The following is a 57671-nucleotide window of genomic DNA, read 5'->3' on the forward strand; positions in this document are numbered from 1 at the left end:
AATGAACTAGCCTTTGACCTAAGCGCTCGTTGAGCTCGAGTGCCTCCATCGATCGACCACGTGAGGCCTGCCATGGACGTGCAACAGCCCCCGAATTCACCCTATCGGCCGACCGTGTTGCTAGTAGACGATGAGGAGTCGATCCTTAGCAGTCTGCGTCGGCTGTTGCGTGGCCAACCCTATGACGTGAAGCTGGCGACCAGCGGCGAACAGGCACTGGCGCAAATGGCCGAGGGCCCGGTAGACCTGGTGATGAGCGATGCGCGCATGCCTGGTATGGACGGCGCCACCTTGTTGGCGCAGATCAATCAGCATCACCCATCGACCGTCAGGATCTTGCTGACCGGCTATGCCGACCCGAGCGCAATCATCAAGGCCGTCAATGACGGTCAGATCCACAGTTACATCAGCAAGCCCTGGAACGACGACGAATTGCTAATGACCTTGCGCCAGGCCCTGGAGCACCAGCATTCCGAACGCGAGCGCCAACGCCTGGAGCTGCTGGCACGTCGGCAGAACGCCCAGTTGAGACTGCTCAATAACGACTTGGAGAAACGCGTTGCAGCCCGTACCGCGGAGCTGCAGCAGACCGCTGACATGCTCGATCTGGCCTACGAAGAGCTTAAACACAGCTATGTTACCGGGACTGAGGTGTTCTCGATGTTGGCTAATCTGCGGCTGCCTCCAGCCAAGCAGACCAATCGGCAGATCATCGAACTGGTGCGTTGCTACTGTAGGGCCCACGCCTTGGACGAGGCGATAAGCCGCGATCTGGCCATGGCTGCGGCGCTATACAACATAGGCAAATTGAGTTGGCCGGATAGCATGATCGTTGCCCCTTCGGACCAGCTGATGCACAGCGACCGCGACCGATATCGCGACTATCCACGCCAAAGTGAAGCGCTGCTGATGACCCTTGAGCCCATGAAAGATGCCGCGCGCCTGATCCTGCATCACCAGGAGCACTGGGACGGCAGCGGTTTCCCCGACCGGCTCAAGGGTGAAGCCATCCCGCTCGGCGCCCGCTTGCTCAAGCTGGCTGTAGACTTCGTTGAGCTACAACGGGGTTTGATTCTTGAACGGCAGATGAACAGTGATGAGGCTTTGCTCTACCTGCGCAAGTACGCCGGCCGGTTGTATGACCCGGCGCTACTGGAGGATTTCGTCCAGGTTTGCGCGTCGTTCAACAGCGATCTCACCCTGGTGGATCCTGAAGTCCAGGTGTGTACCACGCGTGACCTGGCGCCGGGAATGGTGCTTGCGCGCAACCTGAACGCCGACAACGGCATGTTGCTGCTTAACGCCGGCAAGGTTTTGAGCGCCGCGCTGGTGGAAAAGCTGGTGGCCTTCGAATCGATGGAGGGTGGCAAGTATTGCATTTTTGTTCGGGTTCCCTCGAACGACCCTATAACGCCTGGAAGATCAGACTTGGCGCCGTGCTGAATGGAGGTGGGGCGATCATTCAGCCCTTCACCACCAAGACTGCGCGTACAGCACGCCGTCGACCTCCTCCCCACCGGCGATACACCCAAGCACTATGCTTGCTCAGGCAGGAGGGCCGCGCATGTGTGGAAGGTTGAGTCAGTACCGAGGCATACACGACTTTGTCGAAACCCTGAGCCTGCCAGAGGCCTGGCGGAACAACGTCGGCGACCAGCCACTTGGCCGGTACAACGTCGCGCCGACCACGCTGGTGGCAGTGCTGCGAATGGATGAAGCAGGCCCGCGGGCGGACCTGGTGAGATGGGGCTGGCGGCCGCATTGGGCGATCGACCGTGCTGCGCCGATTAACGCCAGGGTCGAAAAGGTGGCACACGGCCCCTTCTTCCGGGCGATCTGGCCGCACCGAGGCATAACGCCGATCGACGGCTGGTATGAATGGGTCGATGAAGGCGGACCGAAGAAACAGCCGTACTACATCCGACGCCGGGATGGGCGCCCTTCCCTTTGCGCCAGCATCGGCCAGTTCGCTGGCGGCGAGCATGATGGGTTCGTCATCATTACGGCCGATGCCCAGGGCGGAATGGTAGATGTGCACGACCGCAGGCCAGTGGTTTTGGCCCTAGACCTTGCGCGTGAGTGGATGCAAACCGCGACGCCGGGCGAACAGGCCGAGCAGATGGCGCTCAACCTGGGCGAGCCAGCCGAGGCCTTCGAGTGGTATCGAGTGAGCACAGCCATTGGCAATGTGCGCAACCAAGGCGCCGAGCTGATGCAGCCGCTTCAGTGAAGCGGTAGTAGACCATGCCGGCCCTAGTACCGGCAGCGCAACATCATCGACCACTGATATGCAGGGTTTCGACTCGGGGACCGGGTCGACTTGGAAACCGCGCAGCACGACGATTGGTAACACCACCGTCCACAATGGCACTTGCCCAAGGCGTTACTGTTGAAATGGCACGACTCGACGAACAGGGAATACCGTTATCAACAGCTGCACAGATTCGAAGGCAGTCGACCTGCCCGTGGTTGCGGTGGGTCCGATCGCAGACCTCGGCGAATTCACCTGGCAGGACAAGCTCCGTTTTTCTGACTTTCCACGTACTGTTCAGCCATAACCTTCCCTTCGAGAATGGCTTCTGTCGAAGAGGAGAATGGTCGCCTCACACGCAGGGTTCGCGCCGTTGCGCCCGGCTTCCCTACCGCGACCAACATCCCCGTGGGAAATTCGACGCTCGACTCCCACAGCACGTAAATCGATGCCTGGTAACCAAGGTAGGAATGCACGTAAAGGTCATGACTGGTGGACTGAAGGCTCATCACTTTCTCCAACTGGGCGCCTCAATGCGCTTTTGATGGAGATACGACTCAAGCGATCTGACAAGCGTTCCGTTTTCCCTGCATCGTTATCCGTGAAGACGCGAGCCTCTGCGCGGGAGGGGTTCAGGCCCTGGTGCTTTGGGCGCAGGAAACGCCTTGGCGACCCAGTCGTGAGCACGCTCGAGCGCCCAGGCCATCGCCGCAGACAGTTTCTGTCCACGGCAGTCAGGGTGTAGCTCTTCGAGCAAGAGCACGCCTTTTTTCCCGTAGATACCCAAGAAAAGTTGAGTGGCGTTTTCAAGTGAGAGTCGGGCTTGGATGTTGATTAAAGTGCCGCAGGGAAGGCGCTCATCGTAGTTCCGGGAATGCAACGCAGAATTGGCCCATTCCCAATAGATTTTGCCGCGATTACGCATGGAACGGACCTTGAACTCATATTCTTGACTGGTGAGACAGAATACACAGCTGTTCCAATGAATCCACTGCTGAAGGTGTGTGTTACATTTTTTTACATCTGCTTTTCGTTTAACAGCCGTGATCGCCCCACCAGCCTCCCCTCCAATCGCCGCGCGGTCAACGCACGGTCGCTCAAGGAAAGTGGCTACGGTGTTCCGCCAGGCGAGCGCCATGAATTACCGGCGGATGGACAACCTGGCCTAGCGGGTGGCCACGCTCCGGCGTATGGCGTCCAAAACCGCATACCCACTCGGACCCTTTGTGCTCCAACCGAGCAAAGGTGGGCTGTGGCCCAAAATTGGCCCAAACCTGACGCGCGCACCGTCCTGATGCTTACGCTGAGGGCGATGGAGTCCATCTATTGAGATGCCCTCTCTCGTCGGGCAAACTCTGGTTGTTTCATTGGCCGATAACAGGAGTTTACGGATGCCATTTCCACTGACGGAACATGATGCCTTGTTGGCCCTAAAGGGCGTAGGGCCGGCCGTTATCGCTCGTCTTGAGCAGATGGGCATTGACTCGCTAGCTGTGCTCAGCAAAGCGAATGCTTGTGACATCCTGGCTCAGGCATCGGCAGCAGTGGGATCGAGTTGCTGGAAGAATAGCCCCCAAGCTCGGGCCGCCATTAACGCGGCCATCGAGCTTGCAAAGGACTCTCAGTTGGGCACACCTAGTGCGTAAAGCTGATCGCTTATTTCAATTGGTAAATCTGATTCGTGTCCATCAGCCAATCTCTGCTGAACGACTGGCTAGCCGAATTGGCGTTTCCGTTCGCTCAATCTATCGATACATCGACGATCTTTCCTTCAGTGGAATCCCAATCTATGGTACCGCCGGCGTGGGGTATGCCTTGGATGCCGACTTTGAGATGCCGCCATTAACGTTGAACAGGCTCGAACTGGATGCATTGATGCTCGGGATGGAAATGCTTTCAGCTTCCGCCGATAACGATCTAAGTGCTGCTGCAAGGATGTTGTTGAGCAAAATCTCAGCGTCCATAGCCCATCACCAGATTGACCCCAGCACGGCAAAAATCAGGGCACTTGGAACCACTCCTTCCTCGACGCGTGGCCATCTGGCAACCCTTCGAAATGCCATCGAAAATGCTCAGGCGCTGACGATAACTTATACCAGCTTGGATGGTGCAGTTTCGCAACGCCTCATTTTTCCCCTTGGCCTTTTCTACTGGGGAGGAAAGTGGACGGTTGGAAGCTGGTGTAGCACCAGAGCGGCTTACCGCGATTTTCGGGTCGATCGCATAGCCTCCATCGCTATTGCTCAACAACCATCACCCGACAATCCTGCCCTCGATCTCCAAGCGTATATGAAGCACCAGGCAAGCCAGTGGAAAGCGATCACTGCTACTGACACTACGCTGTCAGTATGAGCTATTGATAATTGGGACTTCCTAACACACAGCAGGTCATCCCTATGCAGCGCTCATCTCATGTACTCGAATTAGCCATTTTCAGGGTCAAACAGGAATGCGTTGCGCAAATGCCTGTGCTCCGCGCAGGGCTTCGTGAAACGTTAAAGACCTTTCCCGGTTTGATTGAGTACCGTGCCTACTGCCCGATGAGCGACGACCGAATCTTCGCGGACTTAGCAATGTGGGACAGTCTTGAGAACGCACAGAAAGTGGCAAAGGCGTTCAACGATGGAGATCCGAGATTCTCTGAGTATATGTACGCTATTGAAAGCCTGACGTTCATGAGTCACCTCGCTCCAGAGATGAGTTGACCCCGACGGCCTGCCAGAGCTGGCAAGAGACACCGATGCCTTTGCTGTCAGGCATCGGTGTCGTCACCTCCAGTGTAAGTGTTCTCAGATCACCTATTGCTAGGTTCCGGGCTGCAAACTGACGTTATCTGGCAAAGCCGTTTCGAAAAAACGTATCGTCCGCCCTCACACCTTGCGTGACTAAACGGGCGCCCAGCAGTAGCGTGAGAATCGAGCATCAGGCCGCACCGTAAGCGGCCTGTGCATCGGCCCTGTTTAATACAGTTGTGGCAGTTTCAGCGTTTTAACCCAGTAACACCCAGAAGACTTCGATCAGCGATAAGGTCTCGTCAGCACACGCTGCCGAATTCGGCCAGGCCATCAAATCGGCAAAAGACAGGTTGCACGTTACAGGATGACCAGGCCATTCGGTGTATTGATATAAGCTTTCAATGCACATCGCTCGCTGCGTAATACACTCACCGGGCCAGTAAAACCGATAGACTCCAGTTGGCGTTCCACCAAACGGGGATTCGGAAAAGCAATTTCCAAGCGTTCCAATTCGCAGCCTTGATCACCGAGTCTCTGAACTGGATGCTCCGATTCGCCCCAATCGATCAAACTAGGGACTGCCCCATTCAGTGGCAGATGCCCATCACGCTGAATGGTGATTTTCCACGAAAGCACTCCCCTGCCCATCGGTTCAATCTCGCCAAAAACATTCCGGAGTTCTTCGTCTGTGGTATCCAAATGCTCTGTACGCGCGACCCAATGGGCTAGATGTGGCGACGCTTGCGCGCTCAGTCTATCCAGACCAAACCACCTGGGCCTGGTGGGCAAGGGCGCCTTACTGTCCGGAGCAATCACTTCAAGATAGAAAGACTCTCCTAACCGCAGCAGCAGGTTGTGAGTGCTCATGCGCGGATGCTCACCACCTGGCTGCAACCGTACTCCAAGCTGACGCTCAACAAATTGCGCCCCCAACGGAAGGGTCGGTGAAACAATGACCAGATGATCCAAGGTTGAACGCCTCATGGTCTTTTATCTCCCTGATCAGAGAACCTCGTTTGTTGCCTGCTCTTCATCCGGCACTCTCGATCTTAGTTCCACTTACCTACGCTTGATCAGTCCACGCGATAACGGCGAATACAGAGGTGCCGCGTATTCAACCAATCTGTGCCAGACACTCCGGATCCAACCAGTACCTCCCAATTTTGCACACCGGGCCCTTCATGAGTACGTGGTTGTCCTCATCAAGTTCGATGGTGATCTGACCGCCAGGCATGTGCACTGTCACAAGATCGTCAACGAACCCAAGTCGTCGTGAGACTGCCGCAGCGGCACAGCTGCTGGTGCCTGAAGATAGGGTGTAGCCCACGCCTCGCTCCCAGATCTGCACCATCAGGTTTCGGCGATCGACAACGTTCACGAATTGCACGTTGGTTCTGTTTGGGAAGAGCGACAATTGCTCAATGGTTGGCCCAAGCTTGCGTGCAAGTGCCTCAGTCGTCTGATCGACAAACACCACGCAATGGGGGTTGCCCATCGACACAAGGTTCAGGTGCAGGCGCATGCCATCAACTTCCATTGAGTGTCGTTCGTTCTCGGGGAATGTCGCCATACCCATGGCAATGGAAATGCGTCGGCCGTCGTCAAGTACCTGGCAACGAACCTTACCGCCTTTGGTTAACAACTCGAATGGTTCGTGCGAAACGATGCCCTGATCCCAAAGGTAGCGACATAGGATTCGCAATCCATTGCCACTCTTTTCCGCCTCGGAGCCATCGGTATTGAAAATCTGCACTGAGAGCATCTTGCCTGGCTCGATGACAGGAACCAGGATGCCGTCACTGCCTAACCCTCTATGCCGGTCGCATATCACCGAGATGGCCAACATAGAGCAATCGAATGGCGTTTTGTCGTGGTAGACGAGATAGTCGTTGCCAGCCGCGTGATATTTTACGAACTGCATGAGTTATGAGACCAAAGCGCTCGGGGCGGGGAATAATGAATGGAGTTAGAAACATAGCACACGGCCGCTGAGGCGCTAGCGGGGCCCGGTTGAGGATTCCACACCAGGTTAGAGCGATGGTGAAATAAGAGATGTCAGCGACTTGCTAGCAATGACCGCAATCGGCCAATAGCGGCCGTTCTGGAATGGCAGGAAACGACCGATAACGGCCTTCGATACGCGACTTTCGCCCGCCAGCGGCTCGATTGTAAGAATATGGCGGAGAGCTGCAAAACCGCCTACGCTTATAGAATGATTCCTCGAACGCCTTGCCCATCTGGTGGTATAGAACCGAGAGATCTGACTTCCTTTGACCGTCCGCTTAACACCCACCCGGACCAACCCGCGCCTATCGCCAGCAACTGCCCCCTGAGTCCGGTCCACACGACCAGCAGTACGGCGCAACGGGTAAAAGCCAGACCCAGTCCCCCCACTGCCGTTCAAAAGCGACCGATGCCGCAGCACCTCTGGAAACGGGGGCGCTGTTCACGTTCTGCCATGAGGTCAATCCGTATGTATCGGCCGAGCACGATTCCTTACCAGAAGCATCGAGGGTTCAGCCGAACCTTCACTCAGGGGCATTTGAGCCTTGGATTATTCTTTCCCATGGAGGCGTTCGACGGGGACACTCCGAGCATGCTCAACCAGGTCACACTGGCTAAACAAGCCGAGGCGCTGGGCTTCTGCGCGCTCTGGTTTCGCGACGTGCCGCTTCGCGACCCTGGCTTCGGCGATGTCGGCCAAGTCTTCGACCCCTGGGTTTACCTGGGTTATATGGCCGCCCATACCTCGGAGATTGCACTTGGCACCGCCTCCATCGCCATCCCGCTGCACCATCCCCTGCACACGGCCAAGGCGTCAGCCAGCGTAGATCAGTTGAGCACTGGTCGCTTGATTCTGGGGGTTGCTTCGGGAGATCGGCCAGTGGAGTTTTCGGCGTTTGGCGTCGATCCAGAAAGGCGTGGAGAGATCTTTCGAGAACACTACGAAGTGATTCGCCGCGCCCACAGCACCAGCTTTGAGCCCATCCACTGGAGCACTGGTGAAATGCAAGGCGCAGACCTGATTCCGAAACCGACCACCCAATTCATTCCAATGCTCGTGACCGGCAACAGTCGCCAGTCACTGGATTGGATCGCGCGTGAGAGCAACGGATGGATCAACTATCCACGCATTCCGAACATGCAGCGGCTGGTCGTGGAAGATTGGCGACTGGAGGTCACGAAACAATGTGGTTCTGTGTATAAGCCCTTTACTCAGTCGCTGTACATCGATCTCGATGAGAATCCGTCAACGCCACCCACACGTATCCATTTGGGGTTCAGACTTGGACGTTACCATCTACGTTTTTTGCTGGAGTCGCTTGAGGAAATCGGCGTGGACCACGTCATTCTCAATCTCAAATACGGCAAGCGCCCTGCGGTGGAAGTTATTGAGGAATTGGGTACGCACATCGTTGCGCAGTTCGGAGTGCAGCCGCGTCAGGCAGCTCATTGAACATCGGTCACTGCTACGCCGACGAATGCTCACTTGACGAAACCATAAGGTGTCACGGCGCGGATGACCTCCGGTTCTATATCAATGATGGAGATCTTCGCGCCATGAGCGACCGGTGCCCGGCAAACAATCTACCCTACCCAGCCTAAACCCGTGATGAGCACGTTGCCTTGCAGATTCTGTGCGGCTTCCACGCCGTCCCTGGACACGATTTGCGCGCGTATCCTTTCACTTATACCGAGCGCGCAAGCATGGCATGAATCCTGGACACGGCACTTTAGCCATGACATTTATCTTCAATACAAGTGTTTTGATTGATCACCGCCCGGAACAGCAGCAGGCCCAAGCTATCCTGATTTTCACAAAATACATCGTGGGCCTCCCAGTACTGACTGGAGCTTCCTACTGGGTTTGCTTAGCCGGGTAGCTTGGCCGCAAGGACGTCAACCTTCTCGATTGATGGCGGTTCGGCAAATAGCTCGGCAGCGTTTGCCATAAGCGCCGCCGCGACCTTGCCCGAAAGATGAGCCTGCCGGCCCGCTTCATCCGGGAATGCGTCAAAGATGCCAAAGGTGGACGGCCCCAAGCGGATTCCAAACCAGGCTGTAGTGGCTGGCTCCTCCTCCACTAACGGAAGGCCACCCAAAAGAAAGCTCTCTACATCCTTTTCTTTCCCGGGTTTTGCTTCTAGGCGAACGAACAACGCTACTTTGACCATGATGTGGCTCCTGTTGTTACGATGCGGCTGGCGCTATCAGATCGCGATAGCTAAGAGGGGCATCCGAGACTCTTAACTATGGTCGACGATACCAGGATTACAAACCCAAATAGACCAAGGGTAGCGGCGAGTAGCGCACGAGCAGTGAGAACGACGTAGTGGGCAGCATGTAACCGCAAGTCAGCCACTTGCTCACTTGGTCCCACCCTCTGGTCTGATAATGATGATTCAACGATATCTGAAATTTAGAAAAACATAAGAGATCATGGTTGCTGTCAGGCCGACCAATATGTACTCGACGCGGGGTAAAAACACGACTAACCCGCCCAAAGAAAACACTATCAACGTGTTTTGTAGGATGTATTTCCTTATTCTACTCACGGCTATGAAATAGCCATATTGCTTACCTAGGAAAAACAAGGCCATGCCGGTGATCGACATAATCTGGAAATCGCGTATCGCAATGTCGTTCAGGATCGCATGCCTAATCAAATTTGCCAGAAGTGCCAGCCCCATAAAAAGAAAAAGGTGCGAGTAGATTAAGGCGTGTCCACTCATACTGCTTTGATGTTTGTTCAGCAAGTAAAAACTATCAAAATAGATCCACCAGATACTGCAAATCATGATAAATCCGGTGATGGCTGCCATCACATTATAATAACCCCATTGAATGTTAGATAAGCCTCCGGAAAGGCTAATAATTGACTCCCCCAATAAGATTAGGGTGAGTAGGCCTATGCGCTCAACCAAGTGCTCTGTGTGTGCTGGCAACGGTTTTAGTTTAGTCCAGAAAAATACAGGAAACAGAATATCAAGAACAATCCCAATATAAGCAACAAGGTAACGCAAGGGCGGGTCAAAAATAACGGATGAAAGGCTAATAACTGCGCTAACTAATAGGGCGAAGCCAAGCCTTGAGGAAAGTTCGCCGCGAGAATCGAGTTTACTAATGGATGAAATATACATAACACTGATGATTGCACGTATACCAAAATAGCAGGCAATAATGAGCGGGTAGTTCACTTCCAAGTCTTCCCCGATCCGTGCCGATAGCACAATGAGCAGGAGCATTATGAATAATGTTGCCAAACGGTGAAGATTGCTGTCTGTATCGAACCTGTTGGAGTAAATCGTGTGACTGGACCAGATCCACCACAACGGCACAAAAAGCAGTAAGAATGTCCATAATTGCTTATGTTCAAAGTGCCCATCATGAACATGTCCGAGAGTGTGCGTAACTTGGCCTATCGTAACAACGAAAGTCAGGTCAAAAAACAACTCCAACCATGTGGCGTGTCGATTTTCTTCATAATACTTCAAAGATTTCATTAGTTGCACGGCTCCGCGCCCACCTCTTTAATGTAAAAGGAAGCTAACGTTGGTTTTTCCTCGGCTCCGATGTTGGTGATGCCAAGCCGATTTGGCTCTCTAGCGATTTCGTCCACGCACTAACAAAAGCTCAATCATCTGACTCATCCCGATGAACTCTGGAACTCCGTCATAGCGAAGCCCGTCAATGTAAAACGCTGGGGTGCCATTCACGCCGCTGCGTACACCGCCATTGAAATCGGCTTGTATTTTGGGAATGTAAGTATCCTCTTGCATTGCAAGATCGAATTCCTCCCTGGAAAGGCCGTGTTTGAGAACGATGGCGCGATACAGCGGCAGGCCCAATCGATCCTGATTTTCGTACAATTCGTCGTGGGCCTCCCAGAATAATCCTCGACTCCCGGCATACTCAGCGGTGACCGCTGCACCCAACGCATGGGGGTGAGCGGTGGTCAGAGGGAAGTTACGGAACACAAACAGCAAGTCATCGCGAAAATGCTGTTGCAGATTCTTGACCATCCAATAAGCTTCACCGCAATAGGGACATTCATAGTCGCCAAATTCGACCAAGGTGACCTTGGCATGCGCACTTCCCTGGCGATGGTCGTTGGCACTTACCGGGACTTTGAGAGTGGCCATCTAATCACCTGTTAATTTTTGGTTGGCGTGCTTTGTGGCGAATTCGCCAAAGCATCCAGCGCATCCAGAATACCGTCCGCACCAGGGTTGATTGCCATCGGGGAGACGTAGCTCCAGGCAACCACCCCGTCCTTGTCAATCACGAACAGCGCACGCTTACAAACCCCGAGCTGGGACTGGTACGCTCCATACTGTCGTGCCACAGCCCCTTTGGGCTCGAAATCGGCCAGCAGGCTGAAGTGAAAATTCCGATCTTTGGCAAAGGCCTGATGACACCAGGCGCTGTCAACCGAGATACCCAGTAGCGCCGCACCGTATTCTCTGAATGTGGGTAGCAACTGGTTGTACAAAGTCAGTTGGTCACCACACACCGAAGTCCAGTCAGCGGGATAAAACGCCAATATCACGGGATTTCCCTTTAGCTCACGCAGCGACAACTGTTGATCAGGGGTTGCGTGAAGAGTGAAGTCGGGCGCGACAGTGCCGGCCGGCAGCGGCCCCCGAACCAGGTCGCCATTGGTTTTTTGTGCATCATCGAACTCTAAAGTATTCATTGCTTGAACCTTGATAGATGGGTGGTTGGGACGTGCTCAGTGGGATGCGACGTGCCCGGTGGGATAACTCCATCCACCATCAAGGGGTTCAAAAAAAGACAACGCTGCCTCGATCTCAGCCTGAGCCTGAGTGATTTCGGCAGCGAAACGTTCACGTTCCGCATCAAGGAACACAAGAAGATCCGCCGTGTAATCGCGGAATTGGATTAGGCCAGGTTGGCAGGGGAATGGTCAGATTCGCTCTGGCTCACCAATGACTATAGTCGTTGATGACGCTTACCGTAGTAGCTGAACGATTTTTCGCTACCCTCCAGTGCCAACAACACTCACGCGCTTATCTTGCTGCCATTTCAGGCGGCGTTTTAACACGATGATTTTGGCAGCTATTTCGCCACTTCAGACAAATTTACATCTGCTTTCTAGACGACAACTGCTGCCCCTTACGACAAGCAGAAATCGACCAGAGGCAGACACTGAAACCGCCTTCAGGTCTACAGAATGAAGGTTGATATGGGAAATGCTCTGGACAAACGAGTCGTTGTCATTAGTGCCGGCATCGTGGGCGCTTCGCTGGCGTAACACCTGGCTGATAAAGGCGCGAATATCACCTTGGTTGAGGCTGAAGGTATCGCGTCGGGAGTGTTTGGAGATTCACTCGCATGGAGCAACATCCTATACGGATAACGTGACCCCATTGCAGCACTGCGCGGAGCAGCAGTCGGATGCGGCTCGCGCAGCGATGGTGCTGTACCTAACGAATAGTCGAGATCGGTCTTCGGGAAGCTGAGCGGTAGACTTTGCGAATATTGTCACTGACCGCTTTTGGCCGTTAGCTGCCCTCCGCCAAGGGCAGCTATGGGTCGAAAGCTGCCGTTCGGGATGACCGCTTTCGACCCATAGCGAACGTTTGAATGCTCGGTGATTGCTTCGGTGCTTTTCAATGAGCATCATCGGGGTTCGACAAGGAGACGTCTCTATGCCCAAACCAGTGCTGCATCTCATCTCAGGAAAAATTGCATCCGGTAAGTCAATGCTAGCCAAAAGCTTGGCAGTTGAAGGATCGACGGTTCTGCTGAGTGAGGATCATTGGCTCTCACGGCTATACCCTGAACAGATCAAGTCAGTAAACGACTATGTGCGTCTTGCGCACCAGATTCGGCAGGTGCTGGGCCCGCTCGTCATCGATATCCTTCGGGCTGGAGTGACTGTCGTTTTGGATTTTCCTGCAAATACTCCTCAAGATCGACTATGGCTGCGCAACCTGGCTGACGCAGCCGAGGTTTCACATTGCGTCCACTACATCGAGGTGGACGATGACACCTGTCGAGACAGGTTGCATCTTCGCAACCACCGTGGTGAGCATGAGTTCGCGGCGACTGACGCGGAATTCGATCTGATCACTAGCTACTTTCGAGCGCCACATAAGGATGAAGGGCTTCAGATTAAAATTCACCGACATTGACGATCTCTAGTGCGGATTTGGGCCGCTACCGACCCAGAGCGCACCATCACCCTCGTCTATTAGCGACCTCAAGCAACGCCGCAACAATGAACGGCCCCTTTTTCTCCAGATACTCAGCCATACCGCCGATATTGGTGGCTTCCAGTTCGATCTTGAGGTCTTGATATCGCTTCCGAAGGGAGGCGTCGTTCCTGAGCAGATCTCTGAACGTCAGCATCTGGATGACTGAGTGGTGACCACGGCTGCAAATGTGAATCTTGTGGGTCCGCAGCCCGCCAACATTGCGGCGGTAAAAGTGGTGCCCTTCCGACAGGTCACTGCCGCGTACATAGCCCAGCGTCAGCAACACCTCGTCTCGCACTGCCTCATTGCGATGCTCTGAAACCTCAACCAGCACATCGATCTCAGGCTTGGCTGCAAGTTGCGGCACAGCCGTGCTGCCTACATGGTGAATGGCGAGAAGCTCATCGCCGAATACCGAGGCCAGCAGCACTTTAACCGCCTCATACCGTTGCGGCCATGCGGAATCGTAAGCCGTGATCTTGCTGGTCAGCGCCATGGGGGCCTCCTTGGGCAAGTGAAAATGTCCTGATGCGCCTACACGGCAGGCGCCTGCCGCCACTCAAGCGCGATCTGGCATCTAATGACCTTGCACAACCTGATCAGGCTGAGTGCCCATACTCGCGAGAAAAACATCGGTTTCCCGATTGGTTCGTAGGCAGACCACGCGACAGCCCGACGGGGCCGTCGCCACGAATCGCTTTATCGCCTCCCGAGACGAGGTTTTCGTCCGCCACATGAACCTGAAAAACTCCGGCAGGTTGGCCAGCAACTCCGGACAGTTGTCCGGCAAGTCAGGCCGGGATCGACCGCGGTTCAACACCGTTCTGAGGAGCACGCGCCAGAATCGAAGCGGAGCCGAGCGATCAATCCATATCAACATGTCAGCGCGGGCCAGCCGGTTGTTCCATGTGGTTGAATGCCCGCCTTCGAAGATCCAGCGCTCACGGGCCTCGACCTCATGACAAAGACGTGTCTTTTCGTCCCGGCTCCGCTCGACCCACCCTGGCTGCCAATGAATCGTGTCGATGTGCACGACCGGCAAGCCAGTGCGCTCGCCAAGCTTGCGCGCCAGGGTACTTTTCCCAGCCCCTGGCTGACCAATGATCATCACCCGCTGCATTCAAGCTCCCTCTCGCCATGCCTGCTGAATTTTGGGCGCGCGATTCTACGGCAATGGGCGACGCGGTCAACTGCAAGCGCGCTCATTGTCTGGGTGCCATTGCCAAAACGCCCCACTCTTCGAAAGCACGTTCATAAGCAGGCGATTCATGGGCCAGGCTGAAGACCACATGCGGCATCCTCAACCACGTGTTTGATGGCCCCTTGAATCCATAACAGGAACCGAGAAGGCACCCGCAATACGAGCGCAAAGTCCTGGCCGATTCCATAAAGTCCCGGAAGTGACGCTGTCCTTCGGTGCGCCTTCGCTGGCCCCTGTGAATATGCGCCCACGTGCTGGTAATCTGGCGCAGTGCTGCTACAGTCACGAACCTCACCTTTCACGACACAGACAGGGAACGTCTGATGATGACTGCTACATGTCCTTGCGCGCCAAATGCTATCGCACAGCATCCAGCTATCCCTCAATTTACGCAGTATGATTTATTAACATTTTTTTCATCTTGGACACAGTAAAAGGGTTGCCATGCGTACCCGTGCGCGGAGGCTAGGCCATGCCTGATTCTATGTTCGCCTATCGATTGCTGTTTCTCATGTTGTTCATGGCCTCAATCGTGACGTGGGTGTTCCTCTGGCTGGTGGGTTACATCAGCCACCATCCGCTGAGTCGCAAGTATCCCGGCAACCCAGGCTCCGTTTCGTTGACGGGAGTGCTGCTGGTGCTGCTGTGTGCGTTATTCGATTTTAATCAGCTGATCGAGCGCAATACATTGCTGCTCGCCTTGTTCATCATCGGCTTGGTGACTCCGTGGGGAGCGGTTCTGTTCATCAAATGCCAAGAACACATACGCCATCGCAAGTTCTCATCACATAACTAGAACGTATTTGCCAACCTGATTGTGGAGCTGTAGGTCAATGAACAAGGAAGCGGTAACTTCCCAGGCAGTTAGCGGGGAGGGAAAAGGCATTAACCCAATTGGGATCATCTTGTTGGTGGCATTGTGGATGACCGTGGGGGTCAACGCGGTTTTCTGGTCGAAGGTCTGGCGGGCCATTGATGGCTTTAACAACGGCAACCCGCTATTTCTGATCAGCTTGCCGCTGTTCGTGTTGGCCTGGCACTTCGTCATCCTCTGGGTGCTTTGCTGGGGCCGTCTGCTACGGCCAGTGCTGGCGCTACTGCTGGTGGTGTCCTCAGCCGCCAGTTACTTCATCTCCCGTTATGGCATTGTCATCGACGCCTCGATGCTGACGAACATGTTCCAAACCGACGTCGCCGAGGCCCGTGATCTGCTCAGTACCGGCATGCTGGTCTGGCTGCTGACAACAGCGGTGCTGCCTATCGTGGTGCTTTATCGCTTGCCGCTGCAGCGCCCGCGCTGGCGGCGTCAGGTCTTATGGCGCATTGGCAGCTTGGCTGCGGTGCTCGCAGTGGTAGGCGTCATCCTGGCAACTCAGTACCAGTCCTACGCTTCGCTGCTGCGTAACAACCGCGAGGTCCGCCTCATCCTTGTGCCGTCAAACGTGCTTGGCGCTGTACACAGCTATGCCAAGCGCAGCCTGGCCAAGCCCAAGGCTTTCATCCAGGTCGGCCTTGATGCCCATCAGCGCGTTGACGCGAGCGCCGATGGACGTCGCAAGCTGCTTGTATTGGTGGTCGGCGAAACAGCCAGGGCAATGAACTTCTCACTCAACGGCTACGACCGGGAGACCAACCCCAAACTTGCAAGCCGCGAGGTGCTGAGCTTCCGTGATGTCAGTTCCTGTGGCACTGCTACGGCCGTGTCGGTGCCCTGCATGTTCCAGGACTTGGGCCGCAGGAACTGGAAGGACCACTACAGCGACAACCGCGAAGGCCTGCTCGATGTGCTGCAACGGGCAGGGGTCCACGTGCTGTGGCGCGACAACAACTCCGGTTGCAAGGGCGCCTGCGACCGGGTTCCTAGCCAGGACATGTCTCATGCCAGTGTCGCTGAGCTGTGCAGCACCGATGAGTGCTTCGACGAAGTGCTGCTTTCCGGCCTGCAAAACTACCTCGACCAGAGCACAGGCAACACCGTGGTTGTACTGCACATGAAAGGTAGCCATGGCCCTTCCTACTACAAGCGATACCCGTCCGCTTTCGAACGCTTCACCCCGGTGTGCCGTGATAACCAACTTGACCAGTGTGAGGACGGGGAGATTCGCAACGCCTACGACAACACCTTGCTATACACCGACCATGTGCTGGGCCTGGTGATCGATATGCTCAAGAGCAACGACAGCCGGTTCGACACTGCGATGCTTTACGTCTCCGACCACGGCGAGTCACTGGGCGAGAAAGGCGTTTACCTGCACGGCTTACCTTATGCAATGGCGCCAGTGGAGCAGACACAGGTACCGATGGTGCTATGGCTGTCCCGACAGCTGGCAGCAAAGCGGGGCATTTCCCAGCCCTGCATGGCGAAGCGTACAGATGTGGCATTATCCCACGACAATCTTTTCCATTCCGTCCTCGGTCTGATGGATGTCCAAACCGCTGCCTACCGTGACAAGATGGATCTTTTCAAGCCTTGCCAGGCGGAACAGTTGGTGAGTAATGGGACAACTGACAACCCGCAGCCAGAGCTGTAAGTAGGGGTCACCTCTGAGCCAGGTATTCGCCCCATACTGTCCACCATAGTAGAGGCTGCGATGCGTGAGGGGATCCTGGCAAAAGAACCAGCCGCCCTGCTTGACCTGGTGAAGCGTTCGCGAGCTGCTGTGCTATCGGGCCTTGCGAACGATCCGGTTTGCCTGGCAGCACGCGAATCGCCGCAGAGAGGGAAAGGGAGCTGTGACCGAAACACCGTTCCCGCCCCCGCCGTCGAGGAATGCGGAATGCGTGAAGCAGATCTCCGAGCCCCACAAACGGTGGGTGCCTGTGCTGATTGAATTGGGGATCAAGCGTCGCCCCCCATACAACTGCCGTCACACCTATGCGACAATACGCTCAATGTCCGGCCTCAACCCCGCATTTATCGCCCAACAGCTGGGTCACAGCATTCAGATGCTGCTGTCGACGTATGCCCGTTGGCTTAATTCAAGCTCCGACTGGAGCGAGCTGGAAAAACTCAAGATTGGTATCAAATCGGTATCAGCTGAAAGCCCAGCGTCGTAAGTTACTGATAGGTAAGCCCTTTGATCTCCACCGCTAACATCACCATGCAGTTCGGCTCCAAGCCGCTGTTCGAAAACGTTTCCGTCAAATTCAACAATGGCAACCGCTACGGCCTGATCGGCGCCAACGGTTGCGGCAAGTCGACCTTCATGAAAATCCTCGGCGGTGACCTGGAGCCGTCCGCAGGCCAGGTCATGCTCGAGCCGAATACCCGCCTGGGCAAGCTGCGCCAGGACCAGTTCGCCTACGAGGAATTCACCGTGATCGACACGGTGATCATGGGCCACGGCCAGCTGTGGAAAGTCAAAGCCGAGCGTGACCGTATCTACTCGCTGCCGGAAATGACCGAAGAAGACGGCATGGCCGTCGCCGAGCTGGAAACCGAATTCGCCGAAATGGACGGCTACACCGCCGAGTCCCGCGCCGGTGAACTGCTGCTGGGCCTGGGTATTCCACTGGACCAGCACTTCGGCCCGATGAGCGAAGTGGCACCGGGCTGGAAGCTGCGTGTACTGCTGGCCCAGGCGCTGTTCTCGGACCCGGACGTGCTGCTGCTCGACGAACCGACCAACCACCTGGACATCAACACCATCCGCTGGCTCGAAACGATCCTCACGGCGCGTAACAGCACCATGATCATCATTTCCCACGACCGGCACTTCCTCAACAGCGTCTGCACCCACATGGCTGACCTGGATTACGGTGAGCTGCGCCTGTTCCCGGGCAACTATGACGAGTACATGACCGCAGCCACCCAGTCGCGTGAGCAGCTGCTGTCGGACAACGCCAAGAAGAAAGCCCAGATCGCCGAGCTGCAAACCTTCGTCAGCCGCTTCTCGGCCAACGCCTCCAAAGCCAAGCAGGCCACTTCACGTGCCAAGCAGATCGACAAGATCCAGCTGGCCGAGGTCAAGCCGTCCAGCCGCGTCAGCCCGTTCATTCGCTTCGAACAGACGAAAAAACTGCACCGCCAGGCCGTAGTCGTCGAGAAAATGGCCAAAGCCTTCGACGACAAGGTGCTGTTCAAGAACTTCGACATCACCGTCGAAGCGGGCGAGCGCGTTGCGATCATCGGCCCCAACGGTATTGGCAAGACCACCCTGCTGCGCACCCTGGTCGGCGAGATGACCCCGGATGCCGGCTCGGTAAAGTGGACCGACAGCGCCGAAGTGGGCTACTACGCCCAGGACCACGCCCACGACTTCGAAGACGACATGAGCCTGTTCGACTGGATGGGCCAGTGGACCTCTGGCGAGCAGGTGATCCGCGGCACCCTGGGGCGCATGCTGTTCTCCAACGACGAGATCCTCAAGTCGGTGAAGGTGATTTCCGGTGGTGAACAAGGTCGCATGCTGTTCGGCAAGCTGATCCTGCAGAAGCCGAACGTGCTGGTGATGGACGAGCCGACCAACCACCTGGACATGGAATCGATCGAAGCGCTGAACCTGGCGCTGGAAAACTACCCGGGTACCCTGTTGTTCGTCAGCCACGACCGCGAGTTCGTGTCGTCGCTGGCCACGCGCATCATCGAGCTGTCGGCCGATGGTGTGGTGGACTTCAGCGGTACTTACGATGACTACCTGCGTAGCCAGGGTGTGCTGGTCTGATTGAAGGCCAAGGCCTGGCCACCTTGTGTGGCTAGGCCTCTTCGCGGGCTTGCCCGCGAAGCCCCCTCCCACCGACTGACACTACCCGACGAATAATTCGTTAGCCTGCTTTCTTTTCCTTCGCGCACCAGCCATGATGGGTCCACGCCCAACCGCCCGCCCGCGAAAGAGCCCATGACCGCGCAACAACCTGCCCCCGCCAGTAACACGCTGCACATCACCCTGCAGATCCTGTCGATCGTTTTCTATACCTTCATTGCCTTCCTCTGCATCGGCCTGCCGATTGCGGTACTACCCGGCTATGTGCACGACCAACTCGGCTTTGGCGCAGTAATCGCCGGTGTAACGATTGGCCTGCAGTATCTGGCCACACTGCTGAGCCGCCCGTTTGCAGGGAGGGTGGCGGACACCTTGGGAGGGAAACAGGCCATCCGCTTTGGCCTGCTGGGGATTGCCGGTTGTGGGGTGTTGACGTTGCTGTCAGCCTGGACCCTCACCTTACCGCTGCTGAGCCTGGCACTGCTGCTCGGTGGACGTTTGCTGCTGGGCATCGCCCAAGGGCTGATCGGCGTGGCCACCTTGAGCTGGGGCATCAGCCAGGTCGGCCCCGAGCACACTGCCAGGGTCATCTCGTGGAACGGTATCGCCTCCTATGGCGCGATCGCCATCGGTGCGCCAATGGGCGTTCTGGCCGTGGACGGGCTGGACTTCAGCGTGCTGGGGCCGGCTTTGCTGGTGCTGGCAACCCTTGCCCTGCTGGTGCTTCGCAAGCGCCCCGACGTGGTCGTGGTACGCGGCGAGCGCCTGCCCTTCTGGTCGGCGTTCGGCCGGGTTGCCCCGTGCGGCCTGGGTCTGACCCTGGCCTCGATCGGCTACGGCACCTTGACCACCTTCGTCACCTTGTATTACCTCGAGCGCGGCTGGGCCGGCGCGGCCTGGTGCCTGAGTGCATTTGGCGTGTGCTTCATCATTTCACGGCTGCTGTTCGTCAACGCGGTCAACCGCTTTGGTGGCTACAACGTGGCGGTCGCCTGCATGGCCACCGAAGTGCTTGGCCTGAGCCTTCTGTGGCTGGCGCCCTCGCCGCCCTGGGCGCTGGTTGGCGCCGGGCTGACCGGTTTCGGACTGTCGCTGGTTTACCCGGCATTGGGCGTGGAGGCGATCAGACAAGTCCCCAGCAGCAGCCGCGGCGCGGGGCTGGGTGCCTATGCAGTGTTCTTCGACATGGCCTTGGCCATTGCCGGCCCAGTGATGGGGGCCGTCGCTGCGCACCTGGGGTATGCCTCAATCTTCTGCGTGGCTGCCCTGCTCGCCTTGGCCGGGGTCGGCCTAACGTTGTTGCTGGCGCGGCGCGCCCGTCGCAGCTGAACGCTCAGCCGGCGCTGGCGCACCCAGCGCCTGGCTGAAGAACGCCGCCGTTTCTCGCTGCAGCGAGCGATGGATATGCCGGCGGTCGACGCCGTCGGCATCCTTGCACAGCGCCGTCATCCGCGCGTACTGCTCGGCATCGCAACGGGCCATGAACACGAAGTGCCCGGCACCGGCCAACAGGCGGTAGTCCGGTGTGACCGGCAGTTTGCGGGCCAGGGCCTCGGCATTACGGTCCACAGCCACAAGCTGATCGCTGTCGCCACTGAAGATCAGCACGGGTACCTGCACCCTGGCCAAGGCATGGCGCCCGAACAACAGGCTCAGCGGCGCCATCAACATGACCGCACCCACCCGCTGGTCGGTCTCAGGCGCCAGTTCGCTGCGGTCGGCAATCAGTATGCCGTGGGTTTTGCAGGCGTCTGCGTCATTCGGACGCTCCAGGCAGTACTGACGCAGACGGTCCAGATCAGGGCGTGCGCCAGACAGGATCAACGCGGTTTCTCCGCCAGCCGAGTAGCCGATCACACCCACCTTGCCTTCGTTCAGATAAGGCCCGACCACGCTATCGTCGCGCGTTGCAGTGATCGCCGCGCTGAGTTGTAGCGGCCGTCCATAAAGGTTGCTCAGGGTGCCAAGGCGACTATGGTCGCGCACGTTGTCCCCCGGGTGAACAACCGCCACCACCACGAACCCTTGGCGCGCCAGCGATGTGGCCAGGTAATGCAAGGCCAATGGGCTGCCCGTATTGCCATGAGACAGCACCAGCAACGGAAATCGCCCCATGGCGACGGGCGCCTCTTCGGCCACGTCGACGGGGTACCCGTCAATACGCCTGCTATGGGTCTTGCCAATGGCCGGGTAGAACGCCAGCGCTTGCATTGGGCGGCTATCGACCGGGTCGGTCAAGGTCATAAGGTGCAGGCCGGCAACCCACGGCGAGGCCTCGGCGCGGGCCAGCAGGCCGCCGAGCAGAGCCAGCGCCAACATGCAGCGTGCAATGGTCATCGGCCAGCGGTTCCTTGCAGGACGAAGGGATAACCCAGCATAAAACCGGCCGGGCTTGTGCCGGATGAAAACTGGATGAAACCGCCATCATGCACGTTGCGCCTGCACCCTGTGCATTTGCGCATTGCATCGAACCCGTGGCATAGATGCAGGTCCACGTGTTTACGTGACCGTTTTCGCGCCATTGAAGGAGATTCATGCATGAGCAAGCCTGCCTACGTGCCACCCAAAGTCTGGCGCAACGACGCAGCCTCCGGCGGCCAGTTCGCCAGCATCAACCGCCCGGTAGCCGGCCCGACTCACGACAAGGACCTGCCGCTGGGCAAGCACCCACTGCAGCTGTATTCCCTGGCCACGCCCAATGGCGTCAAGGTCACCATTGCCCTTGAAGAACTGCTTGCCCTGGGTCACGTCGGTGCCGAATACGATGCCTGGCTGATCCGCATCGGCGAGGGTGATCAGTTTTCCAGTGGTTTCGTCCAGGTCAACCCCAACTCGAAGATTCCTGCCCTGCTCGACCGTAGTGTGGAGCCGCCGGTGCGGGTGTTCGAGTCAGGCTCGATCCTGCTGTACCTGGCAGAGAAGTTCGGTGCTTTGCTGCCAGAATCGCCGGCTGCGCGCACCGAAAGCCTGAACTGGTTGTTCTGGCAGATGGGTGCGGCGCCTTACCTGGGCGGTGGCTTTGGCCACTTCTACGTGTATGCACCGGAAAAGTTCGAGTACGCCATCAACCGCTTCACCATGGAGGCCAAACGTCAGCTGGACGTACTTGATCGTCGCTTGGCCGAAAGCCGTTATCTGGGCGGCGAGGAATACAGTATTGCCGATATCGCCGTGTGGCCTTGGTATGGCCAGCTGGTACGCGGCAACCTGTATGACGCCGCGCAGTTCCTGGCGGTTGACGAGTACCCGAACGTACAGCGCTGGGCCGAGGAAATTGCCCTGCGCCCTGCGGTGCAGCGCGGTACACGGGTGAACCGTACCTGGGGAGATGAAGACAGCCAGGTGCCGGAGCGCCATAGCGCCGCAGACCTGGCAGGTTGACGCAGACCATGTGGGAGCGGCCCTTTGGCAACAAAAGACCGCCCCAACAAAGGGCCGCGTAATGCCTGTGAATGCCCCCGACAATGCTCCCCTGCATCAAACCATTTGCCCCCGCGCAAACCTGCGTCCGCCAAGCCCTTCTTGTACACTCCTCGCATTAGCCCCCACTTGCACATTTTTTGGTGAACGCATGATCGAGGTAACCGAGGTTTCCATTGCCGAGCTGCGCGACGCGCTCGAGTCGGGCCGCACGACGGCGGTCGAGCTGGTCAAGGCCTACCTGGCACGTATCGACGCCTACGATGGCGCCGACACCGCCACTGCCCTTAACGCCGTAGTGGTACGCAACCCGGAGGCGCTGAAAGAAGCCGAGGCCTCCGACGCCCGCCGTGCCAAGGGCCAGGTGCTTAGCCCGCTGGACGGCATCCCCTATACCGCCAAGGACAGCTACCTGGTCAAAGGTTTGACTGCCGCCTCCGGCAGCCCTGCCTTCAAGGACCTGGTCGCCCAGCGCGACGCCTTCACCATCGAGCGCCTGCGCGCCGCCGGTGCCGTATGCCTGGGCAAGACCAACATGCCGCCCATGGCTAACGGTGGCATGCAGCGCGGCGTCTATGGCCGCGCCGAAAGCCCGTACAACGCCAACTACCTGACCGCGCCCTTCGCCTCGGGCTCGTCCAACGGCGCCGGTACCGCTACCGCCGCCAGTTTCAGCGCCTTCGGCCTGGCCGAAGAAACCTGGTCCAGCGGCCGTGGCCCGGCGTCCAACAATGGCCTGTGCGCCTACACCCCGTCGCGCGGGGTGATTTCGGTGCGTGGCAACTGGCCGCTGACGCCGACCATGGACGTGGTGGTGCCCTATGCCCGCACCATGGCCGACCTGCTGGAAATCCTCGACGTGGTGGTGGCCGATGACGCCGACAAGCGCGGCGACCTGTGGCGCCTGCAGCCATGGGTGCCGATCCCGGCTGCTTCAACGATACGTCCGACGTCTTACCTTGACCTGGCGGTGGATGCCAGCGCGCTCAAGGGCAAGCGCTTTGGCGTACCACGCATGTATATAAATGCCGACCCCGAAGCAGGCACCTCCGAAAAGCCGGGCATCGGCGGGCCGACCGGCCAACGCATCAACACCCGCGCGACGGTGATCGACCTGTGGCAACAAGCGCGCCAGGCCTTGGAAGCAGCGGGTGCCGAAGTACTGGAAGTGGACTTCCCGCTGGTGTCCAACTGTGAAGGTGACCGCCCAGGCGCGCCGACCGTGTACAACCGTGGCATCGTCAGCAAAGCGTTCCTGCATGACGAACTGTGGGAACTGTCGGGCTGGGCCTTTGACGACTTCCTGCGCGCCAACGATGACCCCAAGCTTAACCGCCTGGCCGATGTCGACGGGCTGAAGATCTTCCCGCATGACCCGGGCACCTTGCCCAACCGTGAAGACGACCTGGCTGCGGGCATGGACGAGTACGTCAACATGGCCAAACGCGGTCTGAAGACCTGGGACCAGATCGAAACCCTGCCCGACGGCCTGCGCGGCCTGGAGCAGACCCGCAAGCTGGACCTGGAAGACTGGATGGACAAGCTGGGCCTGGACGCGGTGCTGTTCCCCACCGTAGCCGACGTTGGCCCGGCCGATGCCGATATCAACCCGGTATCGGCGGACATCGCCTGGAGCAACGGTATCTGGGTAGCCAACGGCAACCTGGCAATCCGTCACCTGGGGGTGCCGACCGTCACCGTGCCGATGGGCGTGATGGCCGACATCGGTATGCCGGTAGGGCTGACCTTTGCCGGGAAGGCCTATAGCGACAACGCGCTGCTGAGTTTTGCTGCTGCCTTCGAGGCGACCGGCTCGCGCCGGATGATTCCGCCGCGCACACCGGCGCTCGGCTGAGTCTTACAGGGCCCGTTAAAGCAGATCGCGAATTTCAACTAAATGTGTAAAAATACACAAATAGTTTATTTTGCGATCTGCCATGCCTATCACCTCCAGCGAAGAACGCCGACTCACCCTCACCGTGCTCAAGGCCGCCATCCAGGCCCTGGGCAGCGTTGCAGCGCGCAACATGGAAATTCTCCTGCACGACCTTGACCACCCCGAGCACTCGGTGGTGGCGATCGTCAACGGTCATCTTTCCGGCCGCAGCGTAGGTAGCCCGATCCTCGCCGCACCGGAGCAGGACCAGGGTTTCAAGGCACTGATGCAGGCCTCGGCCGACCAGCACGGCTGTGAGCCGGTGGTGCTGCCCGATTACCCCACTACGCTCAAAGGCCGCACGCTACGAAGTGCCACGGCAATTTTCCGTGACAGCAGCGGCCACCCGTTCGCCAGCCTGTGCGTCAACACCGACGTCACCGGCCTCGATGCTGCCATGAGCTTTCTCCAGCAGTTGCAGCCGCTGGGGGCCATACCGGCGGTCAACGAACCAGCCGACATGGAGCTGCTGATGAGCGAGATCATCCAGGCCGCCCTGCAGCGCAGCGGCCAGGGGCGAATGAACAAACAGGCCAAGGTCGAGGCCGTGCGCGTCATGCAGGAACGCGGCCTGTTCATCGTCAAGGGCGGTGTCGAGAAGGCTGCCAGCGCCCTCGGCGTGACGCGCTACACCATTTACAACTACCTCGAGCAACTACGCGGAGCCAGCCAATGACCTTGCACATTCATACCCCCCTGATCGAATCGCGCCCGCTGTCGTTGGCTGCCGGCCGTAATATCTGGCTCAAGCTCGACGCCCTGCAACCCTGCGGTTCGTTCAAACTGCGCGGTGTAGGCCACGCCTGCGAGGTACACCAGGCGCGCGGCGCCCGGCACTTTGTGTCCTCGTCAGGCGGCAATGCCGGTTTGGCAGTCGCCTACGCCGGACGCAAGCTGGGGGTGCCGGTGACCGTGGTGGTACCCGAAACCACCACCGAACGGGCCAAGGAGTTGCTGCACCTGGAAAACGCCAAGGTGGTGGTGCACGGCAGTTCCTGGCAAGAGGCCAACGCCCTGGCACAGACACTGGTAGGCCCGAACGATGCCTTCATCCATCCGTTCGACGACCCACTGCTGTGGGCCGGGCATGCCAGCCTGGTGGATGAAGTGGCCGAGGCCGGCCTGAAGCCGGACGCGGTGGTGCTGTCAGTCGGCGGTGGCGGCTTGCTCAGTGGCGTGGTCGAGGGGCTGAAGCGCAATGGCTGGGGCGATGTGCCGGTGCTGGCGGTAGAAACCGAGGGCGCGGCGTCGCTGCATGCGGCCATGCAGGCCGGCCATTCGGTGGAGCTGGAGCGTATCGCCTCGGTGGCGACGTCGCTGGGGGCCAAGCGTGTGGCTGATCAGGCGCTGATATGCGTGCAGCAGCATCCGGTGCACAGCCACCTGGTCAGCGATCGCGCAGCGCTGGAGGCCTGTGAGCGGTTCTTGCTGGACCACCGTGTGCTGGTCGAGCCCGCGTGCGGGGCGGCGCTGGCAGTGGCCTATGATGCCAAAGCACTGGGCGCCTTGCGCAATGTACTGGTGGTGGTCTGTGGCGGCGCTACCGCAACACTGGAGCAGATCAGGGCGTGGCTGCAGCAGGCAGACTGAAGCTGCCATCTGTCGGGGGTGATTACGACAGTCACATGCACCTGATCTACTAGGCTCGCCGCAACCGAAAAGCCCTCGCAATCGCGTCAACCCTGACGAAATGCGTATCCCGCCCTTTCGGTCTGCGGCAAGTGAAGGCACAATGCGTGTCCTTTTTTTGGCCGGCCTGGCCGGGGGCCTTTAAATGATCAAGACGCCGTATTACCTCATCGATAAAACCAAGCTGCTCAGCAACATGGAGAAGATCGCCTACGTGCGCGAACACTCCGGTGCCAAGGCGCTGCTCGCCCTCAAGTGCTTCGCCACCTGGTCGGTGTTCGACCTGATGCAGCAGTACATGGACGGTACCACCTCGTCCTCCCTGTTCGAGCTCAAGCTCGGCCGCCAGAAGTTCGCCGGCGAAACCCATGCCTATAGCGTGGCCTGGGCCGACGACGAGGTCGAGGAGATGCTTGAGAACTGCGACAAGATCATCTTCAACTCGATCGGCCAGCTGCAGCGCTTTGCCGAACAGTCCGAAGGCAAAGTGCGTGGTCTGCGCGTCAACCCGCAGGTCAGCAGCTCCGACTACCTGCTGGCCGACCCGGCCCGCCCGTTCAGCCGCCTGGGCGAATGGGACCCGGCCAAGATCGAGCAGGTGATCGAACAGATCTCCGGCTTCATGTTCCACAACAACTGCGAGAACGGTGACTTCGGCCTGTTCGACAAGATGCTCACGCACATCGAAGAGCGTTTCGGCCACCTGCTGCACAAGGTCGAGTGGGTCAGCCTTGGTGGCGGCATTCACTTCACCGGTGAAGACTATGCAGTAGACGCCTTCTGCGCACGCCTGAAGGCGTTCTCGGAAAAATACGGCGTGCAGGTATACCTGGAGCCCGGCGAAGCCGCCATCACCAACAGCGCCTCGCTGGAAGTGACCGTGCTCGATACCCTGTACAACGGCAAGCACCTGGCCGTGGTCGACAGCTCGATCGAAGCGCACCTGCTCGACCTGCTGATCTACCGCCTCAACGCCAAGATGGCCCCCAATGACGGCGAGCATACCTACATGGTCTGCGGCAAGTCATGCCTGGCCGGTGACATCTTCGGCGAGTACCAATTCGACCGTCCGTTGGCCATTGGCGATCGCCTGTCGTTCATCGACACGGCGGGTTACACCATGGTCAAGAAAAACTGGTTCAACGGGCTGAAGATGCCTTCCATCGTGGTCAAGCAGCTCGACGGCAGCGTCGAAGTCGTCCGCGAGTTCGGTTTCGAAGACTACGTTTCCAGCCTGTCGTAAGACCGGCTTTCAAGTAAGGAGCAAAAGGTAAATTGAAGAAGAACGTTCTTATCATTGGTGCAGGAGGTGTCGCCAAGGTGGTGGCCCACAAGTGCGCGCAGCATAACGACGAACTGGGTCGTATCGCTATCGCGTCACGGAACATCTCCAAATGCCAGGCCATCATCGACAGCGTCAAGGCCAAGGGTAGCCTCAAGGTACCCGCCGACATCCAGGCCTTCTCGCTCAATGCCCTCGATGTCGAGGCAACCAAGGCACTGATCCGCGAAACCGAATCGCAGATCGTGATCAATGTGGGTTCCGCCTTCCTCAACATGTCGGTGCTGCGTGCCTGCATCGATACGGGTGTCGCCTATCTGGACACCGCCATCCACGAAGAGCCGGGCAAGATCTGCGAGACCCCGCCGTGGTACGGCAACTACGAGTGGAAACACCTCGAAGAGTGCCAGGCAAAGAACATTACCGCCATTCTCGGCGTCGGTTTCGACCCGGGTGTGGTGAACAGCTACGCCAAGCTGGCGCAGCAGCAATATTTCGACAGCATTGATTCGATCGATATTCTCGACGTCAATGCCGGTTCGCATGGCAAGTACTTTGCCACCAACTTCGACCCGGAAATCAACTTCCGCGAGTTCACCGGGCAGGTGTGGAGCTGGCAGAACAGCCAGTGGACCAGCAACACCATGTTCGAGGTCAAGCGTACCGACGACCTGCCAGTGGTAGGCTCGCAAAACCTGTACCTGACCGGCCACGATGAAGTTCACTCGATTTCGAAGAACCTCAATGTACCGAACGTGCGCTTCTGGATGAGCTTCGGCGAGCACTACATCAACGTGTTCACTGTTCTGAAAAACCTGGGCCTGCTCAGCGAGCAGCCGGTGAAAACCGCCGAAGGCCTGGAAGTGGTGCCGCTGAAAGTGGTCAAGGCCGTACTGCCAGACCCGGCCTCGCTGGCCCCTGGCTACACCGGCAAGACCTGCATCGGTGACCTGGTCAAAGGCACCAAGGATGGCCAGCCGCGCGAAGTGTTCATCTACAACGTGGCTGACCACGAAGAAGCCTACGCCGAGACCGACAGCCAGGGCATTTCCTACACCGCCGGCGTACCGCCAGTGGCTGCCGCCCTGCTGGTTGCCCGTGGCGAGTGGGATGCCAAGCGCATGGTCAACGTCGAGGAGCTGCCAGCCGAGCCGTTCCTCAAGGCGCTGGACGTGATGGGCCTGCCGACCCGCGTCAAAGATGAAAAAGGCGATCGTCCTTGGGACGCTGAAGCCTAAGCAACAAACAGAAGGGGCGCCACATGGCGCCCCTTCTGCTTTCCAGGTCCAGGATCGCCACAGGCCTGAAACAAGCACGTAACCTGTGGGAGCGGGCAAGCCCGCGAAGAGGCCGGCGCAGGATTACCTCTACTTGTGGGCCTCCAGAATCAGGTTGAACGGCGTCTGCGTCGCCCGCCGGAACCTGCTGAACCCCGCCTCCTCGAAGACGGCCCGCAAGCGTGCTTCTCCGGCTTGTGCGCCCAGCCCGAGGCCCACCTCCTGCGACAGCGAATTCGGCGTGCAGATGAAGGTAGACGCGGCATAGAACAACCGTCCGACCGGTGTCAGGTTACCCTCCAGCGTGTCCTCGGCATACGGTTCCACCAGCATGACCGTGCCATCTGCCTTCAAAGCATTGTAGGCATGCCGGGCTGCCCCGACCGGATCACCCATGTCGTGCAGGCAATCGAAGAAGCACACCAGGTCATGGTCATGCCCCGGGTAGTCCTTGGCGCTGGCCTGCTGGAAGCTCACCCGCGCCTCCAACCCCGCTTCACGTGCACGCTCGTTGGCGGTGACGATCGAAGGCTCATGATAGTCGTACCCCACGAAGGTCGACGCCGGAAACGCCTGCGCCATCACCAGCGTCGAGGCACCATGGCCGCACCCCACGTCCGCCACCTTGGCGCCCGCCTGCAGCTTGGCCACCACACCCTCCAGCGCCGGCAGCCAATCCGCTACCAGAAAGGTGCGATACCCCGGCCGGAAAAACCGCTCGGTACCACTGAACATGCACGGGTGGTGATCGCCCCAGGCCAGCCCGCCATCGCCGCGCATGGCGGCTACCAGCTTGTCCTTGTCATGGAACAGCGCCGCCACCACTGCCGCGCCACCTGCCATATAGGCCGGGGAGTCCTCCAGCGCCAGGGCCATGGCCTGTTCCTCGGGCAGCACGAAATGGCCCTTGTCATGGACCATGTAACCCGAGGCCGCCTGGGCATTCAACCATTCGCGCACCAGCCGCGGGTGGCAGCCGGTCTTTTCCGCCAGTTGCTCCGGGGTGACCGCCTGGCTGTCGGCCAAGGCCCGGTACAGCCCCAGTTCATCGCCGAGGATGACGTTGGCCAGCGTCGCCGCTGCGCCCATGTCGCTCACCAGCTTGCCCATGAAATCGTGAAGCTTTGCCTCGTCCATGACCTGCCCTCCTCTGCAAGAAGGCCATCGCCAGCGAGGGACGTCCACTCCGGGGAGGCGGTGGTCGGTTCAAGGGTGTCGGTTCGCGGTACGATTCGCTACCGCGAGCTGTCAGTAAGTTTAGATGCTCTGCCTGGGCGCCGTGAAATAACGGCCTCATGGCCCACGAAACATCCATCAGGTAACAATTCCTAAACAACGATGTGACATTTTTTTTCAGCTTTCTTATCAAGGAGCTGTCAAATGAAGGTCACGGTTTTCGGAACCGGCTACGTCGGCCTGACCCAGGCGGTGTGCCTGGCCCAGGTGGGCCATTCGGTGTTGTGCATGGATGTCGATGCCGATCGGGTTGCCAGCCTGAGCGAAGGCCATTGCCCGATCTTCGAGCCCGGCCTTGCGCCGCTGCTGAAGAAGAACCTCGCCTGCGGTCGCCTGTGCTTCACCACCGACGCCGCAGCGGCCGCCAACTATGCCAGGTTGCAGTTCATTGCCGTCGGTACCCCGCCGCAAGCCGACGGCAGCGCAGACCTGAAGCATGTTTTTGCCGTGGTCGACAGCATCCTCGAACATGCTGACGGGCCCATAGTGATCGTCAACAAGTCCACCGTGCCGGTGGGTACGGTACACCGCATCAAGGCACGCATCGCCCAGGCCGTGGCCGATACCAGCCGCTTCCAGGTGATCAGCAACCCGGAGTTTCTCAAGGAAGGCTCTGCGGTGGATGACTGCATGCGCCCCGAACGCATCATCATCGGCGGCGCAGAGGCGCCCGAAGTGGAGTTGCTACGCGAGCTTTACCTGCCGTTCAGCCGCAACCGCGAAAAGCTTATGGTCATGGACGCGCGCAGCGCCGAGCTGACCAAGTACGCGGCCAATTGCATGCTGGCCACCAAAATTTCCTTCATCAACGAAATCGCCAACCTGGCCGAGCACCTGGGGGCCGACATCGAAATGGTGCGCCGTGGCATCGGCTCTGACCCGCGCATCGGTTACGACTTCATCTACGCCGGCTGCGGTTTTGGCGGTTCGTGCTTCCCCAAAGACTTGCAAGCCCTGCGCCACAGTGCCGAGGCAGAAGGCTTCGAGACGCAGTTGCTGCGCGCAGTAGAGTCGGTCAACGAGCAGCAGAAGGGCCGGCTGTTCAGCAAGATCCAGCGCCACTACCCCGGCGGGCTGCGGGGCAAGGTGTTTGCCCTGTGGGGGTTGTCGTTCAAGCCCAATACCAATGATATCCGCGAAGCCTCCAGCCGGGTCTTGCTGGAAGCGTTGTGGGCCGCGGGTGCGCGGGTCCAGGCCCACGACCCTCAGGCCATGGAAGAAATCCGGCGCCATTACGGCCCGCGTGCCGACCTGCAACTGGTGCCCTGCAAGGACGATGCATTGCAGGGCGCCGATGCCCTGGTGATCGTCACCGAATGGCAGGACTACCGGGTACTCAATCTGGACAAGGTGCCGCAGCAGTTGACCGACCGGGTGGTGTTCGACGGGCGCAACCTGTTCGAGCCCGAGCACATGGCCGCCGCCGGCCTGACTTATTACGGCATCGGCCGTGGCCAGGTGCTGCCCGCATGCCCGTACTGATCACCGGTGTGGCAGGTTTCATCGGCTACCATGTGGCGCGGCGCCTGTGCGAGGCCGGCATCGAAGTGGTCGGCATCGACAGCCTCAATGCCTACTACAGCGTCGAGCTCAAGCGGGCACGCCTGCAGCAGTTGTCCGGTTTTGCCCGCTTCCACTTCCATGCCCTCGACATCGCCAACCCAGCCGATTTGCAACAACTGTTCGCCATGCAGCCGTTCAGTGAGGTGATCCACCTGGCAGCCCAGGCCGGCGTGCGCTATTCACTGGACAACCCTGGTGCCTACGGGCAGGCCAACCTGGTTGGTTTCCTCAATGTTCTCGAGGCCTGCCGAGCGCAGCCACCACGCCACTTGATCTACGCCTCCAGCAGCTCCGTGTACGGGGCCAATGCCAAGCTGCCGTTCAGCATCGACGACCCGGTCGAGCAGCCAGTGTCGCTCTATGCCGCCAGCAAGCGCGCCAATGAACTGATGGCGCACAGCTACGCGCACCTGTACCGCCTGCCGACCACCGGCCTGCGTTTTTTCACCGTCTATGGCCCCTGGGGCCGCCCCGACATGGCGCTGTTCAAGTTCACCCGCGCCATGCTCGAAGGCCGGCCGATAGCGCTTTACAACAACGGCCTGATGGGCCGCGACTTCACCTACATTGACGACATCGTCGAGAGCATCGTGCGCCTGCGCCTGAAACCGCCCCGGCCGGCCGAAGGGAAACCACCCTGCCAACTGTTCAATATTGGCCGCGGTCAGCCGGTAAGGCTGCTGCATTTTGTCGAATGCCTGGAGGACGCCTTGGGTATCAAGGCCCAGCGCGACTACCTGCCGCTGCAAGCAGGGGACGTACTGGAAACCTGGGCCGACGTCAGCTCACTGACACGCTGGATCGACTTCTCCCCAGGCACGTCGCTGGAACATGGTGTCAACGCCTTCGTTGGCTGGTACCGGGATTTCTACCGGGTTTGATCCACGCACTCACAACACGATCACAGGTAGCCTCATGAGCGATCCACTTGACCTCTCGGTACTCATCCCCGCCAGGAACGAGGTCGACAACCTGCCGTCACTGCTGATGGAGATACGCGCTGCACTCACGGCCGAACACTACGAAGTGCTGGTGGTCGACGACGGCAGCAGCGACGGCACCCTGAGCGTACTGCAACAACTGAAAAGCCAGGGCTACAGGCAATTGCGCATCCTGCGCCACGACCGTTCGCTGGGCCAGAGCACCTCGCTGTGGCATGCCGCCCAGGCGGCCCGTGGCCACTGGCTGGCGACCCTGGATGGCGACGGCCAGAACGACCCGGCAGACATCCCCGGCATGCTTGCCCTGGTGCGCGCCAGCCAGAACCTGGCCGGCGGCGTCAAGCTGGTGGCCGGGCACCGGGTCAACCGGCGTGACAGCGCCAGCAAGCGCTGGGCCTCGCGCTTTGCCAACGGCCTGCGCAGCCGCCTGCTCAAGGATGCCACGCCCGACACCGGCTGCGGGCTGAAGCTGATCGAGCGGGCAGCCTTCCTGCACCTGCCCTACTTCGACCACATGCACCGCTACATTCCGGCACTGATCCTGCGCCACAACGGCCGCATGCTGGTGCACCCGGTCAACCACCGGCCACGCCACGCCGGTGTCTCCAAGTATGGCAACCTGGACCGCGCCCTGGTCGGCATCCTCGACTTGTTCGGGGTGTGGTGGCTGATCCGCCGCACCCGCCTGCACAGTCGCCCGCAGGAGCTTGAAGGATGACCCGCGAAACCCTCTGGCTGATCATCGGCTTCGCGGGTCAGGCCGTTTTCACCGGGCGCTTCGTGCTGCAGTGGCTGTACAGCGAACTCAAACGCCGTAGCGTGATCCCGGTGGGCTTCTGGTACCTGAGCATGCTCGGCAGCGCGCTACTGCTGACTTACGCCATCTACCGCCAGGACCCGGTCTTCATTATCGGCCAAAGCTTCGGCTTTCTGGTCTACCTGCGCAACCTGCAACTGATTGCCCGTCACCAGCACCTGAAGGAATAGCCCTTTGCCTAAGTTCAAGACGCTCGGGGCCGAACGCCTGGCCCTGATTGCCCTCGCCGTATTGCTGGTGGGCGCGGGAATCGGCTGGCGTCAGCCGATGAATGTCGATGAAGAACGCTTCCTCGGCGTGGCCCTGGAAATGCTGCAGAGTGGCGACTGGTTCATTCCGCACCGGGCAGCGGAGATCTATGGCGACAAGCCACCGTTGTTCATGTGGACCGTGGCGCTGTTCAGCTACCTGACCGGCGCACCCAAAGTTGCCCTCTACCTGCCAGGGCTGCTGTCGGCGGCGACCATCACCTGGGTGCTGCATGACCTCGGGCGGCGCCTGTGGAACCGGCGCACCGGCGTGATCGCTGCCTTGTTGTTCCTGGCCACCTACCAGAGCTACAGCATCCTGCGCACCGGGCAGATCGACAGCTTCCTGTGCCTTTGGGTTGCGTTGGGCCTCTACGGCATGCTGCGCCACTTGCTGCTGGGGCCCGCCTGGGGCTGGTTCTACCTGGCTTGCGCTGCCATGGGCCTGGGCGTTATCAGCAAGGGGGTGGGTTTTGTCCCGGCGCTGATACTGCTGCCTTATGCCTGGGCGGTGCGCCAGCGCTGGCGCGGCGTTGTCGCCATGCCCGGCCAAGGATGGCGCTGGAGCCTGGGGCTGCTGTGGCTACTCGCCGGTTGCGCGGTGTGGCTGCTGCCATTGTTGGTGTCGATCGCCCATGGCGGTGGCGCGGCAGAGCTGGCCTACCTGAAGGAAATCCTGCTGCGCCAGACCGCCAGCCGCTACGCCAATGCCTGGGACCATCGCGAGCCGTTCTGGTACTTCTTCGTCGAGGTCATCCCCAAGTACTGGCTACCTCTGATCCTGGCCCTGCCCTGGCTGATACCGGCCTGGCGCCGGCAACTGCAAAAGCGCGATGGCCGCTTCCTGCTACTGCTTGGCTGGGTGGCATTGGTGCTGCTGTTCTTCAGCCTCAGTACCGGCAAGCGCAAGCTGTACATTTTCCCGGCGCTGCCTGGCTTGATTCTGGCGATGGCGCCGCTCGTGCCGTGGCTGCTCAAGCGCTGGTGGCAGCGCCGGCCGGGCTGGCGCAAGGCGTTCACCACAGTAGCCCTGGTATGGTTCGCCCTGTGGTTCGCGCGTGGTTTCGTCGAGCCCGCCAAGGAGGGCCGCAACCCGCATGAGACGCTGATGAGCGACGCCGCACAGGCCACTGCCGGTGCCGAACTGGTGCTGGTCAACTGGCGCGAGGGGCATTGGCTGTTTGCCCGGCAACCCATCGTGCACTTCGGCTTCACCGGCCAATCCAAAGTGGATGCAGCGGTCTATTGGCTGCGCCAGCACCCCACCGCCTTCGCCTTGGTTCCTGCCAACCAACTGGGCCAGTGCTTCAGCGCCGACAAGGCCCGCAAGCTGGGTGAGACCTCGCGGGCCGAATGGTATGTAGTCGGTGCAGATGCCGACAACGGCCAGTGTCAGGCCAGTGCCCCCAACAACGTCTACCACTTCGCCTGGGCCGACACGGGGCACAGCCCGCCGGCGATTGAGGAACGGACCGGGCATTGACCAGCCAGCCCCTGCCGGGTGGGTGTTCTGGCGAATGACGACTCAAGGTCGAACTCGCGCTCCCCCCACCCATTACACTTGCAATCCATCAAATCTCAAAATACTGTATGAATATTCAGTATAGCGAGACCACGCCATGCAACTCATCGCCAAACTCGGCATCCTGGCCGATGCCGCCAAGTACGACGCATCTTGCGCCAGCAGCGGCGCGCCCAAGCGTAACTCGCGCGGCGCTGACGGCCTGGGTGCTACCAATGGCATGGGTATCTGTCACAGCTACACCCCCGACGGCCGCTGCGTATCTCTGCTCAAGGTACTGCTGACCAACTTCTGCCTGTATGACTGCCAGTACTGCGTCAACCGCCGCTCCAGCAACGTGCCACGCGCGCGCTTCAGCCCCGAGGAAGTGGTACGCCTGACCCTGGACTTCTACCGGCGCAACTGCATCAGCGGCCTGTTCCTCAGCTCCGGCATCATCCGCTCGGCGGACTACACCATGGAGCAGCTGATCCGTGTGGCCCGGCTGTTGCGCGAAAAGCACAGCTTCCGCGGCTACATCCACCTCAAGGCCATCCCCGATGCCGACCCGCTGCTGATCGAAGAAGCCGGGCGCCTGGCCGATCGCCTCAGCGTCAACATCGAGCTGCCCACCGACGCCAGCCTCAAGCGCCTGGCGCCGGAAAAGCAAGGGCGCACCATTCGCCAGGCCATGGGCGTGATTCATCAGGGCCAACAGGCTGTGGCCAACGAGCCCAGGGCACCGCGCTTTACCCCGGCCGGGCAAAGCACCCAGGTCATCGTCGGCGCCGACAGCACCGACGACAGCACCTTGCTGCGCAATGCCGAATCGCTGTACCAAGGCTACGGCCTCAAGCGCGTGTACTATTCCGCCTTCAGCCCGATCCCTGACAGCCCCGGTAGCGTGCCCCTCGCCGCACCACCGCTGCTGCGCGAACACCGCCTGTATCAAGCCGACTTCCTGCTGCGTGGCTATGGCTACAAGGCTGGCGAGCTGCTGGGCCACAGCGGTAACCTGGCACTGGACATCGACCCCAAACTGGCCTGGGCACTGGCCAACCGCGAAGTGTTCCCACTGGACGTGAACCGCGCCGAACCGGCGTTACTGGCGCGTATCCCCGGCATCGGCCTGCGCAGCGTACAGCGCCTGGTCGCCCTGCGCCGGGAGCGGCGCATCCGTTATGACGACCTGATCCAGCTGCGCTGCGTGCTGGACAAGGCACGGCCATTCATCGTCACCAGCGACTACCGTCCGGCCCAGGCCGAGCTGCGCAGCGGCTTGCTGCGAGCGCGCTTGAGTGAGCCGCCAGCGCCCGTGCAGATGGGGTTATGGGGGTGATCGCGCTCGACTGCGACGACCTGTTCGCCACCTGGCGCGATCAGGCCCGGGGCTTGTTGGGGCATGGCATCGACCCATTGGAAGTCACTTGGTCGCAAGGCCCGATGGCGGACCTGCTGGCCGTGCCGGCAGCGCCGCCTGAAGGGCCTGGCCCTTTCCAGGCCAAAGTCCCGGCCGCACTGCTGAGCCAGTTGGAGCAGGCCTCTCGCTACCGTGGCGAACAGCGCTGGAACCTGCTGTATGAAGTACTGTGGCGCGTCGCCCATGGCGACCGCACGGCAATGCTGGCGGGTGATCGGCTGGGCAGTGAGCTGCAACGGCGCATCAAGCAGGTAACCCGCGAGGCGCATCACTTGCACGCGTTTGTACGCTTCGTGCCGCTGCCTGAGGAACTGGCTGAGCACTTGCAGCTCGACCTGGTGGCCTATCACGAGCCGGCACACGACATTCTGCACAGTGCCAGCGCGCACTTCGCCGACCGCCTGGGGCATTTGCGCTGGTTGATTGCCACGCCACAGGATGGCATTCGCTTCGACGGCCAGGCGTTCGACTACCAGCGCCAGTGCCCCGAGCCCTGGCGCCAGTGGGCCCGCAATGCCGAAGACCCGGGCGCCGAACTCTGGCGCACCTACTACCGCCATACCTTCAACCCCGCCCGCCTGAACCCGGAAGCCTTGCGCCTGCACATGCCAGGACGGTTCTGGCGGCATTTGCCGGAAGGCATGCTGATACCGCAGCTTGAAGGCCTGGCGCGCCAAGGCAAACAGCGGGACGGCCAAGCCCTTGAGGTAGCCTCCCAAACCGGCAAGACAATCAGCAAACCTGTGCGCTCGGTGTAGCCGCGGAGCCCGTTGCGGCCCCGTCTAGACACAAGGCCGCTGCTACGCCGAAGCCATTATCCTCAACTGAAGAGCCTGGCCAGGCAGGCCAGCTTCTTCTTGTACGAACGCCGCGCCTCCAGTGCCTGCTCCAGACTCACCGGCAGGAACCGCGCCTGCTGGTTGGGCTGCATCTGCCCGATCAGGTCGAGGTCGGCGCTGATCACCGTGCCGATCATGGCGTAGCCGCCCCCCGACACTGCATCGCGATGTAGGATGATCGGCTCCAACCCTGCCGGCACCTGGATCGATCCGATCGGGTAGCAGCTGTCGACGATATTCGACGGGTCCGACCCCGCACCGAACGGCTGCTCGCGCGGTTGGAAACTCAAGGCGCTGCCGCCTTTGTAGCGATAGCCGATACGGTCAGCTTCGGAGCCAACCGTCCAGGCGTCGGTGAAGAAACGTTGCGCTGCCGCTTCGGTCAGGCGGTGGAAGTACAGCCCAGGCACCACCCGCAACACCACCTCGCCCCCCAAGGCCTGACGCAGGGCCATCGGCAAGCTGGCACCGGCGCGGGTCTTGCCGCTGGGCACGCCGACCGGCAACAGGTCACCGGCCATCAACTTGCGGCCCTGAAAGCCACCCAAGGCCCCCAGCGCATAGGTCGAACGGCTACCCAGCACCTCCGGCACATCGATACCGCCAGCCACTGCCAGGTAAGCCCGGGCGCCTGCAGTGGGGAAGCCAAAACGCAGCACTTGCCCGGCGCGCACGGCAAACGCCGTGTCCGGGCGCTGCTCGCGTCCATCCAGCAGCACTGGCATCTGTGCTCCGCACACCGCCACCAGCGTATCCTGCTGGAACTCCAGTTCCGGCCCCACCAGCGCACACTCCAACCCTGCGGCGCCCGCCGGGTTACCCACCAGGTGGTTGGCGGCGCTCAGGGCATACTGGTCGAGTGCGCCGGATGGCGGAATGCCCAGGTGGTAGTAACCTTCGCGGCCAAGGTCCTGCACGGAAGTCGCCAGGCCCGGTTTGAGTACCTTGATCATGCCAGCACCTCCTGCAGCGATTTCGGGTAGCCGACCGGGTCGGCGAGAAAGGCGTCCAGAGAAAACTCCACGGGACGAATGCGCAGGTCGAAACGGCCCTCCTCCACATCCGCCACCGCCTGGTCATAGGCACGGCGGTCGATGGGTTTGAACTGCACGATGTCACCTGGTCGGAAGAACACCATGTGCTCTTTCAGGTAATTCAAGGTCTGCTGCGGGTCGTAGATCGGTGCCGGGGTGACGCCGAACATCTGGTAGCCGCCAGCCCCGCGCACCGAGTAGATGCAGCCGAAGCAGCCGCCATGGCCCAGGGTGTGCTTGGGCGTGTCAGTACGGGGGCGCAGGTACTTGGGCACCTGCAACTGCCGCTGGCGCTCGACCATCTGGTACATGAACGGCAGCCCGGCGACGAAGCCGACCATCGACACGAACCATGGCGCACCGCTGTGCGCGGCAATGAATGCGTCCACATCGGCCAGGCCATTGATACGTGCGGCATACTCCAGGTCCGTACTGGCCGGGTCCTGGTGGCGATCACGAAAACGCATCAGCGTTTCATGGGTCCAAGGGTCGTTGTACAGCACCGGAATCTCGATGATCCGCGTCTGCAACGAACGCTCGGCCACCGCCTGCGCTTCGGCGCCGCGCACGGCCTCAAGCAGTGCCTCGGGGGCGATACGGTCCGGGTCGAAGCGGATCTGGAACGACGCGTTGGCCAGGCACACGTCAAGCACGCCATCCAGGGCCAGCCGCTCCACCGCCCGGGTGACGGCCATACCCTTGAAAAAGGCCTCCAGCGACATGCTCTCGCTGACTTCGGCAAACAGGTGCTCGTCGGCGCCGAAGCTGTAACGGATAGAGGTTGTAGCAAGCGGTTCGGCCATGACAGTTCCTTTTCTTGGAATCTTTATAGAAAGGCAGGCGAAAATAAAATGCTCGGGCTCCGGCTTGTCTGTTTGCCGGATGCCTGACTGATTCAGCGCGGCGCACGCACCACGATGCCAGCCGTATCCAGGGCCCTGCGCGTGGCCTCGACCAGATCCAGCGCGCCCGGGGTGTCACTGTGCAGGCAAATGGAATCGAATTCGATGGCCAGGTCCTGGCCTTCGACCGTACGCACCACGCCTTGGCGGCAAGCGCGCAGCACCCGCTCTGCGACCGCCTGGGGCTCGTAGCCCCGCACATTACGGGTAAACACGATCGACCCACTCAGGTCGTACTCGCGGTCGGCGTAGAACTCACGAACTACCGGCTGGCCCAGTGCCTGGGCAATGCGACAGATCACCGAACCTGGCATGCAAAACAGCAGCAGTTCCGGCTCGATCACCCGCAGGTTTTCCACCAGCAAATGTGCGGCTTCTTCGTCACGCGCCAGGTGCATGTACAACGCCCCGTGCGGTTTGATGTGCTGCAGACGCACGCCCTGGGCACGGGCTATTTCGCGCAGCGCGCCCAGTTGGTAGAGCATGTCGTCGACCAGCTCCTGCGCCGGTGCATTGATGTGCCGGCGGCCAAAGCCGACCAGGTCACGGAACCCCGGATGTGCACCCACCGCAACGCCCAGTGCCTTGGCGCGCTCGACGGTGCGGCGCATGGTGCCGGGGTCACCGGCATGGAAACCAGTGGCGATGTTGGCGCTGCTGATGTAACCCATCAGCTCATTGTCGACACCATCGCCAATGGTCCACGGGCCAAAGCCCTCACCCATGTCCGAGTTGAAATCCACTGCTTGCATGACGGCATCTCCTGGCACTTGTGACTGCATGCAAGCCACGTTAGATTCTCTGCACCCCCTTGGGAAGATCTATAAACAGATGGGGTGTCTTCTGAAAATCAGATACTCCGGGAGCCTACCGTGTCACTGACCCTGCGCCAGGTCCGCTACTTCGTTGCCACCGCTGAAATCGGCCAGATATCCCAAGCGGCGATCCACCTGAACATCTCCCAGTCGGCAGTGACCACGGCCATCAAGGAGCTGGAAGCGATGCTCGGTGTGCTGTTGTTCCAGCGCTCGGCCCAAGGCATGAGCCTGACCGAAGCCGGCCGGCACTTTTTGAACCGTGCCTACGTCATCCTGCGCAGCGTCGACGACGCGTTGAACAGCCCGCTTCCGGACGTGCGCGCCAGTGGCCTGTTGCGCCTGGCGGCGAGTTACACAGTGATCGGCTACTTCCTGCCACACCACCTGCAGCGCCTGGAGCACTGGCATCCGGGCGTGACCCTGGAGCTGTACGAGCAGGAACGCAGCGCCATCGAGCAAGGGCTGCTGGAGGGGCGTTTCGACATGGCGGTGGTGCTCACCGCCAACCTCACCCACCCCGACATCGTTTCGGAAACCCTGTTCAACTCCGAGCGCCGGCTGTGGTTGCCCGCGCACCACCCGCTGTGCGAACGCTCGGCGGTGAGCCTGGCCGATGTGGCCTGTGAGCCGTTCATCCTGTTGACCGTGGATGAGGCCGAGCAAAGTGCCATGCGTTACTGGGAGCAGGCCGGGCAGCGGCCGGGCGTAAGGGTGCGTACCAGCTCGGTGGAGGCCGTGCGCAGCATGGTGGCCAATGGCAGTGGCGTAGCAATCCTGTCAGACCTGGTGCACCGCCCATGGTCGCTGGAAGGCAAGCGCATCGAGACGGTGACCATCAGCGACCCGGTGACGCCGATGAGCGTAGGGTTGGCCTGGCACCGGGAACGGGCGTTCAGCCCAGCGATGCAGGCGGTGCGCAATTACTTCCATGATGCGTTTCTGGCGCCGCAGCAGTTGTCGGCCCGGCGCTGAGCCTGCCTTTGCAGGCCCGGCCTCTTCGCGGGCGCGCCCGCTCCCACAGGTGCAGCGCAAATCTTCAGCAGTATGGGAGCCTGTGGGAGCGGGCAAGCCCGCGAAGAAACCAACACCCATCTCGAGCCGAACGTTCAGGCCGCAATGCCGTCATAATCTGAGCCGGTGCCGACACGCAAAGAGGACGCGAAATGACCCAGCCTGACCCGTCATACGTCAAATGGCTCGAAGACCGCGCCATGCTCAAGGCCTCCCAGGACCGCGCCAGCCTGTACTCAGGCCAGTCGCGCCTGTGGCAACAACCTTACGCCGAAGCCCAGCCCCGCCGGGCCACGGAAATCGCCTCGGTGTGGCTGACCGTCTACCCCGACGCCATCATCGCCCCTGAGGGCTGCTCGGTGCTCGGTGCCCTGGCCCACGAAGCATTGTGGAAGCGCCTGTCGGAAATCGGCGTGCAGGGCCTGCACACCGGCCCGATCAAGCTGTCCGGCGGCATTCGCGGCCGCGAGCTTACCCCCAGCGTGGACGGCAACTTCGACCGCATCAGCTTCGACATCGACCCGCTGTACGGCAGCGAGCAGGAGCTGATCCAGATGAGCCGCATGGCCGCTGCGCACAATGCCGTGACCATCGACGATCTGATCCCCTCGCACACCGGCAAGGGCGCCGACTTCCGCCTGGCCGAGATCGCCCATGGCCCTTACCCTGGGCTGTACCACATGGTCGAGATCCGCGAAGAGGACTGGACGCTGCTGCCCGAGGTGCCCGCCGGACGCGATGCGGTCAACCTGCTGCCCGCGCAGTGTGACGAGCTGAAGGCGCGCCATTACATCGTTGGCCAGCTGCAACGGGTGATCTTCTTCGAGCCGGGCGTGAAGGAAACCGACTGGAGCGCCACGCCACCGGTCACGGGCGTGGACGGCAAGACCCGCCGCTGGGTGTACCTGCACTACTTCAAAGAGGGCCAGCCGTCACTGAACTGGCTGGACCCGACCTTCGCCGCCCAACAAATGATCATTGGTGATGCGTTGCACGCCCTGGACTGCCTCGGTGCCCGCGGCCTGCGCCTGGACGCCAACGGCTTTCTCGGCGTGGAAACCCGCGCCAGCGGCACCGCCTGGTCGGAAAGCCACCCGCTGTCGATCGTCGGCAACCAGCTGATCGGTGGCATGATCCGCAAGGCCGGCGGTTTCAGCTTCCAGGAGCTGAACCTGACCCTCGATGACATTGCGCAGATGTCCAGGGGCGGCGCCGACCTGTCCTACGATTTCATTACCCGGCCGGCCTACCAGCATGCGCTGCTGACCGGCGACACCGAGTTCCTGCGCCTGATGCTCAAGGAGATGCACGCCTTCGGCATCGACCCGGCCTCGCTGATCCATGCCCTGCAAAACCATGACGAACTGACCGTGGAGCTGGTGCACTTCTGGACACTGCACGCGCACGACATGTACCTGTACAAAGGCCAGACCCTGCCTGGCAGCATTTTGCGCGAACATATCCGCGAAGAGATCTACGAACGGCTGTCGGGGGAACATGCCCCGTATAACCTGCGCTTCGTGACCAACGGCATTGCCTGCACCACCGCCAGCCTGATCGCCGCTGCACTGGGTATTCGCGACCTCGAACAGATTGGCGCAGCGGATATCGAACTGATCAAGAAGGTGCACCTGCTGCTGGTCATGTACAACGCCATGCAGCCGGGGGTGGTCGCCTTGTCCGGTTGGGACCTGGTCGGCGCCCTGCCCTTGCCCGCCGAGGCGGTTGCCGAACGCATGCTCGATGGCGATACCCGCTGGATTCACCGTGGCGGCTATGACCTCGCCGGGCTTGACCCACAGGCAGAGGCTTCAGTGCGTGGCATGCCGCGTGCCCGGGCGCTGTACGGCAGCCTCGACAGCCAGCTGGACGAGGGTGATTCATTTGCCTGCAAGGTGAAGAAACTGCTGGCTGTGCGCCAGGCTTATGGCATCGCCACCAGCCGTCAGGTGCTGGTACCTGAGGTGAGCAGCCCCGGGCTACTGGTGATGGTGCATGAGCTGCCAGCCGGGCGTGGTATCCAGATCAGTGCGCTGAACTTCGGCCAGGACGCGATTGCCGAGGAACTGCTGTTGACGGGGTTCACACCTGGGCCGGTGGTCGACATGATCAACGAGACGGTCGAAGGCGATTTGACCGAGGACGGGCGCCTGATGGTGAACCTGGACCCGTACGAGGCGCTGTGCCTGCGGATCGTCAACAGCAGCGGGCATGTTTGAATCTGGCGTGGCCCTGCCGTCGGCAAACCGGTTTCGCCCACAAGCACGCCGCCTGCCCAACGCTGGCGCCAGACCCGCAGGCCGGCTTGCCAGCCAAGAAGCCGGTCTTGCATTTACTGCGCTACGGGCATAGCGTTCGGAAGTTTTCTTTTCCGTGCCCAGGAGCAACTCCATGTACACCGGCATCGTCCAGGCCGTCCGCCCTCTGCTTGATGTGACCACCTACCCGGGCCACAACCAGTTCATCATCGACCTCACCCCGGAACTGCTCGACGAGCTGAAGATTGGTGCCAGCGTCAGTGTCGAAGGTACCTGCCTGTCCGTGACCGAAATCGACGGCAGCCAGGTCAGGTTCGACGCCATGACCGCGACCCTCGAGCGCACCAATCTGCGCAACTTCAAGCCCGGCCAGCACGTGAACATCGAACGCTCAGCGAAGATGAACGCCGAAGTCGGCGGCCACCTGATGGCCGGCCACATCGCCACCACCGCCGAAATCGTCGAGCTGTCGATCAAGGAAACCGGCGCCTTCATCAAGTTCCGCATGCCGCCGCAATGGGGCAAGTACGTGTTCCCGCGCGGTTTCATCGGGGTCAATGGCTGCAGCCTGACGGTCGCTGACGTGGAGGACAACGTGATCACCATCAATTTGATCCCGGAAACCCTGCGCCAGACCACCTTCGCCAGCTACCGTGCCGGTGAGCTGCTCAATATCGAGGTCGACCACCAGACCATGGTGCTGGTCGACGTGGTGGAGCGCACCATCAAAGGTACCCTGGCCCGCGAAAACCTGCTGCCCTGAGGCCTGCACATGCTCCCTAACGCCCTCCCCGCGCGCACAGCCAGGCGTTTGCGCCTGCAGGTAATGCGTGGTCGCGTCGGCCTCGGCCTGGTCGCCGCCCTATCGGTGCTGGCCGGCATGACCGATGCCATCGGCTTGCTGGCACTGGGCGATTTCGTCTCGTTCATGAGTGGCAACACCACACGCCTGGCGGTGGCCATCAGTGAAGCAGACCTGGCCCTGGTACTGCGCCTCAGTGGCGCCGTACTGGGCTTTGTCGCGGGCAATGCGCTGGGCGTGCTCCTGGCTCACGGATTGCGCCGTCGAGCCTGGCCAGTGCTGTTGGTGGTTGCCGCACTGCTGGCCTTCGCGGCAGCGTGGCCGTTGCCAGCCACCTTCCCCGCGCTGTTGGCGGCCACGCTGGCCATGGGCATGATCAATGCGGTAGTCGAGCAGGTGAATGGCCTGCCCATCGGCCTGACTTATGTGACTGGCGCCCTGTCGCGTTTCGGCCGCGGCCTGGGGCGCTGGCTGCTGGGCGAGCGGCGCAATGGCTGGCGGGTGCAGTTGGTGCCTTGGGCAGGCATGCTGCTGGGCGCCGCACTGGGCGCCTGGTTGCAACAACACCTGGGCCTGCAGGCGCTGGCCGGCAGCTGCGCGCTGGCCTGCGTGCTGGCGCTGGTATCGCGGTTCATCCCGCGGTCCTGGCAGCGTGGCTACATGCCGCGCTGATCATTCGATACGCGGGTGCTGCAGGGCCAGTTTCTCGCGCTTGGCTTCCAGCTCGGCGATCTGCGCATCGATGTCCTCGATTTTCTGCTCGATGTTGTCGTGGTGCTCCTGCAGCAGTTCACGCGCCTCTTCGATGTCCGATGCCGCGGGTGCCGCGCCGCGCAGGGGCTTGTTGGCGGTTTCCTTCATGGTCAGGCCGGTGACCAGGCCGACAGCGGCGATCACCATCAGGTAATAGGCCGGCATGTACAGGTCGCCTGTGCTCTCCACCAGCCACGCAGCGAGGGTCGGGGTAAGGCCGGCGATCAGCACCGAGATGTTGAAGGCGCTGGCCAGGGCACTGTAGCGGATGTGCGTGGGGAACATGGCCGGCAGCGTCGAGGCCATCACACCGATGAAGAAATTCAGCAGCACGGCAATGATCAGCAGGCCGGCGAAAATAAGCCCGAGCACGCCACTGTTGATCAGCATGAACGCCGGAATGGCCAAGGCCAACAGGCCGACACTGCCGACGATGATGAACGGCCGTCGGCCGAACTTGTCGCTGAGCAGGCCGATCATCGGCTGCACGAACAGCATGCCGACCATGATCGCGATGATGATCAGCACGCCATGGTCTTCGCTGTAGTGCAGGTTGTGCGACAGGTAGCTGGGCATGTAGGTAAGCAGCATGTAGTAGGTGACGTTGGTGGCAATCACCACGCCGATACAGGTCACCAGGCTGCGCCAGTGCTGGGTGGCCACTTCCTTGAACGACACCTTGGGCCCGGAAGCCAGGCCTTCACGATCGCCCTGCTCCAGCTTGTCGACGTGCTGCTGGAACGCAGGTGTTTCTTCCAGCGCATGGCGCAGGTAGAGGCCGATGATGCCCAGCGGCAGGGCCAGGAAGAACGGCAGGCGCCAGCCCCATTCGAGGAACTGTTCTTCACCCAGCACCGTGGAAATGAGCACCACCACCCCTGCGCCCAGCACAAAGCCGGCAATCGAACCGAAATCCAGCCAGCTGCCGAGAAAACCGCGCTTGCGGTCAGGCGCGTACTCGGCAACGAAGATTGAGGCGCCGGTGTATTCACCGCCCACCGAAAAGCCCTGGGCCATCTTGGCCAGCAACAACAGGATCGGCGCCCAGATACCAATGCTCGCGTAGGACGGTATCAGGCCGATGGCGAAGGTGCTGAGGGACATGATCACGATGGTCGCGGCGAGGATTTTCTGCCGCCCGAACCTGTCGCCCAAGGCACCGAAGAACAGCCCGCCAAGAGGCCGGATCAGGAACGGCACCGAGAAGGTGGCCAGGGCCGCGATCATTTGCACGCCGGGGTCGGCGTTGGGGAAGAACACCTTGCCCAAGGCATAAGCGACGAAGCCGTATACGCCAAAGTCGAACCACTCCATGGCGTTGCCCAGCGCGGCGGCTGTGATCGCCTTCTTCATCTTGGCGTCGTCGACGATGGTGATGTCCTTCAGGCCGATTGGCTGGACGCTTTTCTTGCGAGGTTTCATACCCGTATCCCTGTCGATGAATGCTCTAAGGGATCAGATACAACAGGACACTAAATAATTCAGCGCTTACTGTTTTTTTGTGCGTTTGCGCCACCACCAAACGGCGCCCAAAGAAAAGCCGCTGCAATGGCAGCGGCTTTCATGCCGGAGGCTGGCTTCAGATACCTTCGCGCGCCAGGTCCATGGCGAAGTAGGTCAGGATCAGGTCGGCACCGGCACGCTTGATTGCGCCAATGCTTTCGCGCACCACCCGGCCTTCGTCGATGGCACCGGCCAGGCCACCGAACTTGATCATCGCATACTCGCCACTCACCTGGTACGCCGCCAATGGCAGGCGCGAAGCGGCGCGGATGTCGGCGATCACATCAAGGTAGGCACCGGCCGGCTTGACCATCAGCACGTCCGCCCCTTCCTGCTCGTCGAGCAGCGACTCGCGCACCGCTTCGCGGCGGTTCATCGGGTTCATCTGGTAGCTTTTGCGGTCCCCCTTCAGGGCGGTGCCACCGGCCTCACGGAACGGGCCATACAACGACGAGGCGAACTTGGTGGAATAGGCCATGATCGCGGTATCGTGGAAACCGGCACCGTCCAGGGCGCTGCGGATTGCCTGCACCTGGCCGTCCATCGCCGCCGAAGGGGCAATGAAGTCGGCACCGGCTGCGGCGGCGATGACAGCCTGCTTGCCCAGGTTGGCCAGGGTGGCGTCGTTGTCCACGCCATGGTCATGCAGCACGCCGCAGTGGCCGTGGCTGGTGTATTCGCAGAAGCAGGTGTCGGACATCACCACCATTTCCGGCACGGTGTCCTTGCAGATACGCGACATGCGCGCAACCAGGCCGTTTTCGTTCCAGGTGTCGCTACCATCGGCATCCAGGTGGTGCGATACGCCAAAGGTCATCACCGACTTGATACCCGCGCGGGCATAGCGCTCGATTTCCTGGGCCAACAGCTTCTCGGGGATACGGTTGACACCGGGCATGCTGGTGATCGGCACGAAATCATCGATGCCCTCTTCGACGAAAATCGGCAGGATCAGGTCTTCAAGGCGGAACTCGGTTTCCTGGAAGATCGTGCGCAGGGACTCGTTCTGGCGCAGGCGGCGGGGACGAACGGACGGGAATTGGTTGGACATGACAGCTCCAGGGAATTTGAACGGCGTATACCTTATGCCTGTCGCGCGCCAGTGAAAAGGCTAAATGACGAGATTGTGTCTTGCGTCAATGGCAACGCCCGGGGTTTGCCTGTGTTGGCCTCTTCGCGGGTAAACCCGCGCCTGCAAATCCCGTAGGAACGGGTTTACCCGCGAAGCGGCCGGCACAGGCACTAAATTACTGCAGCCAGGGCGGCGTCACCTCCTCTGCCTTGGCCGGCCCATGCTCAGCTTCGGCGCGTGCTGCACGGCGGCGAGCGTCGTCCATCCGGGCGGCGTCGATCTCGCGCATCACCCCGGTTACATCAGCTTCATGTTCGTCATCCTCGAACACCCCGGTCAACGGGCTGTCGGGCAGCAACTCGCCGGCCTCGTACAACGCCCACATCTCCTGCGCATAGCGGGTGCTTTTCAGCTCCGGGGCAAAGCGCCCGAAATAATGGGCCATGTTGTCCACATCGCGCTGCAGCATGCTGAAGGCGTGGTTGTTGGCGGCGGCATCCACTGCCTGCGGCAGGTCGATGATCACCGGCCCGTCCGGGCCGAGCAGCACGTTGAACTCGGACAGATCACCATGCACCATTCCGGCGCACAGCATCAGCACGATCTGGCGAATGACGAAGGCATGGAACGCGCGGGCATCTTCAACTTCGAGGTGTACGTCGTTCAGGCGCGGGGCCGCATCGCCATCGGCATCGGTCACCAGCTCCATCAGTAGCACGCCGTCCTGGAAGTCGTAAGGCTTGGGCACCCTTACGCCCGCACCGGCCAAACGGAACAGCGCAGCCACTTCGGCGTTCTGCCAGGCATCCTCGGCTTCTTTGCGGCCGTACTTGCTGCCCTTGGCCATGGCCCGGGCCTGACGGCTGTTGCGTACCTTGCGGCCTTCCTGGTATTCGGCGGCCTGGCGGAAACTGCGCTTGTTGGCTTCTTTGTAGACCTTGGCGCAGCGTACCTCGCTGCCACAGCGCACCACATACACAGCGGCTTCCTTGCCACTCATCAACGGCCGTAGTACTTCGTCGACCAGGCCGTCTTCGATCAACGGTTCGATTCTTTTAGGTGTCTTCATCAGGCTGCGTTCAGGGTCCTGGCTTTGTTGGCGGACATCCTCTCACAGCCTGATGCGACTTGCTCGTCTGTCTTCAGGCCAGACGAATCAGGCGCGCTGCCCTACGCCAGCAACCGCCGCCCCGCGCGCCCGGCGTCGGGTGACCAGCACCCCCGAGCAGACCACCAACACCGCCAGCACCATCGTCGAGACCACTTCCAGGCGATGATCCGGGCGGAACAGCATCAATACCAGTACGCTGCTGATGAACAGGATCACGCCCCAGGTCAGCCACGGGAACAGCCACATGCGGTAACCGAGTGTCTTGCCCTGTGCCGTCAGGCGCTGGCGCAAGCGCAACTGGGAAATGGCGATGACCAGATAAACCAGCAGGGCAATGGCGCCGGAGCTTGCCATGAGGAAGCCAAACACCTTGGCCGGCACCAGGTAGTTGGCGATCACCGCCAGGAATGCAGCTCCCGTCGACAACAACACGGCCACCACGGGTGTACCACTGCGGCTGGTTATCTGGGCACAGGCCGGGGCATCACCACGACGGCTAAGCGAATAGACCATGCGCGAGGCGGTGTACAGCGACGAGTTGAGGCAACTGGTCACCGAGGTCAGCACCACGAAGTCGATGATTGCCTTGGCATTTGGCACGCCCAAGGTGTCCAGCACCGTGACATAAGAGCCTTCGGTCGCCAGGCGTGGGTCGGTCCACGGTACCAGTGCGATGACGATGAAGATCGACAGGATGTAGAACAGCGTTATCCGCCAGATCACCGAATTGGTGGCCTTGGAAATATGCTTGCCCGCCTCGTCGGATTCAGCCGCAGCAATGGTCACCACCTCGGCCCCGAGGAACGAGAACATGGTGATCAGCATGGCGCTCAGCACCGCACCAAAGCCGTTGGGCATGAAGCCCCCGGTATCCCACAGGCGCGAGACGCCGCTGACGCCGGACCCCGGCAACAGGCCGAAAATGGCGCAAACCCCCAAGGCGATGAAGCAGACGATGGCCACCACCTTGACCAGTGCCAACCAGAACTCGAACTCACCGTAGTTCTTCACGCTGAACAGGTTGGTGGCCGTCAGCAGCAACGTGATCACCAACGACAACACCCAGATCTCCATCTGCGGGACCCAGGAGTTGATGATGGTAGCGGCGATATTGGCCTCGATCGGGATGATCAGCACCCAGAACCACCAGTACAGCCAACCGATGGTGTATCCGGCCCACTTGCCGATGGCGAGGTCGGCATAGGTTGAGAACGAGCCGGTGTCCGGAGAGGCAACGGCCATTTCGGCCAGCATGCGCATCACCAGCACCACCAGGCCGCCCGCCAGGATATAGGCCAGGATGGTGGCCGGCCCCGCTTCGGCGATGGCGCGGCCAGAGCCGACAAACAGCCCGGCGCCGATCACGCCGGCAATGGACAGCATGGTGACATGCCGTGATTTCAATCCATGACTCAAATTGTTCTTGTGGGTTTGCATGGCGCTACCTTGTTGTTTTTGTCATGCCCACGCAGGGGCCGCCGGCTGCACGTCACCGACGCAGGCGCGAAAAAGCCCGCCCTGCCCTGAATGGTGAGCAGGGCAGTACGGGTTGAGTAAAACGAAACCGCAGAAGGTGTTACTGGGCTGTCAGCTGGCAGCCCTCTGGCTGGCCGACAGGTCGGCCTTGGGGAAGTTGCCGCCCTGCAGGCCGACCTGCTCGCACACTTTCTCGACGATGTAGGCGCCGATCGGTATGGCCGAGGTAGCGGCTGGCGACGGTGCGTTGCACACGTTGACACTGCGTGCGGTGTTGACGAACAGGAAATCGTCGATCAGCTTGCCGTCGCGCGACACCGCCTGGGCACGCACGCCGGCCGGGTAAGGCGTGAGGTCGGCTTTGGTTATGCTCGGGCAGTACTTCTGCACCTGCTTGAGGTACCCACCCTTGAACAGCGAGTTCTTCATCTCGATCAGGCCCGGGCGGAAGTTCTTCGCCAGCACCTTGAGGATGCCGGGCGTGGTCAGGGTCTGGAACAAGTCGCTGGGGCTGACATCGGTCTTGCGGTAGCCCTCGCGCTTCATCGCCAGGACGGCGTTGGGGCCTACGGTGACAGTGCCGTCGATCATGCGGGTAAGGTGCACCCCCAGGAAGGGCATCGACGGGTCGGGAATCGGGTAGATCAGGTGGTTGACGATCTGATTGTGCTGCTTGGGCAGCAAGTAGTATTCGCCACGGAACGGGCAGATCACGAACTCGGTACGCAGCCCGAGCATGCCCACCACGCGGTCAGCCATCAGCCCCGAGCAGGTCACCAGGAAACGGCTGCGCAATTCATCACGCGGGGTGCGCACGATCACTTCACTTGCCTGTTCCTGCAGACCGACCACTTCTGCGCCATAGCGGATTTCGCCACCGGCACGCTGGAACTCTGCGGCCATCGCAGCGGTTACCTGGGCGTAATTGACGATGCCGCTGGACGGCACGAAGATGCCCCCCATACCAACGATGTTGGGCTCACGCTCGCGCAACTCGTCAGCCGACAGCCAGTAGCGCTCCAGGCCATTGGCCGCGGTGCGCTCCCACAGCGCCTTCATGCGCTGCATTTCCAGATCGTTGGTGGCGACCAGCAGCTTGCCGCACTCATCGAAGCGGATGCCATGCTGGGTGCAGAAGGCTTTGGTCGCCTTGTTGCCTTCAAGGCAAAAGCGCGCCTTGAGGCTGCCGGGGGTGTAATACACGCCGGCGTGGATCACGCCGCTGTTATGGCCGGTCTGATGGCGGGCCGGGCCAGACTCTTTCTCCAGCAGGAGCATCTTCGCATCCGGGTAGACCTTGATCAGGTGCATGGCCGTGGACATGCCCACAATCCCGCCGCCAATAATGATGAAATCGTACACAGCCTTACCTCACACGCAGGCATTGCCTGGCAGGCTCACCAAGGCCCGCACGGGGCCTGGTGGCATTGTTATGTGCAAAAACGCGTGGGCGGGCGCCCGCCCCGCGCCCTGTCATTATTGCCCGCGCTGGTACAGCGGCTTGGGGAAGGCGACGTAACCACGCTGGCGCATCAGTTCGCGGCGCAGGCCCTCGTGCGGGGTGAAGCGATCGCGGCCATGCAGCCAGAACAGGTTGTTGATCAGCAGGAAACTGCCTACGCCAACCGGTACCGAGACTTTCTGGCCGCTGCCCTCCAGCGACTCGGACAAGGCATTCAGCCAGATACCTTCCTCGTAGTTTTCCGGCTGCACGAACTGGTCAATGTAGCGCATGGTCGGCCGGCCTTCGGCATCGGTGTCGAATACCGAATGGAACACATCTTCGGCAACCTTTTTGCTCGGCGGTGCGGTCCAGCGCATTTCGCGACGGGCCATCGGGTGACGGAAGAACGCCTCGCACTCCTCCCAGTCGTCCAGGTGCAGCAGCAGCGAGTTGCCGCCTTCCATGTTCTTTTCGTCGATCTTCAGCATCAGCACGTAGTCGGTGATCTGGTTCACGAACGTGCCGTCGTTGTGCAGCTCCATGACCCGGTGCGGCTGGCGCAGGTAGCTGTCGGAGTTGTCGCTGTTGACCACCACGAAGCGCGCATAGAACTGGCCACTCATGGCGTCATAGTTGGAACGGCCGATCAGGTGAGCGCAGGCGGTGGTGAACTTGACCATGTCTTCGGCCTGGCTCACATCATCCAGGCCGACCGGGGTAATCAGCATGCCGCCTGTGGCGCGGTCGAGGATGGTGTTGAGCAGCACCGGGCGCAGCGTGCCCTGGCACAGCTCGTCAAGGATCTCGCCTACGCGAAAACGCAGGAACGACTTGTACTCCAATGCCTGCACCGGCCATTGGGCAACGGCCTGCACGAACGCTTCGACGGTTTCCCGGGCAAAGGTCAGTTCCAGCAGGCGCGGCGACTGTTTCGAGGGGGCGATGGTATAGCCCTGCGGTTCGAGTGGCAGCGGCATGACAAGTTCGTCGATCTGGGTAAAGGCGTTCATGGCAATGTCCTGGCTAAAAAAGTACGTGGCGCCGTCCGGTCATGACCTGGATCAGTGCGGGCGAGGTAAAAATATCGCCACTAGATCAAAATGTCTACATTTTTATGTTTCGGCGACACTGCTTGAGTTTGTCCATTGTTTTTCGTGGGCAGAGGGTTTCGGTATGATCGGCAAAACGTTTTGAGGAACAGGATCTTGGAAGCGCTCGCCCCCCGACAAAACTCAGCATTCAGCGGGTATGAGAGGCTCAAGCAGGACATCATCCGCGGGGTGTTCAAGCCCGGTGAAAAACTGCTGATGAGCGCCCTCAAGGAACGCTACGACCTGGGTGTGGGCCCGCTGCGCGAAGCGCTGTCGCAACTGGTGGCCGAGCACCTGGTCAACGCGATCAGCCAGAAAGGCTACCGGGTAGCGCCCATGTCGCTGGATGAGATGAACGACATCTACGACGCCCGCGCCAACCTGGAAGCGATGATCATCGCCCTGGCCATCGAGCGCGGCGACGACGCCTGGGAGGCGTCGGTGCTGGCCCACTCGCATACCCTGGCCAAGGTGGTGGAAGTGAAAACCCGCGAGCAGCGGCTGGATGTGTGGGACGAGCGGCACAAGGCGTTCCATACTGCCATTGCCTCGGGCTGCGGCTCCAAGCACCTGCTGCAGGCACGCACCTACCTGTTCGACCAGGCCGAGCGCTACCGCCACCTGTGGCTGACGCAGACGGTGTTTTCCGAACAGGCACTGGCGCTCAAGCGCCAGGAGCATGCGGCACTGGTCGAGGTGATCCTCGCCCGTGATGCCAAACGCGCCAGCGCCATGATGCGTTCACACCTGATGACACCGGTGCCAATCATCGCGCAGATCATGCATGCCGAAGGCATCGGCGCACGCTAGATGAATTTTTCTTAAATCGCCGGTTGTCTATTCTTTGGCACAATCAAATCTCCATTAGATGCCCAGGAACCAGCATGCCTCGCGTACTGACCATCGAAGACGACGCCGTCACCGGCCAGGAAATCGTCGCCGAACTTACCAGCCACGGCCTGGAAGTGGATTGGGCCGACAATGGCCGTGAAGGCCTGGCCAAGGCCATTGCCGGCGGCTACGACCTGATCACCCTGGACCGTATGCTGCCCGAGGTCGACGGCCTGACCATCGTCACTACCCTGCGCAACCTCAAGATCGCTACGCCGATCCTGATGATCAGCGCCCTCTCCGACGTCGATGAGCGTGTGCGCGGCCTGCGTGCCGGCGGAGACGACTATTTGACCAAGCCGTTCGCCTCCGACGAAATGGCCGCGCGAGTCGAGGTATTGCTGCGCCGCAACAGCGTGCCCATGACCCAGACCCGCTTGCAGGTTGCCGACCTGCAGCTGGACCTGATCAGCCACGAGGCGCGCCGCGGTGACAATACCCTCAACCTGCTGCCCACCGAGTACAAGCTGCTGGAGTACCTGATGCGCCACAGTGGCCAGGTGATCACACGGATGATGATTTTCGAGGAAGTCTGGGGCTATCACTTCGACCCGGGCACCAATCTGATCGACGTGCACATCGGCCGCCTGCGCAAGAAGATCGACTCCCCCGGCCAGTCGCCGCTGATCCGTACGGTACGGGGCTCCGGCTATGCCATTGCTGAACCCGTCTAAGGGCTGGAGCTCCTCTACCAGCCGCCTGCTGGCACTCTACAGCTTTCTGTTCGTGGCCTGGAGCAGCATCCTCATGGGGGTGCTGTATTTCGAAGTGTCCAGCTACCTGAGCAAACTCACCCGTCACTCCATGCTGCAGCGCCAGCACCTGTTCGCACACATGAGCGGCAAGCAACTGGACGATGCCCTGATTGCCAGCCAGGCCTTCGAGGAGCGCAGCTTTGACGCCTACGGCCTGTTCGACCCCCAGCTCAACCCGATTGGCGGCAGCGTGCGGACCTTGCCCCCAGAGCTCAGGCTGGACGGCAAGATCCATGAGTTGAAACGCTGCCTGGATGCCGACGATCCTCGCATGCCTCGCGACAGCTGCGACGCAGTGGCAATCAAGGTACAGGATGGCCGGTGGCTGGTGCTGGTGCGTGACAACGGCTCGCTGTTCGTGGTCACCCGAATCATCCTGCACGCCCTGCTCTGGGGCATCTCGCTGACCCTGATCCCGGGTTTTGCCGGTTGGTACCTGCTAAGGCGCAGGCCGCTCAAGCGTATACGTGCGATACAGGCCCAGGCCGAACTGATCGTCGCCGGCGACCTGACCCACCGCCTGCCTCTGTCGGCCCGCCGTGACGAGCTGGACATGCTTGCGGCGATCGTCAATGCCATGCTCGACCGTATCGAACGACTGATGCACGAGGTCAAGGGTGTGTGCGACAACATTGCCCATGACCTGCGCACACCGCTGACCCGCCTGCGCGCCCAGCTGTACCGTATTCGCCAGCAAAGCGCCGTGGATTCTGCGCAAGCCGAAGCACTGGACCAGGCCATCGGCGAAACCGACACCTTGATGGCGCGTTTTCGTGGGTTGTTGCGCATCAGCGAGCTGGAAGACCGCCAGCGCCGCGCCGGCTTCGTCCAGCTTGACCCGCATGAACTGCTGGTAGAACTGCACGATTTTTACCTGCCGTTGGCCGAGGATGGCGGCATTCACCTGCAATTGCACCAACCCGCGCAGCTACCGGCACTGCACGGCGACCGCGAACTGCTGTTCGAGGCCTTGGCGAATCTGGTGGGCAACGCGATCAAGTTCACGCCCGAGGGGGGTCGTGTGCGCATTACCGCCACGCAGGATGACAACGGCGTGCACATGGCGATCGAGGATAGCGGGCCTGGAATTCCCGAAGCAGAGCGAACGGCTGTACTGAAACGGTTCTATCGCAGCGATGAAGGCCACCGCCATGCCGGCTTCGGGCTGGGGCTGTCGATCGTGGCTGCGATCGTCGACCTGCACGGGTTCGGGCTGGAGATTGGCGAAAGCGAATTGGGTGGGGCCAGGCTGGTATTGCACTGCCCGCTTGCGGGTCTAGGCAAATAAAAGCTGGGGCCGCTTTGCGGCCCTTCGCGGGCACGCCCGCTCCCACAGGAATAGCGCACACCTGAAATGTCGCACCAACCTGTGGGAGCGGGCGTGCCCGCGAAGGGCTGCATCGCAGCCCCAGTTACTTCAGTCAGCCAGACGCCAGGTAGTCGTGCCCTTGCTGTCTTCCAGCACCACCCCCATGGCAGTCAGCTGGTCGCGAATGCGGTCCGACTCAGCCCAGTTCTTGTCCGCACGTGCCTGCAGGCGCGCCTGGATCAAGCCCTCGACTTCAGCCGCATCGACCTTGCCTTCGGCACCGGCACGCAGGAAGTCATCGGCCTCCAGCTGCAGCACACCCAGCACATCCCCCAGCTCACGCAGTCGACCGGCCAGGCCGGCAGCCGCTTCCGGGTCGCTGTCACGCAGGCGGTTGATCTCGCGCACCAGGTCGAACAGAACGGCACAGGCTTCGGGGGTGCCGAAGTCGTCGTTCATCGCCACGCTGAAACGCTCGACAAAGGCTTCGCCACCCTTGGCCGCCACCCGTGGCAGGCCGCGCAGGGCGTGATAGAAGCGCTCCAGTGCGCCCTTGGCGTCACGCAGGCTGTCTTCCGAGTAGTTGATCGCGCTGCGGTAGTGGCTGGCCACCAGCAGGTAGCGCACCACCTCCGGGTGGTACTTCTCGAGCACGTCGCGGATGGTGAAGAAGTTGTTCAACGACTTGGACATCTTCTCGCCGTTGATACGGATCATGCCGCAATGCATCCAGGCGTTGGCGTACTGCTTGCCAGTGGCCGCCTCGCTCTGGGCAATCTCGTTCTCGTGGTGCGGGAACTCCAGGTCGCTGCCGCCGCCGTGAATGTCGAAGCTCTCGCCCAGGCAGCAGGTGGACATCACCGAGCACTCGATGTGCCAGCCCGGGCGACCCGGGCCCCATGGCGATTCCCAGCTCGGCTCGCCCGGCTTGACGCCCTTCCACAGGACGAAGTCGAGCGGGTCCTGCTTGGCTTCGTCGACCTCGATGCGTGCACCGATACGCAGGTCTTCGATCTTCTTGCGCGACAGCTTGCCGTAACCGACGAACTTGCCGACGCGGTAGTACACGTCGCCATTGCCTGGCGCGTAGGCGTACCCCTTGTCGATCAGGGTCTGGATCATCGCGTGCATGCCGGCGATATGGTCGGTGGCACGCGGTTCCTGGTCTGGCGGCAGGATGTTCAGGCGGCGTTCGTCTTCGTGCATCGCGTCGATCATGCGAGCAGTCAGGGCGTCGAAACTTTCGCCGTTCTCGTTGGCCCGGTTGATGATCTTGTCATCGATGTCGGTGATGTTGCGCACATAGGTGAGCTCATAGCCACTCTTGCGCAGCCAGCGGGTGACCAGGTCGAACGCCACCATGCTGCGGCCATGGCCCAGATGGCAGTAGTCGTACACGGTCATGCCGCACACATACATGCGCACCTTGTTGCCATCCAGCGGCTTGAAGGTTTCTTTCGCTTTGCTCAGGGTGTTGTAGATGGTAAGCACGGCGGTTCCTCAGCTGCCCCAGGAGTCACGCAGGGTGACAGTGCGGTTGAACACCGGGCGGCCCGGCTGGCTGTCTTTCAGGTCGGCGCAGAAGTAGCCTTCGCGCTCGAACTGGAAGCGGTCCTCGGGCTGCGCCTGGGCCAGCGACGGCTCGGCACGGCAACCGCTGAGCACTTGCAGCGAAGCAGGGTTGATGTTGTCCAGGAAGCTGCCGCCCTCCTCAGTCTTTTCCGGGTTCGGCGAGCGGAACAGGCGGTCGTACAGGCGCACTTCGCACTCGACGCTGCCCTCGGCCGGCACCCAGTGGATCACGCCCTTGACCTTGCGGCCTTCAGGGTTCTTGCCCAGGGTGTCCGGGTCGTACGAGCAACGCAGTTCGACGATATTGCCGTCGGCGTCCTTGATGGCTTCGTCAGCACGAATCACGTAGCTGCCGCGCAGGCGCACTTCACCGGCCGGTTCCAGGCGCTTGTAGCCCTTGGGCGGTTCTTCCATGAAGTCGTCGCGGTCGATGTACAGCTCGCGGGAGAACGGCAGCACACGCACGCCCATGTCTTCCTTCGGGTGACGTGGCAGCTCAAGCTGCTCGACCTGGCCTTCCGGGTAGTTGGTGATGACCACTTTCAGCGGGCGCAGCACGCACATGGCGCGTGGCGCGGTGCGGTCCAGATCGTCACGGATGCTGAACTCGAGCATCGACATGTCGACCACACCGTCGGAACGGTTGGT

Annotated in this window: 53 protein-coding genes and 3 pseudogenes (1 of these 56 cut by a window edge); 33 read left to right on the forward strand and 23 right to left on the reverse strand. The window is 60.7% G+C overall.

The features are described from left to right. Positions 1-72: 72 nt before the first annotated feature. Both INQ47_RS03825 and INQ47_RS03830 read left to right on the forward strand, forming a co-directional pair. Complete coding sequence (locus tag INQ47_RS03825; RefSeq protein ID WP_404701133.1) at positions 73-1443, forward strand: HD domain-containing phosphohydrolase; 1371 nt, start codon at positions 73-75, stop codon at positions 1441-1443. Between the two features lie 121 nt (positions 1444-1564). Further along, on the forward strand, positions 1565-2230 hold the full coding sequence (locus INQ47_RS03830; protein WP_404701134.1) for an SOS response-associated peptidase: 666 nt from the start codon (positions 1565-1567) through the stop codon (positions 2228-2230). A gap of 272 nt (positions 2231-2502) precedes the next feature. Here the strand turns inward: INQ47_RS03830 and INQ47_RS03835 are convergent, their stop codons facing one another. After that, entirely contained in the window at positions 2503-2760 is a 258-nt protein-coding gene (locus INQ47_RS03835; protein WP_404701135.1) for a hypothetical protein, read from the reverse strand. A gap of 882 nt (positions 2761-3642) precedes the next feature. On the opposite strand from INQ47_RS03835, the gene INQ47_RS03840 reads away from it, so the two are divergent. From INQ47_RS03840 to INQ47_RS03850, 3 genes are read left to right on the forward strand one after another with little or no spacing between them, the layout of a single operon-like run. Then, complete coding sequence (locus INQ47_RS03840) at positions 3643-3897, forward strand: helix-hairpin-helix domain-containing protein (protein WP_404701136.1); 255 nt, start codon at positions 3643-3645, stop codon at positions 3895-3897. Beyond that, on the forward strand, positions 3890-4603 hold the full coding sequence (locus INQ47_RS03845) for a helix-turn-helix transcriptional regulator (RefSeq protein WP_404701137.1): 714 nt from the start codon (positions 3890-3892) through the stop codon (positions 4601-4603). Before INQ47_RS03840 ends, INQ47_RS03845 begins: the two co-directional genes overlap by 8 nt. Positions 4604-4647: 44 nt before the next feature. Further along, the gene (locus INQ47_RS03850; RefSeq protein ID WP_404701138.1) at positions 4648-4956 is read left to right on the forward strand and encodes a hypothetical protein; all 309 of its coding nucleotides are present in this window, start codon (positions 4648-4650) and stop codon (positions 4954-4956) included. A gap of 387 nt (positions 4957-5343) precedes the next feature. On the opposite strand, the gene INQ47_RS03855 is transcribed toward INQ47_RS03850, so the two are convergent. Together INQ47_RS03855 and dapF are read right to left on the reverse strand one after the other, a co-directional pair. After that, positions 5344-5970, reverse strand: a complete 627-nt coding sequence (locus INQ47_RS03855; protein ID WP_404701139.1) for a VOC family protein — start codon at positions 5968-5970, stop codon at positions 5344-5346. 130 nt (positions 5971-6100) lie between these two features. After that, positions 6101-6907: a diaminopimelate epimerase gene (gene dapF, locus INQ47_RS03860; RefSeq protein WP_252460843.1), complete on the reverse strand. Its 807-nt coding sequence runs from the start codon at positions 6905-6907 to the stop codon at positions 6101-6103. A gap of 552 nt (positions 6908-7459) precedes the next feature. Between dapF and INQ47_RS03865 the strand changes: the two genes are divergently transcribed. Beyond that, positions 7460-8443 carry an LLM class oxidoreductase gene (locus INQ47_RS03865; RefSeq protein ID WP_019751022.1) on the forward strand — a complete coding sequence of 328 codons (984 nt, stop codon included), beginning with the start codon at positions 7460-7462 and terminating at the stop codon, positions 8441-8443. 38 nt (positions 8444-8481) lie between these two features. Here the strand turns inward: INQ47_RS03865 and INQ47_RS03870 are convergent. The 5 genes and pseudogenes from INQ47_RS03870 to INQ47_RS03890 all read right to left on the reverse strand — a co-directional run. Continuing rightward, a pseudogene (locus INQ47_RS03870) lies at positions 8482-8664 on the reverse strand (potassium transporter); the annotation flags it as partial. A 194-nt stretch (positions 8665-8858) separates the two neighbouring features. Continuing rightward, positions 8859-9161 carry a putative quinol monooxygenase gene (locus INQ47_RS03875; protein ID WP_023047152.1) on the reverse strand — a complete coding sequence of 101 codons (303 nt, stop codon included), beginning with the start codon at positions 9159-9161 and terminating at the stop codon, positions 8859-8861. Positions 9162-9389: 228 nt separating this feature from the next. Further along, on the reverse strand, positions 9390-10490 hold the full coding sequence (locus tag INQ47_RS03880) for a low temperature requirement protein A (protein WP_064493025.1): 1101 nt from the start codon (positions 10488-10490) through the stop codon (positions 9390-9392). Between the two features lie 99 nt (positions 10491-10589). Then, positions 10590-11129, reverse strand: a complete 540-nt coding sequence (locus INQ47_RS03885) for a DsbA family protein (protein WP_019751019.1) — start codon at positions 11127-11129, stop codon at positions 10590-10592. A gap of 11 nt (positions 11130-11140) precedes the next feature. Next, on the reverse strand, positions 11141-11683 hold the full coding sequence (locus INQ47_RS03890) for a redoxin domain-containing protein (protein ID WP_404701140.1): 543 nt from the start codon (positions 11681-11683) through the stop codon (positions 11141-11143). A gap of 510 nt (positions 11684-12193) precedes the next feature. Here INQ47_RS03890 and INQ47_RS03895 point away from each other — a divergent pair. Next, positions 12194-12364, forward strand: a pseudogene (locus tag INQ47_RS03895) (FAD-dependent oxidoreductase); the annotation flags it as partial. Between the two features lie 295 nt (positions 12365-12659). Beyond that, positions 12660-13145, forward strand: coding sequence for an AAA family ATPase (locus INQ47_RS03900; RefSeq protein ID WP_404701141.1), 486 nt, complete (start codon positions 12660-12662; stop codon positions 13143-13145). A gap of 46 nt (positions 13146-13191) precedes the next feature. Here INQ47_RS03900 and INQ47_RS03905 read toward each other — a convergent pair whose 3' ends face one another. Then, positions 13192-13704, reverse strand: a complete 513-nt coding sequence (locus tag INQ47_RS03905; RefSeq protein WP_404701142.1) for a GrpB family protein — start codon at positions 13702-13704, stop codon at positions 13192-13194. Positions 13705-13785: 81 nt separating this feature from the next. Continuing rightward, on the reverse strand, positions 13786-14328 hold the full coding sequence (locus INQ47_RS03910; protein WP_404701143.1) for an AAA family ATPase: 543 nt from the start codon (positions 14326-14328) through the stop codon (positions 13786-13788). 553 nt (positions 14329-14881) lie between these two features. Between INQ47_RS03910 and INQ47_RS03915 the strand changes: the two genes are divergently transcribed. The 5 genes and pseudogenes from INQ47_RS03915 to INQ47_RS03935 all read left to right on the forward strand — a co-directional run bounded on the left by INQ47_RS03915 (position 14882) and on the right by INQ47_RS03935 (position 20441). Next, on the forward strand, positions 14882-15205 hold the full coding sequence (locus INQ47_RS03915) for a hypothetical protein (RefSeq protein ID WP_404701144.1): 324 nt from the start codon (positions 14882-14884) through the stop codon (positions 15203-15205). A gap of 37 nt (positions 15206-15242) precedes the next feature. Beyond that, positions 15243-16940 (forward strand): phosphoethanolamine transferase, encoded by a 1698-nt coding sequence (locus INQ47_RS03920; protein ID WP_404701145.1) that lies wholly within the window; start codon positions 15243-15245, stop codon positions 16938-16940. A gap of 124 nt (positions 16941-17064) precedes the next feature. Next, positions 17065-17466 (forward strand): annotated as a pseudogene (locus INQ47_RS03925) (site-specific integrase); the annotation flags it as partial. A gap of 20 nt (positions 17467-17486) precedes the next feature. Further along, on the forward strand, positions 17487-19073 hold the full coding sequence (locus tag INQ47_RS03930) for an ABC-F family ATPase (protein ID WP_003248141.1): 1587 nt from the start codon (positions 17487-17489) through the stop codon (positions 19071-19073). A 174-nt stretch (positions 19074-19247) separates the two neighbouring features. Next, a complete protein-coding gene (locus INQ47_RS03935) occupies positions 19248-20441 on the forward strand; it encodes an MFS transporter (RefSeq protein WP_404701146.1) in 1194 nt (397 codons plus the stop codon). Here the strand turns inward: INQ47_RS03935 and INQ47_RS03940 are convergent. Beyond that, complete coding sequence (locus INQ47_RS03940; protein ID WP_404701147.1) at positions 20403-21449, reverse strand: alpha/beta hydrolase family protein; 1047 nt, start codon at positions 21447-21449, stop codon at positions 20403-20405. The genes INQ47_RS03935 and INQ47_RS03940 overlap by 39 nt on opposite strands. A 201-nt stretch (positions 21450-21650) precedes the next feature. On the opposite strand from INQ47_RS03940, the gene yghU reads away from it, so the two are divergent. The 6 genes from yghU (at position 21651) to INQ47_RS03970 (ending at position 28617) form a co-directional block, all read left to right on the forward strand. Beyond that, positions 21651-22493 carry a glutathione-dependent disulfide-bond oxidoreductase gene (gene yghU / locus INQ47_RS03945; RefSeq protein ID WP_404701148.1) on the forward strand — a complete coding sequence of 281 codons (843 nt, stop codon included), beginning with the start codon at positions 21651-21653 and terminating at the stop codon, positions 22491-22493. Between the two features lie 190 nt (positions 22494-22683). Next, a complete protein-coding gene (locus INQ47_RS03950; RefSeq protein ID WP_404701149.1) occupies positions 22684-24387 on the forward strand; it encodes an amidase in 1704 nt (567 codons plus the stop codon). Positions 24388-24469: 82 nt separating this feature from the next. Beyond that, on the forward strand, positions 24470-25144 hold the full coding sequence (locus tag INQ47_RS03955) for a transcriptional regulator (RefSeq protein WP_252459746.1): 675 nt from the start codon (positions 24470-24472) through the stop codon (positions 25142-25144). Further along, positions 25141-26058 (forward strand): pyridoxal-phosphate dependent enzyme, encoded by a 918-nt coding sequence (locus INQ47_RS03960; protein WP_103444499.1) that lies wholly within the window; start codon positions 25141-25143, stop codon positions 26056-26058. The genes INQ47_RS03955 and INQ47_RS03960 overlap by 4 nt, the downstream gene beginning before the upstream one ends. A gap of 184 nt (positions 26059-26242) precedes the next feature. Continuing rightward, on the forward strand, positions 26243-27340 hold the full coding sequence (gene nspC, locus INQ47_RS03965) for a carboxynorspermidine decarboxylase (RefSeq protein ID WP_003248125.1): 1098 nt from the start codon (positions 26243-26245) through the stop codon (positions 27338-27340). 32 nt (positions 27341-27372) lie between these two features. Further along, entirely contained in the window at positions 27373-28617 is a 1245-nt protein-coding gene (locus INQ47_RS03970) for a saccharopine dehydrogenase family protein (protein WP_003248123.1), read from the forward strand. Between the two features lie 129 nt (positions 28618-28746). Here INQ47_RS03970 and INQ47_RS03975 read toward each other — a convergent pair whose 3' ends face one another. Next, entirely contained in the window at positions 28747-29793 is a 1047-nt protein-coding gene (locus INQ47_RS03975; RefSeq protein ID WP_404701150.1) for a class I SAM-dependent methyltransferase, read from the reverse strand. Positions 29794-30036: 243 nt separating this feature from the next. On the opposite strand from INQ47_RS03975, the gene INQ47_RS03980 reads away from it, so the two are divergent. The 7 genes from INQ47_RS03980 to INQ47_RS04010 all read left to right on the forward strand — a co-directional run bounded on the left by INQ47_RS03980 (position 30037) and on the right by INQ47_RS04010 (position 37140). After that, complete coding sequence (locus tag INQ47_RS03980; protein WP_404701151.1) at positions 30037-31374, forward strand: UDP-glucose dehydrogenase family protein; 1338 nt, start codon at positions 30037-30039, stop codon at positions 31372-31374. Beyond that, on the forward strand, positions 31362-32336 hold the full coding sequence (locus INQ47_RS03985; protein WP_404701152.1) for an NAD-dependent epimerase/dehydratase family protein: 975 nt from the start codon (positions 31362-31364) through the stop codon (positions 32334-32336). Before INQ47_RS03980 ends, INQ47_RS03985 begins: the two co-directional genes overlap by 13 nt. Positions 32337-32370: 34 nt before the next feature. Further along, on the forward strand, positions 32371-33114 hold the full coding sequence (locus tag INQ47_RS03990; protein ID WP_252459741.1) for a glycosyltransferase family 2 protein: 744 nt from the start codon (positions 32371-32373) through the stop codon (positions 33112-33114). Continuing rightward, a complete protein-coding gene (locus INQ47_RS03995; protein ID WP_021782410.1) occupies positions 33111-33383 on the forward strand; it encodes a lipid-A-disaccharide synthase N-terminal domain-containing protein in 273 nt (90 codons plus the stop codon). Before INQ47_RS03990 ends, INQ47_RS03995 begins: the two co-directional genes overlap by 4 nt. A 4-nt stretch (positions 33384-33387) precedes the next feature. Beyond that, positions 33388-34944 carry an ArnT family glycosyltransferase gene (locus INQ47_RS04000; protein ID WP_404701153.1) on the forward strand — a complete coding sequence of 519 codons (1557 nt, stop codon included), beginning with the start codon at positions 33388-33390 and terminating at the stop codon, positions 34942-34944. A gap of 136 nt (positions 34945-35080) precedes the next feature. Further along, positions 35081-36301 carry a putative DNA modification/repair radical SAM protein gene (locus INQ47_RS04005; protein ID WP_252459739.1) on the forward strand — a complete coding sequence of 407 codons (1221 nt, stop codon included), beginning with the start codon at positions 35081-35083 and terminating at the stop codon, positions 36299-36301. Continuing rightward, positions 36292-37140 carry a TIGR03915 family putative DNA repair protein gene (locus tag INQ47_RS04010; protein WP_404701154.1) on the forward strand — a complete coding sequence of 283 codons (849 nt, stop codon included), beginning with the start codon at positions 36292-36294 and terminating at the stop codon, positions 37138-37140. The genes INQ47_RS04005 and INQ47_RS04010 overlap by 10 nt, the downstream gene beginning before the upstream one ends. Before the next feature lie 62 nt (positions 37141-37202). On the opposite strand, the gene INQ47_RS04015 is transcribed toward INQ47_RS04010, so the two are convergent. The 3 genes from INQ47_RS04015 to INQ47_RS04025 all read right to left on the reverse strand — a co-directional run bounded on the left by INQ47_RS04015 (position 37203) and on the right by INQ47_RS04025 (position 39909). Continuing rightward, positions 37203-38174, reverse strand: coding sequence for a biotin-dependent carboxyltransferase family protein (locus INQ47_RS04015; RefSeq protein WP_252459737.1), 972 nt, complete (start codon positions 38172-38174; stop codon positions 37203-37205). Beyond that, a complete protein-coding gene (locus INQ47_RS04020) occupies positions 38171-39058 on the reverse strand; it encodes an allophanate hydrolase subunit 1 (RefSeq protein ID WP_404701155.1) in 888 nt (295 codons plus the stop codon). Before INQ47_RS04020 ends, INQ47_RS04015 begins: the two co-directional genes overlap by 4 nt. Before the next feature lie 92 nt (positions 39059-39150). Beyond that, complete coding sequence (locus INQ47_RS04025; protein ID WP_404701156.1) at positions 39151-39909, reverse strand: 5-oxoprolinase subunit PxpA; 759 nt, start codon at positions 39907-39909, stop codon at positions 39151-39153. Between the two features lie 120 nt (positions 39910-40029). Here INQ47_RS04025 and INQ47_RS04030 point away from each other — a divergent pair, with 120 nt between their 5' ends. The 4 genes from INQ47_RS04030 to INQ47_RS04045 all read left to right on the forward strand — a co-directional run bounded on the left by INQ47_RS04030 (position 40030) and on the right by INQ47_RS04045 (position 44718). After that, complete coding sequence (locus INQ47_RS04030) at positions 40030-40947, forward strand: LysR family transcriptional regulator (RefSeq protein ID WP_021782403.1); 918 nt, start codon at positions 40030-40032, stop codon at positions 40945-40947. A 191-nt stretch (positions 40948-41138) separates the two neighbouring features. Next, a complete protein-coding gene (gene treS, locus INQ47_RS04035; RefSeq protein WP_404701157.1) occupies positions 41139-43205 on the forward strand; it encodes a maltose alpha-D-glucosyltransferase in 2067 nt (688 codons plus the stop codon). Positions 43206-43377: 172 nt separating this feature from the next. Then, positions 43378-44007 (forward strand): riboflavin synthase subunit alpha, encoded by a 630-nt coding sequence (locus INQ47_RS04040; protein ID WP_404701158.1) that lies wholly within the window; start codon positions 43378-43380, stop codon positions 44005-44007. 9 nt (positions 44008-44016) lie between these two features. Continuing rightward, positions 44017-44718: a YoaK family protein gene (locus INQ47_RS04045; protein WP_028697209.1), complete on the forward strand. Its 702-nt coding sequence runs from the start codon at positions 44017-44019 to the stop codon at positions 44716-44718. Here the strand turns inward: INQ47_RS04045 and proP are convergent, their stop codons facing one another. From proP to glaH, 6 genes are all read right to left on the reverse strand, one after another. After that, positions 44719-46221, reverse strand: coding sequence for a glycine betaine/L-proline transporter ProP (gene proP, locus INQ47_RS04050; RefSeq protein ID WP_021782399.1), 1503 nt, complete (start codon positions 46219-46221; stop codon positions 44719-44721). 157 nt (positions 46222-46378) lie between these two features. Next, positions 46379-47353 carry a porphobilinogen synthase gene (gene hemB / locus INQ47_RS04055; RefSeq protein WP_010953815.1) on the reverse strand — a complete coding sequence of 325 codons (975 nt, stop codon included), beginning with the start codon at positions 47351-47353 and terminating at the stop codon, positions 46379-46381. 196 nt (positions 47354-47549) lie between these two features. After that, positions 47550-48443, reverse strand: coding sequence for a PA4780 family RIO1-like protein kinase (locus tag INQ47_RS04060; RefSeq protein ID WP_021782398.1), 894 nt, complete (start codon positions 48441-48443; stop codon positions 47550-47552). Between the two features lie 87 nt (positions 48444-48530). Continuing rightward, positions 48531-49922 carry a GABA permease gene (gene gabP, locus INQ47_RS04065; RefSeq protein WP_404701159.1) on the reverse strand — a complete coding sequence of 464 codons (1392 nt, stop codon included), beginning with the start codon at positions 49920-49922 and terminating at the stop codon, positions 48531-48533. Positions 49923-50072: 150 nt separating this feature from the next. Then, positions 50073-51323 carry an L-2-hydroxyglutarate oxidase gene (gene lhgO, locus INQ47_RS04070; protein ID WP_404701160.1) on the reverse strand — a complete coding sequence of 417 codons (1251 nt, stop codon included), beginning with the start codon at positions 51321-51323 and terminating at the stop codon, positions 50073-50075. 114 nt (positions 51324-51437) lie between these two features. Beyond that, on the reverse strand, positions 51438-52415 hold the full coding sequence (gene glaH / locus INQ47_RS04075; RefSeq protein ID WP_404701161.1) for a glutarate dioxygenase GlaH: 978 nt from the start codon (positions 52413-52415) through the stop codon (positions 51438-51440). Between the two features lie 195 nt (positions 52416-52610). Between glaH and csiR the strand changes: the two genes are divergently transcribed. The 3 genes from csiR (at position 52611) to INQ47_RS04090 (ending at position 55430) form a co-directional block, all read left to right on the forward strand. Then, a complete protein-coding gene (csiR, locus tag INQ47_RS04080) occupies positions 52611-53306 on the forward strand; it encodes a DNA-binding transcriptional regulator CsiR (RefSeq protein ID WP_021782394.1) in 696 nt (231 codons plus the stop codon). Between the two features lie 74 nt (positions 53307-53380). Next, a complete protein-coding gene (locus INQ47_RS04085; protein ID WP_003248078.1) occupies positions 53381-54061 on the forward strand; it encodes a response regulator transcription factor in 681 nt (226 codons plus the stop codon). After that, the gene (locus INQ47_RS04090) at positions 54039-55430 is read left to right on the forward strand and encodes a sensor histidine kinase (protein WP_404701162.1); all 1392 of its coding nucleotides are present in this window, start codon (positions 54039-54041) and stop codon (positions 55428-55430) included. Before INQ47_RS04085 ends, INQ47_RS04090 begins: the two co-directional genes overlap by 23 nt. Before the next feature lie 129 nt (positions 55431-55559). Here the strand turns inward: INQ47_RS04090 and cysS are convergent, their stop codons facing one another. Then, on the reverse strand, positions 55560-56942 hold the full coding sequence (cysS, locus tag INQ47_RS04095) for a cysteine--tRNA ligase (protein WP_103444506.1): 1383 nt from the start codon (positions 56940-56942) through the stop codon (positions 55560-55562). Between the two features lie 9 nt (positions 56943-56951). Next, positions 56952-57671, reverse strand: the 3' end of a protein-coding gene (locus INQ47_RS04100) for a glutamine--tRNA ligase/YqeY domain fusion protein (RefSeq protein ID WP_010953806.1). The gene runs 984 nt beyond the window's last position; 720 of the gene's 1704 nt are visible here — the last part of the coding sequence; its start codon lies off the right edge, out of view — the gene reads right to left on this strand; the stop codon is at positions 56952-56954.

Origin of the sequence: Pseudomonas sp. 3HC3, assembly GCF_044904505.1 — a bacterium.
Taxonomy (GTDB): domain Bacteria; phylum Pseudomonadota; class Gammaproteobacteria; order Pseudomonadales; family Pseudomonadaceae; genus Aquipseudomonas; species Aquipseudomonas putida_Y.

Coding starts and splice junctions, on each gene's coding strand:
- INQ47_RS03825 (WP_404701133.1), top strand. CDS start 73: ATGGACGTGCAACAGCCCCCGAATTCACCCTATCGGCCGACCGTGTTG.
- INQ47_RS03830 (WP_404701134.1), top strand. CDS start 1,565: ATGTGTGGAAGGTTGAGTCAGTACCGAGGCATACACGACTTTGTCGAA.
- INQ47_RS03835 (WP_404701135.1), bottom strand. CDS start 2,760: ATGAGCCTTCAGTCCACCAGTCATGACCTTTACGTGCATTCCTACCTT.
- INQ47_RS03840 (WP_404701136.1), top strand. CDS start 3,643: ATGCCATTTCCACTGACGGAACATGATGCCTTGTTGGCCCTAAAGGGC.
- INQ47_RS03850 (WP_404701138.1), top strand. CDS start 4,648: ATGCAGCGCTCATCTCATGTACTCGAATTAGCCATTTTCAGGGTCAAA.
- INQ47_RS03855 (WP_404701139.1), bottom strand. CDS start 5,970: ATGAGGCGTTCAACCTTGGATCATCTGGTCATTGTTTCACCGACCCTT.
- dapF (WP_252460843.1), bottom strand. CDS start 6,907: ATGCAGTTCGTAAAATATCACGCGGCTGGCAACGACTATCTCGTCTAC.
- INQ47_RS03865 (WP_019751022.1), top strand. CDS start 7,460: ATGTATCGGCCGAGCACGATTCCTTACCAGAAGCATCGAGGGTTCAGC.
- INQ47_RS03875 (WP_023047152.1), bottom strand. CDS start 9,161: ATGGTCAAAGTAGCGTTGTTCGTTCGCCTAGAAGCAAAACCCGGGAAA.
- INQ47_RS03880 (WP_064493025.1), bottom strand. CDS start 10,490: ATGAAATCTTTGAAGTATTATGAAGAAAATCGACACGCCACATGGTTG.
- INQ47_RS03885 (WP_019751019.1), bottom strand. CDS start 11,129: ATGGCCACTCTCAAAGTCCCGGTAAGTGCCAACGACCATCGCCAGGGA.
- INQ47_RS03890 (WP_404701140.1), bottom strand. CDS start 11,683: ATGAATACTTTAGAGTTCGATGATGCACAAAAAACCAATGGCGACCTG.
- INQ47_RS03900 (WP_404701141.1), top strand. CDS start 12,660: ATGCCCAAACCAGTGCTGCATCTCATCTCAGGAAAAATTGCATCCGGT.
- INQ47_RS03905 (WP_404701142.1), bottom strand. CDS start 13,704: ATGGCGCTGACCAGCAAGATCACGGCTTACGATTCCGCATGGCCGCAA.
- INQ47_RS03910 (WP_404701143.1), bottom strand. CDS start 14,328: ATGCAGCGGGTGATGATCATTGGTCAGCCAGGGGCTGGGAAAAGTACC.
- INQ47_RS03915 (WP_404701144.1), top strand. CDS start 14,882: ATGCCTGATTCTATGTTCGCCTATCGATTGCTGTTTCTCATGTTGTTC.
- INQ47_RS03920 (WP_404701145.1), top strand. CDS start 15,243: ATGAACAAGGAAGCGGTAACTTCCCAGGCAGTTAGCGGGGAGGGAAAA.
- INQ47_RS03935 (WP_404701146.1), top strand. CDS start 19,248: ATGACCGCGCAACAACCTGCCCCCGCCAGTAACACGCTGCACATCACC.
- INQ47_RS03940 (WP_404701147.1), bottom strand. CDS start 21,449: ATGACCATTGCACGCTGCATGTTGGCGCTGGCTCTGCTCGGCGGCCTG.
- yghU (WP_404701148.1), top strand. CDS start 21,651: ATGAGCAAGCCTGCCTACGTGCCACCCAAAGTCTGGCGCAACGACGCA.
- INQ47_RS03950 (WP_404701149.1), top strand. CDS start 22,684: ATGATCGAGGTAACCGAGGTTTCCATTGCCGAGCTGCGCGACGCGCTC.
- INQ47_RS03955 (WP_252459746.1), top strand. CDS start 24,470: ATGCCTATCACCTCCAGCGAAGAACGCCGACTCACCCTCACCGTGCTC.
- INQ47_RS03960 (WP_103444499.1), top strand. CDS start 25,141: ATGACCTTGCACATTCATACCCCCCTGATCGAATCGCGCCCGCTGTCG.
- nspC (WP_003248125.1), top strand. CDS start 26,243: ATGATCAAGACGCCGTATTACCTCATCGATAAAACCAAGCTGCTCAGC.
- INQ47_RS03975 (WP_404701150.1), bottom strand. CDS start 29,793: ATGGACGAGGCAAAGCTTCACGATTTCATGGGCAAGCTGGTGAGCGAC.
- INQ47_RS03980 (WP_404701151.1), top strand. CDS start 30,037: ATGAAGGTCACGGTTTTCGGAACCGGCTACGTCGGCCTGACCCAGGCG.
- INQ47_RS03985 (WP_404701152.1), top strand. CDS start 31,362: ATGCCCGTACTGATCACCGGTGTGGCAGGTTTCATCGGCTACCATGTG.
- INQ47_RS03990 (WP_252459741.1), top strand. CDS start 32,371: ATGAGCGATCCACTTGACCTCTCGGTACTCATCCCCGCCAGGAACGAG.
- INQ47_RS03995 (WP_021782410.1), top strand. CDS start 33,111: ATGACCCGCGAAACCCTCTGGCTGATCATCGGCTTCGCGGGTCAGGCC.
- INQ47_RS04005 (WP_252459739.1), top strand. CDS start 35,081: ATGCAACTCATCGCCAAACTCGGCATCCTGGCCGATGCCGCCAAGTAC.
- INQ47_RS04010 (WP_404701154.1), top strand. CDS start 36,292: ATGGGGGTGATCGCGCTCGACTGCGACGACCTGTTCGCCACCTGGCGC.
- INQ47_RS04015 (WP_252459737.1), bottom strand. CDS start 38,174: ATGATCAAGGTACTCAAACCGGGCCTGGCGACTTCCGTGCAGGACCTT.
- INQ47_RS04020 (WP_404701155.1), bottom strand. CDS start 39,058: ATGGCCGAACCGCTTGCTACAACCTCTATCCGTTACAGCTTCGGCGCC.
- INQ47_RS04025 (WP_404701156.1), bottom strand. CDS start 39,909: ATGCAAGCAGTGGATTTCAACTCGGACATGGGTGAGGGCTTTGGCCCG.
- treS (WP_404701157.1), top strand. CDS start 41,139: ATGACCCAGCCTGACCCGTCATACGTCAAATGGCTCGAAGACCGCGCC.
- INQ47_RS04040 (WP_404701158.1), top strand. CDS start 43,378: ATGTACACCGGCATCGTCCAGGCCGTCCGCCCTCTGCTTGATGTGACC.
- INQ47_RS04045 (WP_028697209.1), top strand. CDS start 44,017: ATGCTCCCTAACGCCCTCCCCGCGCGCACAGCCAGGCGTTTGCGCCTG.
- proP (WP_021782399.1), bottom strand. CDS start 46,221: ATGAAACCTCGCAAGAAAAGCGTCCAGCCAATCGGCCTGAAGGACATC.
- hemB (WP_010953815.1), bottom strand. CDS start 47,353: ATGTCCAACCAATTCCCGTCCGTTCGTCCCCGCCGCCTGCGCCAGAAC.
- INQ47_RS04060 (WP_021782398.1), bottom strand. CDS start 48,443: ATGAAGACACCTAAAAGAATCGAACCGTTGATCGAAGACGGCCTGGTC.
- gabP (WP_404701159.1), bottom strand. CDS start 49,922: ATGCAAACCCACAAGAACAATTTGAGTCATGGATTGAAATCACGGCAT.
- glaH (WP_404701161.1), bottom strand. CDS start 52,415: ATGAACGCCTTTACCCAGATCGACGAACTTGTCATGCCGCTGCCACTC.
- INQ47_RS04085 (WP_003248078.1), top strand. CDS start 53,381: ATGCCTCGCGTACTGACCATCGAAGACGACGCCGTCACCGGCCAGGAA.
- INQ47_RS04090 (WP_404701162.1), top strand. CDS start 54,039: ATGCCATTGCTGAACCCGTCTAAGGGCTGGAGCTCCTCTACCAGCCGC.